The organism is Flavobacterium sp., from assembly GCF_024642105.1.
In the GTDB taxonomy this organism is placed as follows: domain Bacteria; phylum Bacteroidota; class Bacteroidia; order Flavobacteriales; family Flavobacteriaceae; genus Flavobacterium.
Map to the genome: position 1 here is coordinate 115,344 of NZ_JAHEBT010000056.1, position 57,671 is coordinate 173,014.

49 protein-coding genes and 1 tRNA gene (2 of these 50 cut by a window edge) are annotated in these 57,671 nt (G+C 37.1%); 27 read left to right on the top strand and 23 right to left on the bottom strand.

Annotated features, from left to right (window positions below; genetic code table 11):
• Positions 1-155, top strand: partial view of a DASH family cryptochrome gene (locus Q0L65_RS13060; RefSeq protein WP_296687107.1) — the 3' portion only. It extends 1,141 nt beyond the left edge of the window; the window shows 155 of its 1,296 coding nt (coding positions 1,142-1,296); the start codon falls outside the window, past its left edge; it ends in the stop codon at positions 153-155.
• A 3-nt stretch (positions 156-158) separates the two neighbouring features.
• Here the strand turns inward: Q0L65_RS13060 and Q0L65_RS13065 are convergent, their stop codons facing one another.
• Entirely contained in the window at positions 159-569 is a 411-nt protein-coding gene (locus Q0L65_RS13065) for a DUF2452 domain-containing protein (RefSeq protein ID WP_296687108.1), read from the bottom strand.
• A gap of 117 nt (positions 570-686) precedes the next feature.
• Positions 687-1,685: a substrate-binding domain-containing protein gene (locus Q0L65_RS13070; protein ID WP_296687110.1), complete on the bottom strand. Its 999-nt coding sequence runs from the start codon at positions 1,683-1,685 to the stop codon at positions 687-689.
• 142 nt (positions 1,686-1,827) lie between these two features.
• On the opposite strand from Q0L65_RS13070, the gene Q0L65_RS13075 reads away from it, so the two are divergent.
• From Q0L65_RS13075 to Q0L65_RS13085, 3 genes are all read left to right on the top strand, one after another.
• Positions 1,828-2,859, top strand: coding sequence for a glycosyl hydrolase 53 family protein (locus tag Q0L65_RS13075; RefSeq protein ID WP_296687115.1), 1,032 nt, complete (start codon positions 1,828-1,830; stop codon positions 2,857-2,859).
• A gap of 92 nt (positions 2,860-2,951) precedes the next feature.
• On the top strand, positions 2,952-4,121 hold the full coding sequence (gene galK, locus Q0L65_RS13080; protein ID WP_296687264.1) for a galactokinase: 1,170 nt from the start codon (positions 2,952-2,954) through the stop codon (positions 4,119-4,121).
• Positions 4,122-5,171: a UDP-glucose--hexose-1-phosphate uridylyltransferase gene (locus tag Q0L65_RS13085; RefSeq protein WP_296687117.1), complete on the top strand. Its 1,050-nt coding sequence runs from the start codon at positions 4,122-4,124 to the stop codon at positions 5,169-5,171.
• 469 nt (positions 5,172-5,640) lie between these two features.
• On the opposite strand, the gene Q0L65_RS13090 is transcribed toward Q0L65_RS13085, so the two are convergent.
• The 20 genes from Q0L65_RS13090 to Q0L65_RS13185 all read right to left on the bottom strand — a co-directional run bounded on the left by Q0L65_RS13090 (position 5,641) and on the right by Q0L65_RS13185 (position 27,876).
• Positions 5,641-7,011 (bottom strand): NADH-quinone oxidoreductase subunit N, encoded by a 1,371-nt coding sequence (locus Q0L65_RS13090; protein ID WP_296687119.1) that lies wholly within the window; start codon positions 7,009-7,011, stop codon positions 5,641-5,643.
• A gap of 12 nt (positions 7,012-7,023) precedes the next feature.
• A complete protein-coding gene (locus tag Q0L65_RS13095; RefSeq protein WP_296687120.1) occupies positions 7,024-8,466 on the bottom strand; it encodes an NADH-quinone oxidoreductase subunit M in 1,443 nt (480 codons plus the stop codon).
• Between the two features lie 8 nt (positions 8,467-8,474).
• On the bottom strand, positions 8,475-10,358 hold the full coding sequence (gene nuoL, locus Q0L65_RS13100) for an NADH-quinone oxidoreductase subunit L (protein ID WP_296687123.1): 1,884 nt from the start codon (positions 10,356-10,358) through the stop codon (positions 8,475-8,477).
• A 6-nt stretch (positions 10,359-10,364) separates the two neighbouring features.
• Entirely contained in the window at positions 10,365-10,685 is a 321-nt protein-coding gene (nuoK, locus tag Q0L65_RS13105) for an NADH-quinone oxidoreductase subunit NuoK (protein WP_229318145.1), read from the bottom strand.
• A gap of 1 nt (position 10,686) precedes the next feature.
• Positions 10,687-11,199, bottom strand: coding sequence for an NADH-quinone oxidoreductase subunit J (locus Q0L65_RS13110; protein ID WP_296687126.1), 513 nt, complete (start codon positions 11,197-11,199; stop codon positions 10,687-10,689).
• On the bottom strand, positions 11,199-11,744 hold the full coding sequence (locus tag Q0L65_RS13115; RefSeq protein ID WP_296687129.1) for an NADH-quinone oxidoreductase subunit I: 546 nt from the start codon (positions 11,742-11,744) through the stop codon (positions 11,199-11,201). The genes Q0L65_RS13110 and Q0L65_RS13115 overlap by 1 nt, the downstream gene beginning before the upstream one ends.
• Before the next feature lie 58 nt (positions 11,745-11,802).
• Positions 11,803-12,855 (bottom strand): NADH-quinone oxidoreductase subunit NuoH, encoded by a 1,053-nt coding sequence (gene nuoH / locus Q0L65_RS13120; protein ID WP_296687132.1) that lies wholly within the window; start codon positions 12,853-12,855, stop codon positions 11,803-11,805.
• Positions 12,856-12,858: 3 nt separating this feature from the next.
• Complete coding sequence (locus tag Q0L65_RS13125) at positions 12,859-13,884, bottom strand: 2Fe-2S iron-sulfur cluster-binding protein (protein ID WP_296687133.1); 1,026 nt, start codon at positions 13,882-13,884, stop codon at positions 12,859-12,861.
• Positions 13,885-13,948: 64 nt separating this feature from the next.
• Positions 13,949-15,316 carry an NADH-quinone oxidoreductase subunit NuoF gene (gene nuoF, locus Q0L65_RS13130; RefSeq protein ID WP_296687135.1) on the bottom strand — a complete coding sequence of 456 codons (1,368 nt, stop codon included), beginning with the start codon at positions 15,314-15,316 and terminating at the stop codon, positions 13,949-13,951.
• Position 15,317: 1 nt separating this feature from the next.
• Positions 15,318-15,848 carry an NAD(P)H-dependent oxidoreductase subunit E gene (locus tag Q0L65_RS13135; protein WP_296687136.1) on the bottom strand — a complete coding sequence of 177 codons (531 nt, stop codon included), beginning with the start codon at positions 15,846-15,848 and terminating at the stop codon, positions 15,318-15,320.
• 3 nt (positions 15,849-15,851) lie between these two features.
• A complete protein-coding gene (locus tag Q0L65_RS13140; RefSeq protein WP_296687139.1) occupies positions 15,852-17,087 on the bottom strand; it encodes an NADH-quinone oxidoreductase subunit D in 1,236 nt (411 codons plus the stop codon).
• 98 nt (positions 17,088-17,185) lie between these two features.
• Positions 17,186-17,707, bottom strand: coding sequence for an NADH-quinone oxidoreductase subunit C (locus Q0L65_RS13145; protein ID WP_296687141.1), 522 nt, complete (start codon positions 17,705-17,707; stop codon positions 17,186-17,188).
• A gap of 4 nt (positions 17,708-17,711) precedes the next feature.
• On the bottom strand, positions 17,712-18,260 hold the full coding sequence (locus Q0L65_RS13150) for an NADH-quinone oxidoreductase subunit B (protein ID WP_296687142.1): 549 nt from the start codon (positions 18,258-18,260) through the stop codon (positions 17,712-17,714).
• A 39-nt stretch (positions 18,261-18,299) separates the two neighbouring features.
• Positions 18,300-18,665 (bottom strand): NADH-quinone oxidoreductase subunit A, encoded by a 366-nt coding sequence (locus tag Q0L65_RS13155; RefSeq protein WP_296687147.1) that lies wholly within the window; start codon positions 18,663-18,665, stop codon positions 18,300-18,302.
• Between the two features lie 245 nt (positions 18,666-18,910).
• On the bottom strand, positions 18,911-19,105 hold the full coding sequence (locus Q0L65_RS13160; protein ID WP_229318156.1) for a cold shock domain-containing protein: 195 nt from the start codon (positions 19,103-19,105) through the stop codon (positions 18,911-18,913).
• A 130-nt stretch (positions 19,106-19,235) separates the two neighbouring features.
• Positions 19,236-21,014 carry an aspartate--tRNA ligase gene (gene aspS / locus Q0L65_RS13165; RefSeq protein ID WP_296687149.1) on the bottom strand — a complete coding sequence of 593 codons (1,779 nt, stop codon included), beginning with the start codon at positions 21,012-21,014 and terminating at the stop codon, positions 19,236-19,238.
• Positions 21,015-21,139: 125 nt separating this feature from the next.
• Positions 21,140-24,613 (bottom strand): efflux RND transporter permease subunit, encoded by a 3,474-nt coding sequence (locus Q0L65_RS13170; protein WP_296687151.1) that lies wholly within the window; start codon positions 24,611-24,613, stop codon positions 21,140-21,142.
• 137 nt (positions 24,614-24,750) lie between these two features.
• Complete coding sequence (locus Q0L65_RS13175; protein ID WP_296687152.1) at positions 24,751-25,914, bottom strand: efflux RND transporter periplasmic adaptor subunit; 1,164 nt, start codon at positions 25,912-25,914, stop codon at positions 24,751-24,753.
• 12 nt (positions 25,915-25,926) lie between these two features.
• Positions 25,927-27,273 carry a TolC family protein gene (locus Q0L65_RS13180; protein ID WP_296687154.1) on the bottom strand — a complete coding sequence of 449 codons (1,347 nt, stop codon included), beginning with the start codon at positions 27,271-27,273 and terminating at the stop codon, positions 25,927-25,929.
• A complete protein-coding gene (locus Q0L65_RS13185) occupies positions 27,274-27,876 on the bottom strand; it encodes a TetR/AcrR family transcriptional regulator (RefSeq protein ID WP_296687156.1) in 603 nt (200 codons plus the stop codon).
• Between the two features lie 178 nt (positions 27,877-28,054).
• Here Q0L65_RS13185 and Q0L65_RS13190 point away from each other — a divergent pair, with 178 nt between their 5' ends.
• The 4 genes from Q0L65_RS13190 to ygiD all read left to right on the top strand — a co-directional run bounded on the left by Q0L65_RS13190 (position 28,055) and on the right by ygiD (position 31,035).
• Complete coding sequence (locus tag Q0L65_RS13190) at positions 28,055-29,029, top strand: polyprenyl synthetase family protein (RefSeq protein ID WP_296687159.1); 975 nt, start codon at positions 28,055-28,057, stop codon at positions 29,027-29,029.
• Positions 29,022-29,387, top strand: coding sequence for a hypothetical protein (locus tag Q0L65_RS13195; protein WP_296687161.1), 366 nt, complete (start codon positions 29,022-29,024; stop codon positions 29,385-29,387). The genes Q0L65_RS13190 and Q0L65_RS13195 overlap by 8 nt, the downstream gene beginning before the upstream one ends.
• A gap of 78 nt (positions 29,388-29,465) precedes the next feature.
• Positions 29,466-30,044, top strand: a complete 579-nt coding sequence (locus Q0L65_RS13200; RefSeq protein ID WP_296687163.1) for a Crp/Fnr family transcriptional regulator — start codon at positions 29,466-29,468, stop codon at positions 30,042-30,044.
• A 160-nt stretch (positions 30,045-30,204) separates the two neighbouring features.
• On the top strand, positions 30,205-31,035 hold the full coding sequence (gene ygiD, locus Q0L65_RS13205; RefSeq protein ID WP_296687164.1) for a 4,5-DOPA dioxygenase extradiol: 831 nt from the start codon (positions 30,205-30,207) through the stop codon (positions 31,033-31,035).
• Between the two features lie 20 nt (positions 31,036-31,055).
• On the opposite strand, the gene Q0L65_RS13210 is transcribed toward ygiD, so the two are convergent.
• A complete protein-coding gene (locus Q0L65_RS13210; protein ID WP_296687167.1) occupies positions 31,056-31,604 on the bottom strand; it encodes a hypothetical protein in 549 nt (182 codons plus the stop codon).
• A 120-nt stretch (positions 31,605-31,724) separates the two neighbouring features.
• Here Q0L65_RS13210 and Q0L65_RS13215 point away from each other — a divergent pair, with 120 nt between their 5' ends.
• The 19 genes from Q0L65_RS13215 to Q0L65_RS13305 form a co-directional block, all read left to right on the top strand.
• Positions 31,725-34,496, top strand: a complete 2,772-nt coding sequence (locus Q0L65_RS13215; RefSeq protein ID WP_296687169.1) for a 2-oxoglutarate dehydrogenase E1 component — start codon at positions 31,725-31,727, stop codon at positions 34,494-34,496.
• A gap of 12 nt (positions 34,497-34,508) precedes the next feature.
• Positions 34,509-35,081, top strand: a complete 573-nt coding sequence (locus Q0L65_RS13220; RefSeq protein WP_296687171.1) for a hypothetical protein — start codon at positions 34,509-34,511, stop codon at positions 35,079-35,081.
• A 31-nt stretch (positions 35,082-35,112) separates the two neighbouring features.
• A complete protein-coding gene (odhB, locus tag Q0L65_RS13225; RefSeq protein ID WP_296687173.1) occupies positions 35,113-36,333 on the top strand; it encodes a 2-oxoglutarate dehydrogenase complex dihydrolipoyllysine-residue succinyltransferase in 1,221 nt (406 codons plus the stop codon).
• A gap of 120 nt (positions 36,334-36,453) precedes the next feature.
• Entirely contained in the window at positions 36,454-37,668 is a 1,215-nt protein-coding gene (locus Q0L65_RS13230) for a TCR/Tet family MFS transporter (RefSeq protein WP_296687175.1), read from the top strand.
• A 19-nt stretch (positions 37,669-37,687) separates the two neighbouring features.
• Positions 37,688-38,455, top strand: coding sequence for a TatD family hydrolase (locus tag Q0L65_RS13235; RefSeq protein ID WP_296687177.1), 768 nt, complete (start codon positions 37,688-37,690; stop codon positions 38,453-38,455).
• A 63-nt stretch (positions 38,456-38,518) separates the two neighbouring features.
• Entirely contained in the window at positions 38,519-39,655 is a 1,137-nt protein-coding gene (locus tag Q0L65_RS13240) for a 1-acyl-sn-glycerol-3-phosphate acyltransferase (protein ID WP_296687180.1), read from the top strand.
• The gene (locus tag Q0L65_RS13245; RefSeq protein ID WP_296687184.1) at positions 39,645-40,676 is read left to right on the top strand and encodes an asparaginase; all 1,032 of its coding nucleotides are present in this window, start codon (positions 39,645-39,647) and stop codon (positions 40,674-40,676) included. The genes Q0L65_RS13240 and Q0L65_RS13245 overlap by 11 nt, the downstream gene beginning before the upstream one ends.
• Before the next feature lie 53 nt (positions 40,677-40,729).
• Positions 40,730-40,816, top strand: a tRNA-Ser gene (locus tag Q0L65_RS13250).
• Between the two features lie 262 nt (positions 40,817-41,078).
• Positions 41,079-41,555, top strand: coding sequence for a T9SS type A sorting domain-containing protein (locus Q0L65_RS13255; protein WP_296687186.1), 477 nt, complete (start codon positions 41,079-41,081; stop codon positions 41,553-41,555).
• A gap of 6 nt (positions 41,556-41,561) precedes the next feature.
• Positions 41,562-42,188 carry a hypothetical protein gene (locus Q0L65_RS13260; RefSeq protein ID WP_296687190.1) on the top strand — a complete coding sequence of 209 codons (627 nt, stop codon included), beginning with the start codon at positions 41,562-41,564 and terminating at the stop codon, positions 42,186-42,188.
• A gap of 6 nt (positions 42,189-42,194) precedes the next feature.
• Complete coding sequence (locus tag Q0L65_RS13265) at positions 42,195-48,560, top strand: hypothetical protein (RefSeq protein ID WP_296687194.1); 6,366 nt, start codon at positions 42,195-42,197, stop codon at positions 48,558-48,560.
• A gap of 11 nt (positions 48,561-48,571) precedes the next feature.
• On the top strand, positions 48,572-49,525 hold the full coding sequence (locus tag Q0L65_RS13270; protein WP_296687199.1) for a tail fiber domain-containing protein: 954 nt from the start codon (positions 48,572-48,574) through the stop codon (positions 49,523-49,525).
• A gap of 2 nt (positions 49,526-49,527) precedes the next feature.
• Positions 49,528-50,877: a fibrinogen-like YCDxxxxGGGW domain-containing protein gene (locus Q0L65_RS13275; protein WP_296687201.1), complete on the top strand. Its 1,350-nt coding sequence runs from the start codon at positions 49,528-49,530 to the stop codon at positions 50,875-50,877.
• Between the two features lie 8 nt (positions 50,878-50,885).
• Positions 50,886-51,461, top strand: coding sequence for a hypothetical protein (locus tag Q0L65_RS13280; protein WP_296687203.1), 576 nt, complete (start codon positions 50,886-50,888; stop codon positions 51,459-51,461).
• On the top strand, positions 51,461-53,689 hold the full coding sequence (locus Q0L65_RS13285) for a fibrinogen-like YCDxxxxGGGW domain-containing protein (protein WP_296687205.1): 2,229 nt from the start codon (positions 51,461-51,463) through the stop codon (positions 53,687-53,689). Before Q0L65_RS13280 ends, Q0L65_RS13285 begins: the two co-directional genes overlap by 1 nt.
• Before the next feature lie 12 nt (positions 53,690-53,701).
• Complete coding sequence (locus tag Q0L65_RS13290) at positions 53,702-54,988, top strand: hypothetical protein (protein WP_296687207.1); 1,287 nt, start codon at positions 53,702-53,704, stop codon at positions 54,986-54,988.
• Positions 54,989-55,092: 104 nt separating this feature from the next.
• The gene (locus Q0L65_RS13295; RefSeq protein ID WP_296687209.1) at positions 55,093-56,406 is read left to right on the top strand and encodes a hypothetical protein; all 1,314 of its coding nucleotides are present in this window, start codon (positions 55,093-55,095) and stop codon (positions 56,404-56,406) included.
• 135 nt (positions 56,407-56,541) lie between these two features.
• Entirely contained in the window at positions 56,542-57,267 is a 726-nt protein-coding gene (locus Q0L65_RS13300; protein ID WP_296687211.1) for a porin family protein, read from the top strand.
• 242 nt (positions 57,268-57,509) lie between these two features.
• Positions 57,510-57,671 carry the beginning of a bifunctional UDP-N-acetylmuramoyl-tripeptide:D-alanyl-D-alanine ligase/alanine racemase gene (locus Q0L65_RS13305; protein WP_296687213.1) on the top strand. The gene runs 2,283 nt beyond the window's last position, so only the first 162 of its 2,445 coding nucleotides appear in the window; the start codon lies at positions 57,510-57,512; its stop codon lies beyond the right edge, outside the window.

The window sequence follows — 57,671 nt, forward strand, 5'->3', positions numbered from 1 at the left end:
TAATCGATTATGATGTGTGTAGTAATTGGGGCAATTGGGCCTATTTAGCAGGAGTAGGGAATGATCCTAGAGGGCATCGCTATTTCAATATTGAGAAACAGGCAGCCGATTATGACAAAAAGAAATTGTTTCGGAACTTGTGGTTGAATTCTTAAAAATTATTCGGTTTTAGTTGCTACAACTACCCATTTTTTATCGCTATTCAGTTTAAATGAAGCAATGAATTCTTTATTCCATTCGTTGGGTGCAATCAAAGACAAAAATTCAATGCCGTCATCCCCCAAATACATATGATAGGTTTCGCCAATGACTGGTTCAAATGAAAATTTAGCATTGTAGACTAATTCATTCCATTTGTAATCGTCCATTAGTTTTTGGTATGCCAATTGTAACTCCTGAAATTTATTTTCAAATTCTTTATTGACACTATGAATCCCACGAGATTTCCAAGCAACAACATCATCCGTTGTAATAACGGGCGCTCCCACATTCGTAGCATACGGAAGTAAACTGGCGTTGTATCCTTGCTCTTCAGAATATACAATATTGTCTGGTTTTTTATTGCCCATGGTTTGTTGTTCGAGTTTTTAATGTGGGAATCTGTAAAGACATCAAATTTACAATAAATTGTATTTTAAATAAGTTACTTTATTCGGAATTTTAAATGTTTTATTGAATTTCAATATTTACAATGAGTTTCGTAAAATCAATCGACTCGGGTTTTCAATTTTGTTTTTTTTGTTTTTCAGAATCATTTCGGCAAGTGTTTTTCCCATATCTTCAAAGTTGGTAGAAATAGTTGTGATGCCGTTTTCTACTAATTTTTTTAGCGGGGTTTCATTGTACGATATAATACCATAATCAATCCCTAGTTGCAGTTGCTGAAGTTTTGCTTGTTCAATTACTCGAACTAAATCTCGGTCATTTGGAATGATGTAAACAGTGTTTGATTCTACTTTTGCATTAGTAAATTCAGTATGTACCTCGTATTCAAAATGATACTCTTGGCAAAATTTTTCAAAACCAATTTTCATACCCAAAGGCTCCCTAAAGCCTGGGAAAAGCATAATGAGTTTGGTGTATTTTTGAAGTTGTTTCTTTCCGTTTAGTAGTCCGTCATACATGTCTTTCACAAAGTTTTGATATACGGCTGGGTAGTTGTTTAGTTCAGAATTGGTTTGGTCTAAAATAGTAACCTTTTCAACTGGTAGGGTTTTTATGATGTCGGCAGCTTCAGCTAAATTAGTAGGCATAATTACGTATTGGGTATAGTTTCCTTTGCTTTCGTGGATTAGTTTCCGAAATAATTGGCTATTAAAATGGTGAAAATACAAGTCGATTTCGGCTTCGGAAGCTATGGTTTTTACAAATGAATTGTACAGGTCTTCTTTAAAAATATTCAATTCATCAAATAGTAAAAATATACGTTGTTTGGGTTTTATTTCGGTGCTTTTGATGAAATATCCCTTACCCAAAACAGCATAAATAATACCTCTTTTTTTTAGCTCATCATAGGCTTGAAGTACGGTATCTCTTGAAAGAGAGTGAGTTAGGCACACTTTATTTATCGAAGGTAATTTTTCGTCTTTACCTATTAGTTTATCCTCGATTGCTTTTTCAATAGAAAGTACAATCTGTTTGTATTTTGGAATACCGATAGAAGTCTTAATTGTAATCAAGTTCATTTTTTTTGCAAATTAATAAAAAACTGGTAGGTACTGGTATGTTTTTTTAAAAATTGATTTTATTTTTGGGAATCATATAGTAGTTGATTAGAATTAATCTTTTGAGTATAATAATCAAGAACTAAATTTCAAATTTTTTAATATGAAACGTTTTCTAACTCTCTCTTTGTTGATAATGACTATGCTATTTAGCTGTATTTCGTGTACTACGCTATTAGGTAGTGCAACTACTTCTACTTTTGTAAAAGGAGCCGACGTGGGTTGGCTACCCCAAATGGAAGCCACTGGTTACCGCTTTTTAGATCAAGATGGAATACCCAAAGACGGTTTGCAATTATTAAAAGATAGAGGAATGAATGCAGTACGCTTGCGCGTATGGGTAAATCCTTCCAATCATAAAATTGATGGACATTGTAGTAAAGAAGAAACAGTTGCAATGGCTGTTAGGGCGCAAAAGATGGGAATGCGCATTATGATTAATTTTCATTACAGCGATTCGTGGGCTGATCCAGCTAAGCAAAACAAACCTTTGGCTTGGGCCAATCATACGGTTGCTCAATTAAAGCAAGATGTGTACAACCACACCTGGGAAGTGTTGACTGCTTTGAAACAAGCAGGTGTTACTCCTGAATGGGTACAAGTAGGGAATGAAATTCCGGGGGGGATGCTATGGCCAGAAGGTAGCACGAACAATTGGAATCAATTAGCACAGTTTTTGAATAGTGGTTACGATGCTGTTAAAGCGGTAGATCCTAAAATTAAAGTAGTGGTTCATGTGGACGAAGGAAATAACAATGCCAAGTTTAGAGTATTCTTTGATAATGCCACGGCACAAAATGTAAAATACGATATTATTGGATTGTCCTATTATCCGTATTGGATTAAAAAAGAGTATACAGAAACAATAGCTGATTTAACCGCTAATTTGAATGATATGGTAGTTCGTTACAATAAAGACGTGATGGTGGTAGAAGTAGGAGGAGAATATGATAAAGTTCAAAACACCTATGATATGTTACGCGCCACTATTCAAGCTGTGAAAAATATTCCAAACCATAGAGGACTAGGTGTGATGTATTGGGAACCACAGGGAGAAAAAAGCTGGAGTGGCTATTCGTTAAGTGCTTGGCAAGCCGATGGGAAACCATCTCCCGCTTTAGATGCGTTTAAATAAGGTACGATTTACGATATACGATTTACGATATACGATTTGTAAATTGAAAACTAGTTATAATAATAAATTAAAAACCCTTCAAGGGAACTATGATGAACACACCACTAATCAAAACCACCACCGCTTTCTTCGAAAAGACCTTTGGTAATACACCACAAAAAATAGTGTTATCGCCTGGTAGAATCAACATCATTGGCGAACACATCGATTACAATGATGGCTATGTGCTACCCGCAGCTATTGACAAAGTAATCTGTTTTGCTTTTGAAAAAACCAATTCGAAAAATTCTAAAATTATTGCTATTGATTTGGACGAAAGCTTTGAAATCAATGTAGAAGAACCATTAGCGCTGCATGATGCTATTTGGACGAATTATTTTAGAGGTGTGTTACAACAATTAAAAAATAACGGACTTGCAATAGAAGGTTTTAATTGTGTGTTCAGTAGTAACATTCCTGTTGGTTCTGGTTTGTCTTCTTCAGCAGCGTTAGAATGTGGCTTTTTATACGGTTTGAACGAATTATTCCATTTGAATATTAAACCGGTTGATATTGCTTTAATGGGGCAAAGTGCCGAGCATTGGGTAGGAATCAATTGCGGGATTATGGATCAGTTTGCCAGTGTGATGGGGAAAGAGAACCAAGTCATCAAAATAGATTGCCGTACCTTGGAATACGAATACCATAAAGCGGATTTTAGTGGGTATTCGTTGCTTTTATTTGATAGTAATGTCAAACATTCGCTTTTCTCTTCTGCGTACAATCAACGGCGTCAAGAATGCGAAGAAGGGTTAGCAATTTTGACTGCTCATTTCCCTGAAGTGACTAGTTTTAGAGATTGTACCGAAGCACAAATTCTAAGTAGTAAAGATAAAATGACTGAAGATGTTTTCAAACGAAGTTATTTTGCAATCAAAGAAATCAAACGCGTTACCTTAGCTTGTGAAGCTTTGGATCGAGGTGATATTTTAACTTTAGGGCAGTTGCTATTTGACACTCATGAAGGACTTTCCAAAGAGTACGAAGTCAGTTGTGCCGAATTAGACATGATTGTGGATACGCTTAAAAAAGAACCTGCTGTGGTGGGTTCTCGCGTAATGGGAGGTGGTTTTGGAGGCTGCACCATCAACTTAATTAAAAAAGGAGAAGAAGAAGCTATTAGAACGAAATTGGCACAATTGTACCAAGCTACTTTTGGCATCGAATTAAAAACATACGAGGTTACCATTTCAAACGGAACCTCGATTTATACGGCAGAATAAATGAAAAAATTTGATATCAACGAAGATCCACACAGACGTTATAATCCCTTGATTAACGAATGGGTTTTGGTTTCGCCGCACCGTTCTAAACGACCTTGGCAAGGGCAAAATGAAAAAATTAGTACTGATGCCTTACCGCAATACGACCCGAGTTGTTATTTGTGTCCGGGGAATGTGCGCGCTAATGGAATGCACAATCCCGATTACAAAGAAGCTTTTGTTTTTGAAAACGATTTTGCCGCTTTGAAGCAGGATGAAATCGAGTGGGAAGCAACTCAAAATACGACCTTTTTCAAGTCACAACCCGAAAGAGGAATTTCGAGAGTAGTTTGCTTTTCGCCCAATCATAACGAAACCTTACCAGAGATGTCGGTGGCGTCAATTGAAACTATTGTTCGAACTTGGCAACAAGAATACACCGACTTAGGAAAGATTGACTACATCAACTACGTTCAAATTTTTGAAAACAAAGGAAGTGTAATGGGGTGTAGTAACCCACATCCCCACGGACAAATTTGGGCGCAATCGTCTTTGCCAACACAGGTAGAGAAAACCCATAACAATTTAAAAGCGTATTTTGACCAACACCAACGCACTCTTTTACAAGACTATATTCAGGAAGAATTACTAAAAGAAGAACGCATTGTCATTGAGAACGATCATTTTGTAGCTTTGGTGCCGTTTTGGGCAATTTGGCCGTATGAAACCCTAATTGTAAGTAAACGTGCGGTACCCAAAATTACGGATTTCACTCCCGAAGAAGTGCACCATTTTGCTACTATCTTAAAACAACTGACTACCAAATACGATAACTTGTTTGAAACTTCGTTTCCGTATTCGTCAGGAATTCATCAAGCCCCAACCGATGGAGCAGAACATCCAGAATGGCATTTTCACATGCATTTTTATCCGCCTTTATTGCGCTCCGCTACGGTAAAGAAATTCATGGTAGGCTATGAAATGATGGGCGAATCGCAACGCGATATCACTCCTGAGAAAAGTGCGGCGATGCTGAGGGAACAATCAAATGTGCATTATAAGTTGAGATAATATACGATTTACGATATTGGATGTGCGAAGTAAAACTCCATTAATAGTAATTATTTGATGGTCATTGCGAACGAAGTGAAGCAATCTCAAACTTTTTTCTTGGTTGTTTCAAGTTCCAAGTTTCAAGTTCAACATTCCCTGTTCAGCATGACAGGCGTATGTTTTTACTTGTAACCCCATAAACTTTATAAACCTCATAATCTAGAACCATATAAGGAATATAAGGGCATATAAGTTTTGTTGTTCGATGTTCAATATTCTCAACACTCCTTGTTCAGGATTCCTTCTTTATTAGCTACTAAAACAAGCACAGTATGACAGACGAAGCAAACAAGTACAGCAATCTAGATTTGTAGATACCAACTTCGTAAATCGTAAATCGTATATCGTATATTGTATATCGTAAATCATAAACAAAAAACCCGTCAAAATTACTCTTGACGGGTTGTTAGAATATAATGAAATTGAATTATCCCAATAAGTCCAATACCAATGAAGGGAACAAACCGATAATGATATTCAAAGCAATAGCCGTAAAAGCCACAGCATAAATCAAGAAAGGTTGTCCCGTGCGTTCTTCGTTAGATTCTTTAGTGTACATGGCTAAGATCAATTTGAAATAGTAACCCACACTAATAATCGAGTTGATTACCGCCACGATCACTAAGGCAATAAAGCCATTTTGAATCGTTTGAGTAAACAAAACTAATTTAGCAAAGAATCCCGCGAAAATTGGAATACCTGCCATAGAAAGTAAAGAAGCCGTTAATACCGCTGCTAAAAACGGGTGGGTTTTTCCTAATCCGTGGAAGTTAGTAATGTCTTCGTTGTGTTTGTTTTTGCAAACGTATAAAATCACGCTAAAAGCAGCAATTCCAGCTAAAGCGTAAGCTGTTGTGTAGTACAATAAACTACTTGCTGAAGTATCTAAACTTAATAACGTCATCAACATAAAACCGGCGTGTGAAATTCCTGAGAACGCTAACATACGTTTTACATTAGTTTGTTTCAATGCCATAATATTTCCTACCGTCATAGAGGCCATAGAAACAGCTACGATGACCATTTTATAAGCTTCTGATATATCGGCATTCATTACAGACAATAATTTGTATAAGGTAGCCATAGCAACTACTTTAGCTAAGGTACTCATCAAAGCCGTTGTTAATGCAGGAGAACCTTCGTACACATCTGGCGCCCAGAAATGGAAAGGCACGGCTGCAATTTTGAAAAACATTCCCACGGTCAATAAAGCAATTCCAATTGGGAACCAAATTGGCAATTCTGCTGATTGTGATAATTCGCTGATTTCGGTTACGTCAAAACTTCCCATGGCTCCGTACACCAAGCAAATTCCGAACAATAAAATCCCTGAAGCGAAAGACCCCATCAAGAAATATTTCATTCCAGCTTCGTTACTTTTTAAATTCAATCGGTCGCTGGCTGCTAAAACGTATAAAGAAATGGAAAGCACTTCAATGCCTAAGAAAAACATCGCCAAGTTGCCAAAAGAAACCATGGCTACAGCACCTGACAATAAAAACACCTTGATGGCAATATAATCGGAAATTTTATTTTGATGATTTTCATAAAAATGATGCCCTAACGCCACTAAGAAAATAGTCAGCACAATGAACAAAGAAGAAAATGCAGTAGAGAATTTACTCACCACAATCATATTTCCATAGTAACTTTCTGTTGAACCAAATTCAGAGATGTTCAATCCCAATACGGCCAATAATCCAATAATGGTAATAGGCACAATGGCTTTTCTTAGATTTAGAATTTCAAATACAAGGCATAAAACACCTAATCCTATTATAGCTATTAATGTATTCATTTTGTAGTGGACTTATTTGATTCTATTAATTTGGTTTAAAATTCCTTCGATACTTGGCATAATCAATTCAATGATTGGTTTTGGGTACAACCCAAAGAAGAACAACACGGCAATAATTACCACCAAAACAATTCCTTCATTAGCTGTTACATCAGCAAATGGTTTGGTATTCGTTTCGCCTAACATTACTGATTGGTACATTTTTAACATATAGTAAGCACCTAAAATGATAGTAGTACCGCCTAAAACAGCAAATGCAATATTCACTTGAGACAAGCTGTACAAAACAGTAAACTCTCCAATGAAGTTAAAGGTAGTAGGCAAAGCTACTGATGCCAAAACGATAAGTAAAAATAGTGAGGCAAATTTTGGTGCTTGTGAGCGAATGCCACCCATATCAGCAATAACTCTTGTTTCGTATCTTCTGTAAATAATTTCAGCAATAAAGAACAAGCCTACTACTACAAATCCGTGAGCAATCATTTGCAATACGGCTCCACTAATACCATCAGCAGTTAAGGTGTAAGCCCCGGCAGCAATCAATCCAACGTGTGCCAATGACGAATAGGCTAACAATTTTTTCAAGTCTTTTTGTCTCAGCGCCACGATTGAACCATAAATCACTCCGCCAATTCCAAGTATAAGCATTATTAATACATGACCTTTTGCTGCTAACGGAACGATTGGCAATTGCCAACGAATGACACTGTACAATCCCATTTTTAGCATGATACCAGATAAAAGCATCGTTCCAACGGTAGGTGCTTTTTGGTATACATTCGCTTGCCAAGTATGGAAAGGAATGATTGGAATTTTGATAGCATACGCCAAGAAAAATCCAACAAACAACCAAACCTGCTCGGATCCGCTTAAGTTCAGTTTATATAAATCTTCAATCAATAAACTTCCTGCTTTTTGGTACAAATAGGCAAAGCCAACCAACATAAACAATGAACCCGCTAAAGTGTAAATGAAGAATTTCACTACGGCTTTTTTACGTTCTTCAGCATCTCCATTCCCCCAAACTAAGGCAATGAAATAGATTGGCAGTAAAGACAATTCCCAAAAGATATAGTACAGCAATCCGTCAGCTGCTAAGAAAGTTCCTGCCATGGCGAACGCCATAAATAGAATTAAAGCATAGAATGTTTTGGCATTTTTCACTTCGGTACCAAAAGATGAAAAGATAATTATTGGTGTCAAAGCTGTCGTTAGCAATAGCATGGCTAAAGCCAATCCGTCTGCTTGTAAAGCAAAAGATATATTTGGTTTTGCAATCCATTGAGTAATGAATCCGATATTTTCGCCCAAATTATACTGGTTCAATAATACGATAGAAGCGCCCAAGGAAATTAGTCCAAAAAGCAAGGCTACTTTGGATGCAAATTTGTCACCTACACTATAGGTTGCCAAAGCACCAATCAAAAGAATAATTAATATAAGAGATACGTTCATAGTAGATATTATTGAGCTAAAAATAAAAAGGAAATAATGGCACAAAGACCCAAAACAAAAGCAAAAAGGTACAATCCTACACTTCCATTTTGTACTTTTTTCCCTTGAAGACTAATTGCGGTGGTTACTTTTCCGAATCCAAATACGAAAGCAGATAAGTTGGTTTCTACTTGGTCTCTGAAGAATTTAGACAATTCGTTAATCGATTTTACAAACAAGAAGTTATAGATTTCGTCCAAATAGTATTTGTTATACAACACTTTTGCAAATCCTGTAATGGAAGCATCGTCTCCAGGAACTGTATTTTGTTTGTTGTATTTGGCATAAGCCAATCCAATTCCAACTAATCCTCCAACAACCGCTACCGCCATTAATAGGTATTCAGTATTTCCTAAATGGTGTACTTCTGAAGCTAATTTTGGTAAAATTGGAATCAAATATTCATTCAACCAAGAATTCCCTGGCAAGCTAATTAGTCCGCCAATGGTAGCCAAAATAGCTAAAACAATTAAAGGAAATGTAATCAAAGCAGGACTTTCGTGTAAGTGGTGTTTTTGTTCTTCCGTTCCTCTAAACTCGTTAAAGAAAGTCAAGAACATCAAACGGAACATATAGAAAGCGGTCATAATAGATGCCACCGAAGCGACAACCCATAACGGAATATTATGATGAAAAGCCGTTAACAAAATTTCGTCTTTAGAGAAGAATCCTGAAAATACAGGAACTCCTGAAATAGCCAAAGAAGAAACTAACATCGTGATGAAAGTAATTGGCATAGCTTTTTTCAATCCGCCCATCTTGCGCATGTCTTGTTCGCCATGTAAAGCGTGGATGACAGAACCTGAACCCAAGAACAAACAGGCTTTGAAAAAGGCGTGCGTGATTACGTGGAAAACAGCTACTTCATAAGCCCCTAGACCTAATGCTAAAAACATTAATCCTAATTGCGAAACAGTAGAGTAGGCCAAGACCTTTTTAATATCGTTTTGTACCAAACCAATTGTTGCTGCTACTAAAGCCGTAATGGCTCCAATTACCGCAATGATGCTTTGAACGTCTGGTGTTAAATCAAAAACAAAATTCAAACGCGTAATCATAAAAATACCCGCTGTTACCATTGTTGCTGCGTGAATCAAAGCTGAAACCGGTGTAGGTCCCGCCATCGCATCAGGTAACCAAGTGTATAATGGTATTTGTGCTGATTTTCCGGTTGCACCAATAAACAAACACAAGGCAGCTGCTGAAAGCCAATACAAATCAATGTTGGTTGGGCCAGCAATAGCCGTTTTTAATGTCGCATAGTCTAAGGTAGAGAACAAATGCCCTAAAATGAAGATTCCAATTAGTAATCCTAAATCTCCAATTCGGTTCATGATGAATGCTTTTTTAGCCGCATCATTATAGTCTTGGTTTTTGTACCAAAATCCAATTAATAGATACGAACACAATCCTACACCTTCCCAACCGATGAATAAAACCAATAAGTTACTTCCCACTACTAACGTAATCATGAAGAAAACGAACAAGTTGAGGTAGGCAAAGAATTTGTGCATATTCTCGTCGTCGTGCATGTAGCTGATCGAATACAAATGGATTAGCGAACCAATTCCAGTGACAAAAAGCAACCATAAAACAGACAATTGGTCTAACAAAAAGCCAAAGTCGATTTTGATAGTACTCACATGAATCCAATCAAAAAGGGTAATGTTGAATCCTTTTGGTTCAGCAGTTAATGCGCCAAAGAAATAAATTGAAGTAGCAAATGAAATCGCTACCGAAAGTGTTCCGATGATTCCTGAAACGGTTTTTCCTACACTTTTTCCAAAGAAAACGTTGATTAAAAATCCCGCAAAAGGAGCAAGAACTAATAGTAAAGCTATATTGGTATTCATTTCCATTTATCCTTTTAAGTTTTTTAGGGTATCGATACTAATCGAACCTGAATTTTTAAATATCGATACTAAAATGGCCAATCCAACGGCAACTTCTGCAGCAGCAACAGCCATGGAGAAAAACACGAAAACCTGTCCTTGAGCATCTTGGTGGTAGGTTGAAAAAGCAACAAACAATAAGTTTACGGCATTCAACATAATTTCGATGGACATAAAAACGATAATGGCATTTCGTCTGTACAATACTCCGAATATTCCAATACAAAAAAGGATAACACTCAGGAAGATATAGTTTTCTATACCAATTTGATTTAAAATATTATTCATTTTATTTCTCTAGTTTTTCTTTCTTAGACAATAGAACGGTACCAATCATGGCTACTAACAACAAGATCGAGGCAAATTCAAAAGGAACCATATATTCGTTCAATAGGATTTTACCTAATACTTTAATTGATTGGTAATCTTCGCCAGTAGCAATGTATTCTCCAGCAATTGGTTTTGAATTGATAAAAATTGTAATCAAAATCAAGCATACCAAACAGAAAGAAACAATCGCTCCTAAACGGGTAATTCTTGGTTTGTGTACTTCGTTTTCTTTATTCAAGTTCATTAACATAATGGTAAACAAGAACAATATCATAATGGCTCCCGAATAGACAATGATGTGAACAATAGCTAAAAACTGTGCATTCAATAATAAATAATGTCCCGCTACTGAGAAGAAACAAATCACAAGGTAGATGGCACTATGAATTGGGTTTCGACTAAAAACGGTCAAAAATGCGGTTGATAATGTAATTGCGGCTAATACGCAAAAAAGGATAAGTAATATAGACATTAGTTCGCGTTTTTAAGTTGAGCATTTTGAATCGCCATTTCTAAAGGCATGACCAATTTGTCTTTTCCAAAAATAAAATCTTCTCTATCATAATTAGAAGGCACTAACTCTTTAGAAATTGTCAAATAAATTGCATCCTTTGGACAAGCTTCTTCACACAATCCACAGAAAATACAACGCAACATGTTGATTTCGTAGATTTCAGCATATTTTTCTTCTCGGTACAAATGTTTTTCGTCTGCTCTACGTTCGGCAGCTTTCATCGTGATCGCTTCCGCTGGACAAGACAAAGCACACAATCCACAAGCCGTACAATTTTCACGACCTTGTTCGTCACGTTTTAGCATGTGGCGTCCACGGTATACCGGACTCATTTCGCGCACTTGCTCCGGATAGTGAATCGTTGCCTTTTTCTTAAAAAAGTGCTTGATCGTAATGAACAATCCTTTGATAATTGCGATAAGATACATTTTTTCCAAAAAAGTCATCTCTTTGTTAGAGACCACCTTTTTTCTTCCCGATAAGGATATTGTTTCTATTGACATTTTTTATTTTTTTATTTCTTAAGGTGATTTTAATTGGCACCCCTAAAATTGATATAGTTTAGAATCCTAAATAGGCAGCGATATCCGCTCTTAAAATTACAATCCCTGTAATTATGATATTAATAATGGATAGTGGGATTAATATTCTCCATCCCAAATGCATTAATTGATCGTATCTAAATCTTGGAATCGTCCAACGAACCCACATATAGAAAAAGATAAATCCACATATTTTGATGAATAATACTCCAATTCCAATGATGTTTCCAATATTTACCCCAACGTTTTCTACTACCCAACTCATTCCAGGATAATTGTATCCTCCGAAGAATAAAATCGCTAAAATGGTAGATGAGATGAACATATTGGCATACTCAGCAAACAAATAGAATCCCATTTTCATGGAAGAATATTCGGTGTGGTACCCTCCAATTAATTCACTTTCACATTCGGCTAGGTCAAAAGGAGTACGGTTGGTTTCTGCAAAAGCACAAATCAAGAAAATCAAAAACGAAACCGGTTGGTAAAATACATTCCAGTTCATTCCTTCTTGTTGTGCCGAGATTTCGCGTAAGCTCAAACTCCCCGTCATCATTAATAAAGCAATCATGGACAATCCCATAGCGACTTCATAGGAAACCATTTGCGAAGCAGCACGAACTGCTCCCATTAAAGAGAACTTATTGTTTGATGCCCATCCTCCAATCATGATGCCGTACACTCCAACAGAAACTACTCCGAAGAAGTACAACAAACCAATATTTAAGTCGGTAGCTTGTAATAAAATATCGCGTCCAAACAAGTGTAATTTATCGCCCCAAGGAATGACTGCACTAGTCATTAAAGCCGTACTCATAGCGATGGCTGGTCCTACGAAGAATAAAAAACGGTTAGGAGTATTCGGTTCAAATTCTTCTTTTGAGAATAATTTTAAACCATCCGCAAGCGGTTGTAGTAAACCTCCAAAACCCGCACGGTTAGGCCCTACACGGTCTTGCAAAAAGGCAGCTACTTTACGTTCTGCCCAAGTAGAGTACATCGCCATAATCATGGTTACAGCAAAAACCACTACAATAACAACACTTTTTTCTATAATAAAGGTACTATCCATTGCTTACGATTTTTTGTTGTTAGTGTCCAATGGAATTTCAGCCATACTGATTTTTTTACGGTCTTCTTCTCTACCCAAAAGAATTTTTTCTTCGGTATTGATTACCACTTTTTCTAATTTGTGGTTGTATTTGTTTTGATTGATAACCGAATCTTTTTCAAAAGCTCTAGGTCCCTCGATAGTCCAATCATTTACATCTTTATGGTCAAAACGACATCCGTTACAGATGAATTCTTCCACTTCGTGGTATTCGTCTTTTCTTCCAGTTACTCGTTGAATCTCGTCTCCAAACATCCAAACGGTTGTTTTTCCACAGCATTTGTCACAATCTCTGTGTGCGTTGTACGGCTTGCTGAACCAAACTCTCGATTTGAATCGGAACGTTTTGTCAGTCAAAGCGCCTACCGGACATACATCAATCATGTTTCCAGAGAATTCATTGTCAATTGCTTTAGAGATACAAGTCGAAATGTTGGCGTGATCACCACGATCCATTACACCATGTACTCTATTGTCAGTCAATTGGTCTGCTACTTGAACACAACGTTGGCATAAAATACAACGGTTCATGTGCAATTGAATATTAGGGCCAATATCTTCAGGTTCGAAAGTTCTTTTCTCTTCGATATAACGGCTTTCTGATTTTCCGTGTTCAAAACTTAAGTTTTGTAAATCACACTCTCCTGCTTGGTCGCAAACAGGGCAATCCAAAGGATGGTTGATTAGTAAGAATTCGGTAACGGATTTTCTAGCCTCAGTAACTCGTTCCGAAGATTTTGAGTTCACTTCCATTCCGTCCATACATCCTGTTACACAAGACGCCATTAATTTTGGCATCGGTCTTGGATCAGCTTCACTTCCTTTCGAAACTTCAACTAAACAACAACGGCATTTTCCACCGCTCCCTTTTAGTTTAGAATAATAGCACATTGCTGGCGGAACTACTTCTCCACCAATCATACGGGCTGCTTGCAGGATGGTTGTTCCTGGTTCTACTTCTATTGACTGACCGTCTATTGTTACTTTCATATTATTAGTTGTTGGTTGTTGGTTGTTAGTTTTAGGATGTCCGTCAACTATCAGCCTTCAACTTTTATACTGTTTGTTTGGCTACTAAATGTCTCACTTTTTCAAATGGTTCATTGACAAAATGGTCTCTATGTTTTATTTTTTCCGGGAAACGAATGTGGTATTCAAATTCCTCTCTAAAGTGACGAATCGCAGCAGCTACAGGCCAAGAAGCCGCATCACCCAAAGGACAAATCGTGTTTCCTTCAATTTTACTTTGAATACTCAAAAGCAATTCAATATCTTCTTCGCGACCGTGACCGTTTTCAATTCGGTGTAATACTTTTTCTAACCAACCTGTTCCTTCTCTACAAGGGGTACATTGACCACAGCTTTCGTGGTGGTAAAAACGAGAGAAATTCCAAGTGTTACGAACAATACAAGCCGTATCGTCATACACAATAAATCCTCCTGAACCCAACATCGATCCTGTAGCAAAACCTCCGTCTGACAAACTTTCGTAGGTCATCAATCGGTCGTCGCCATTGGCGGTTTTGTAAATTAAATTCGCTGGTAAAATTGGCACTGAACTTCCTCCTGGAACGAAGGCTTTTAAAGGTCGGTCAGAGCTCATTCCTCCTAAATATTCGTCAGAATTCATAAATTCATAGACACTTAAACCCAATTCTATCTCATATACTCCTGGATTTTTAATGTGTCCTGAAGCCGAAATTAATTTGGTTCCTGTCGAACGTCCTTCTCCAATTTTAGCGTAATCAGCACCCGAATTGTTCACAATCCAAGGCACAGCTGAAATGGTTTCTACGTTGTTCACCACTGTTGGGTTAGCCCAAAGTCCTGATACCGCAGGGAAGGGTGGTTTAATACGCGGATTCCCACGTTTTCCTTCTAATGACTCAATTAATGCGGTTTCTTCCCCGCAGATGTAAGCACCAGCGCCACAATGAACGTGTAGTTCTAAGTCGTAACCTGTACCTAATATATTTTTACCCAACCAACCGGCTGCTTTTGCTTCGGCGATGGCTCTTTCTAAAATTTTGAAAACCCACATGTACTCACCACGAATGTAGATGTACGAGCGGTTAGCACCCAAGGCATAACTTGAAGTAATCATACCTTCAATTAATAAGTGCGGAATGTACTCCATTAAGAAACGGTCTTTGAAAGTTCCCGGTTCTGATTCGTCAGCATTACACACTAAATGTCTTGGTTTTCCTGATTTTTTATCAATAAAACTCCATTTCATTCCAGCAGGGAAACCTGCACCACCACGACCTCGTAGCCCAGAAGTTTTTACTTCTTCTACAACTTCGTCAGGAGTTAATGTTTTTAAGGCTTTTTCTACAGAGGCATACCCACCATTTTGACGGTATACTTCGTAGGTTTTAATCCCTGGAATATTGATTTTGTCTAATAATATTTTTTGTGACATCTTATTTATCGTGTAAGATTATTTTACCCGCTTTGGCATCTTCAATAATTTGATCGATTTTTTGTTCGTTCAAATGCTCTTTGTAAAAATCGCCTAATTGCATCATTGGGGCATACCCACAAGCACCTAAGCATTCTACACCGCGAACTTCAAAAAGACCGTCTGGAGTGGTTTCGCCTACTTTTACGCCTAATTTTTCACAAGTGTAATCCATTAAGTTTTCCACTCCGTTCAAACAACAAGGAGAGGTTTGGCAAAACTCAAACATATATTTTCCAATAGGTTTCAAGTTGAACATGGTATAAAAAGTAGCTACTTCATATACTTCAACAGGTTTAATGTTCAGAATTTCGGCAACTTTATCCATTAATTCAATACTCAACCAGTTTTGGTGTGCATCTTGTACTTCGTGTAAAACAGGAATCAAAGCTGATTTTCTGTTTTCTTCGGGATAATGACCAATCAATTCATTGATGCGATTCATCAAGGCTTCGGTCATGTTTATTTCTTGTTTGTGAAAGGTACGTTCCATAATTTATGCGTCTAATTCTCCGGCAATAACATTTAAACTTGATAAAATTACAATGGCATCCGAAAGCATCGCACCTTTTATCATTTCTGGATAAGCTTGGTAGTATATAAAACAAGGTCTGCGGAAATGTAGTCTATAAGGAGTACGACTTCCATCAGTTACTAAATAGAATCCAATTTCTCCGTTTCCACCTTCAACAGGATGATAAATTTCAGCTACTGGAACCGGAACTTCTCCCATTACAATTTTAAAGTGATAAATTAAAGATTCCATATTATGGTATACATCCTCTTTTGGAGGCAAGTAGTATTCTGGAACATCAGCGTGGTAAGGACCTTCAGGCAATTTAGCCAAAGCTTGACGAATGATACTGATACTTTCCCATACTTCGGCATTACGAACGCAAAAACGGTCGTAGGTATCTCCTGATTTTCCAACAGGAACAATAAAGTCAAAATCTTCATAAGAACTGTACGGCTGTGCTACACGCACATCATAGTCAACTCCTGCTGCACGCAAATTAGGTCCTGTAAATCCATAAGCCATGGCTTGTTCGGCTGAAATAGCTCCTACATTTACGGTTCTGTCAATAAAGATTCTATTTCTTTCAAATAGGTTTTCAAATTCTTTCCAAGCAACTGGAAACTCCTCTAAAAACACTTCTAATTTACGGAAAGCTTCTGGTGACCAATCTCTTTCGAAACCACCGATTCTTCCCATATTAGTAGTCAAACGTGCACCACAAATTTCTTCGTAGATTTCGTAGATTTTTTCTCTGAATTGGAACACATACAAGAAACCAGTATACGCTCCAGTGTCCACTCCAAGGATAGAATTACAGATTAAGTGGTCTGCAATTCGAGCCAATTCCATTACGATAACACGCAAATATTGCGCTCTTTTTGGCACTTCAATATCCAATAGTTTTTCTAAAGTCATCCACCATCCCATATTGTTAATAGGAGAGGAGCAATAGTTCATTCTATCAGTAAGTGGTGTAATTTGGTAAAACGGACGGTTTTCTGCGATTTTTTCAAAAGCTCTGTGGATGTAACCAATAGTAGGTTCAGCTTCCAAGATCTTTTCTCCATCCATCAACAAGATATTTTGGAAAATACCGTGTGTCGCTGGGTGAGTTGGCCCCAAGTTCAGAATAGAAAGCTCGCTTCCGTCTTCATTATGGCGCTCTTTGATTATTTTAGCATAGCGATGCTCTGGTGGTAATAATAGTTCTGACATCTATAATTAAAAATTGATAATTAAAAATTGATAATTCATGAATTTAATTTAAATTGTATTCTTACTCTTTTCAGTAATTATCAATTATTCATTGTTAATTATGCATTGTTTGTTGTTCTTCCGAAGAAACGATCGTCTTTATCTGTTCTTCCGCTGTCTTCCATCGGGAATTCTTTTCGCATTGGAAAAGAAACCATCTCATCCATATTTAAAATACGTTTCAACTGTGGGTGACCAATGAAATTGATGCCGTAAAAATCGTAAGTTTCTCTTTCCATCCAGTTTGAACTTAAGAAAATATTGGATACGGTTTTGATTTCAGGATTGTTCCCGCTAATGAACGCTTTGATTTTAATTCTTTTGTTTTCGTACCAATTGTGCAAATGATATACCACTGCAAACTGTCTTGTTTCTTCGTTATCTGGGTAATGAACGCCGCATAAATCTGTCAAAAAGTGAAAACGTAAAACAGGATCGTTTTTTAAGAAAAGGATAACGGCTGTGATTTTGTCAGCGGCTACTTCAAATGAAAAAATATCTTTTTCTTGATTGAATTGAAAAACATCTGAACCAAAAGTGGCTACTAATTTTTCTTGTATTTCGTTTGTTTCTAAAGCCATCTTGTTATTTGATATTATAAGAAGCTAATAATTCTTGGTACTCAGGAGAACTTCTTCTTCTAACCGATTCGTTTTTAACGATTTCTTGTAATTTCATTACGCCATCTACAATTTGTTCCGGTCTTGGAGGACAACCTGGTACATACACATCTACTGGAATTACTTTGTCAATTCCTTGTAAAACAGAGTAGGTGTCAAAAACTCCTCCTGAAGAGGCACAAGCTCCTACAGCGATTACCCAACGAGGTTCTGACATTTGTTCGTATACCTGACGTAAAATTGGAGCCATTTTTTTAGAAATAGTTCCCATTACCATCAACATATCGGCTTGACGAGGAGAAAAACTCACACGCTCAGAACCAAAACGAGCTAAGTCATAGTGAGATGCCATTGTGGCCATAAATTCAATTCCGCAACAAGAAGTTGCAAAAGGCAAAGGCCAAAGTGAATTGGCACGAGCCAAACCTACTACATCATTTAGCGTTGTAGCGAAGAAACCTTCTCCTACAACTCCTTCCGGTGGCGCTACCATTTTTGTTTTTGAATCACTCATTTCGAATTCGTAATTTTTGAATTTATAATTTTGAATTAATTATTCCCAGTCTAGTGCTTTTTTCTTGATGATGTAGAAAAATCCAACCAACAACAAAAGCATGAAAACGACCATTTTGATCATTCCTTCAATTCCTAAATCTTTGAAGTTAATAGCCCAAGGGTATAAGAAAATAACCTCCACATCGAATAAAACGAAAAGAATAGCTACTAAGAAATATTTTACTGAGAACGGAATACGTGCATTTCCTACTGATTCAATACCGCACTCGAAGTTTTTGTCTTTGGATTGAGAGGTTCTTTTGGGACCTAATTTTCCTGAGATAAATATGGTACCTGCCACAAAACCAACCGCTAAAAGCAGCTGCATGAAAATTGGAATATAATTCAATTGTTCTGATTGCATAATGATTGGGTGTTTTTTATTGAATTTTAGCCACAAAGATAACTTTCAAGTAATTAAAACACAAGCAGAAATCGTAATTTAATGGTACTGTAAATCTAAAAAATAGCTTATTTTTATTGATTATAAATAAAGAATAGTTTTTATTTGTGTTTAAGAAGTTGTAAAAAACAATAAACAAAAAAAACGTCCCGATTAATATCGGGACGTTTAGACCATTCTCAGGCTAAAAAAATATTTTTTTCAGCTTAGATAACAGCTACTTGTGCAGCCACTTTTCCTTTTCTTCCTTCTTCTTCTACGTAGCTCACTCTGTCACCTTCGCGTAATTCTTCCGCTGTGATTCCTGATGCATGAACGAAGATGTCTTTTCCTGTTTCTTCGTCCGTAATGAATCCATAACCTTTAGATTCATTAAAAAATTTAACTGTACCTGTACGCATTGTAATAGTAATAATAATTTATAATAAGACAAATGTAATGTTTAATATAATACGAAATGCGTTCTTCGGTTTTTATTTTGTAGAAATATTGATTTTCAACGTTTTCTGACCAAAATACTCGTTCAACTACTTATATATCCAATTGGATATGCAATTCTTTTAATTGTGCTTCATCAATAGTTGAAGGCGCATCAATCATCACATCTCGTCCCGAATTGTTTTTTGGGAAGGCAATAAAATCACGAATGGTTTCTTGTCCACCTAAAATAGCGACTAATCGATCCAATCCAAAAGCCAAACCTCCGTGAGGGGGTGCGCCAAATTGGAAGGCATCCATCAAGAAGCCAAATTGAGCTTTTGCTTCTTCGGGAGTGAATCCTAAGTATTTGAACATCAATTCTTGTGTCGCTTTATCATGAATACGAATAGAACCCCCTCCAATTTCGTTCCCGTTCAAGACCATATCATAAGCATTGGCACGCACTTTTCCTGGATCAGTTGCTAATAAGCTAATGTCTTCTGGTTTAGGGGAGGTAAACGGGTGGTGCATGGCGTGATAACGACCACTTTGCTTCGCCTGTTCGCCTGTTAGGCTCGGGTCTTCTACAAATTCTAATAATGGGAAATCTACTACCCATAATGGGGCAAATTCGTCTGGTTTTCTCAATCCTAAACGAGTGGCTAATTCCATTCGTAAAGCCGAAAGTTGTGCTCTAGTTTTATTTGCAGGACCTGATAACACAAAAATCATATCGCCTGCTTGTGCTTGTGTTGCTTTCGCCCATTGTGCTAAATCATCTTGGTCGTAAAATTTATCTACGGATGATTTGTAAGTTCCATCTTCGTTGCATTTTACATACACCATTCCTGAAGCACCTACTTGTGGACGTTTTACCCAATCGATTAAAGCGTCAATCTCTTTTCGAGTGTAATTTCCAGCTCCTGGAACTGCAATTCCCACTACTAATTCAGCAGCGTTGAAAACAGGAAACTCTTTATGTTGTGCTACGGCATTTAACTCGCCAAATTCCATTCCGAAACGAATGTCTGGTTTGTCATTTCCGTACGTTTTCATAGCGTAATCGTAAGTAATTCTTGGAAATTTAGCCACTTCAACTCCTTTTATTTCTTTTAATAAATGACGTGTAAGTCCTTCAAAAACATTCAAAATATCTTCTTGTTCTACAAAAGCCATTTCGCAGTCAATTTGAGTAAACTCAGGTTGTCTGTCGGCGCGTAAATCTTCGTCACGGAAGCATTTTACAATTTGGAAATACTTGTCCATTCCGCCCACCATCAATAGCTGCTTGAAAGTTTGTGGTGATTGTGGTAAAGCATAAAATTGTCCTTCATTCATTCGCGAAGGCACCACAAAATCACGGGCTCCTTCAGGAGTCGATTTGATTAAATACGGTGTTTCTACTTCGCAAAAATCCAAATCCGAAAGGTATTTACGAACTTCCATTGCCACTTTATGACGGAAAAGTAAACTGTTTTTTACTGGATTTCTTCGAATATCTAGGTAACGGTATTTCATTCGGATGTCTTCCCCACCATCAGTTTCATCTTCAATCGTGAAAGGAGGAGTCAAGGCCGCATTTAAAATGGTCATTTCTGAAACCAAAATCTCAATTTCCCCTGTAGGAATCGCTGTGTTTTTCGATTCACGTTCAATAACAGTTCCTTTTACTTGAATTACAAATTCGCGTCCAAGGGTTTTGGCCAATTCAAAAACTGATTTTTCGGTGCGACTTTCGTCAAAAATCAATTGCGTAATGCCATAACGGTCACGCAAATCGACCCAATTCATAAATCCTTTATCGCGCGATTTTTGAACCCAACCCGCTAGTGTAACTTCTGTATTGATATGTGAGGCGTTCAATTCGCCACAGTGATGACTTCTGTACATGATTAAAAATATTTGTGTGCAAATTTAGGACTAATTATGAATAAATGGAGGATAAAATTATAAGAATAAAAAAACCTGCAAATTTTACTTTGCAGGTTTTCTATTCACTCTATTTAAAACAATTGTTATTCCGCTATTGCGTCTTGATTTCTTTTATTTCTGCGGTCACGTAACCAGTATTTAGTTCGTTTTACCAAATAGAACATTACCGGTACCATTACCAAAGTTAATACTGTGGCATAGGTCAATCCGAAGATGATGGTCCAAGCCAAAGGACCCCAGAACATTACATTATCTCCACCCATAAAGAAATGTGGGTTGAAATCGGTTACCAAAGTAAAAAAGTCAAAGTTCAATCCGATGGCTAAAGGAATTAATCCTAGGATAGCAGTTAAAGCAGTTAACAATACCGGACGTAATCTTGATTTACCCGATTCGATAATTACTTCTTTTATTTCTTCTAATGATAAATCGTCGTGACTTTCCAGTTTTTTATCGGCTACTTTTTTGTCCAATAATAAGACAAAGAAGTCCATTAGTACAATTCCGTTTTTCACCACAACTCCCGCAAGCGAGATGATTCCCATCATGGTCATCAGGATAACAAAATCCATATTGGCAATCACATAACCATAGAAAACCCCACTAAAACTCAACAATACGGTAAACATAATCACCATGGTTTTAGAAACCGAATTAAATTGTAATACAATGATGATGGTGATTCCAGCCAAAGCTAAAAATAACGCATACATCAAGAAACTTTGGTTTTTACCTTGTTCTTCTTGTACTCCAGAGAACGAGTAACTCACACTTTTAGGAAGGTCGTAACTTTTTAGTTCTTCCTTGATTTGTTTCGTGATTTCGTCTCCATTATATCCAGTTAACACATTCGAATAAATAGTCATAATTCGTTTGTGGTTTTTTCTCTTAATCTGGTTGTAAGTCGTCGTTTTTTCTGTTTTTGAAACCGCAGAAATTGGGACTTGCATAATTTGACCATTGTTTTGGTTACGGAACGTCAACGATTGGTTGAAAAGAATATTTTCATTTTTACGTTGGTCGTCTTGCATACGCATTACAATGTTGTAATCATCATCGCCTTCTTTGTAAGTCGAAATTTCTTGTCCGTACACTGAACGACGCAGGTTGAAACCTAATTGTCCTGTAGAAATTCCCATACTTCCTGCATTGGCACGATCTACTTTCACTTCCAATTCTGGACTTTCTTTGTTGATGTCGATGCCTAATTTTTCAATACCTGGAATGTTTTTAGAATCAAGGAAAGCAATCATTTTATCACCTTCTTTCAACATTTGGTCATAATCAGCACCTGTCAACTGAATACTAATTGGATACCCTGCAGGAGGTCCGTTAGCATCTTTTTCAACTGTAACGGTAGCGCCAGCAATTCCGGTTACTTTACTTCTAATTTCTTCTAAAATATCTGAAGTATTTATTCCTTTTCTAAATTTGAATTCAGAGAAGCTCACAGTTACCTTTCCTTTAAAAGGCGTTTCAGAAGCCGAACCTGCATCTATGTTTGGATTTCCAGCACCAACACCTACTTGCGAAATGATAGATTCCGCCATAAAGTTCTTGTTGGTCTTTGGATCCACATATTTCTCTAAAATCTGAATGATTTGTTTTTCTACAAATAAAGTGGCTTTATTAGTTTTCTCAATAGACGTTCCTTGCGGATATTCAATATAAGCAATGGCTTGATTCGGAATATTATCAGGGAAGAACAATACTTTTCTTGGAAAAATTCCCAGAAGGATAAATGAAAAGAACAGCAAAGCAATAATTCCACCTAATGCTTTCCAAGCAGTTCTTCCAGACAAAATTTTCGCTAAAAAGATTTTGTATTTTTCTTCCATTCTTGGGAAGAAACTGTGCTGAAAGTCTTGTGTCCATTGGAACACTTTCCAGTAATACAACCACATTAACCCAACCGAAATTAGCAATAGATGACCAACACCTCTTAATAATTTACTGTCGTAAATGTTACCAGGAACTGCAAATAAAATTCCTAATGTGATGAATACAATAGTATAAAAGCGTAGGCTTTTTTTCTTGATGTTTTTGTCTTCTAACGCCATAGAACCTCCTGTCATAGCAGCGTTGATTACCATTGCTACGAATAAAGAGCCTGTTAGAGTTACTGTTAATGTGATTGGGAAATATTTCATGAATTTACCCATGGTTCCTGGCCAAAGGGCAAATGGTAAAAACGCCATCAAAGTCGTCGCTGTCGACGAAATTACCGGCCAAGCAATTTCTCCAATTCCCACTTTCGAAGCCTGAATTCGAGTCATTCCTTTTTGCATATTGGCATACACATTATCCACTACCACAATACCGTCATCTACCAGCATTCCTAATCCCATTACCAATCCAAATAATACCATGGTATTTAGGGTTAATCCAAACATAGACAAGATAGCAAAAGCAATCATCATCGATAATGGAATGGCAGCACCAACAAATAAAGAGTTACGTAATCCCATAGTAAACATCAACACGATCATTACCAAAATGATTCCGAAAATGATGTGGTTGGACAATTCGTCAACCTGATGTTCTACTCGAGAGGATTGGTCACTAGTCAATTCTACTTTTAAGTTTTTTGGCAAATAGGTTTCTTGAGCCGTTTTGACTCTTTCTTTTACTTGCTCAATGGCCGAAATCATGTTTTGGTTGGAACGTTTTTTAACGTTCAACATCACCACTTCAGCTCCTTTTTCACGAGCGTAGGTTGTTTTTTCTTTCTCTTTGAAACTAATAGTGGCAATATCTTTTAGATAAACAGGACCGCCAAAAGATTTCACGATAATGTTTTCTAATTCTTTAGGCTCTTTGAACTCTCCCACAATTCGGATGTTGTTGCGAGAACCTTGCGAGATTAAATTTCCTCCAGAAAGCGTCATATTTTCATATTTCACGGCATTTTGGATTTCGTCAAAAGTCACTTGAGCCGCCGTCATTTTGAAAATGTCCACTGCAATTTCAACTTCTTTGTCATCGACACCAAGGATGTCTACTTTTTTGATTTCCGAAATTTCTTCAATATCATCTTGCAATAATTCCCCGTATTTTTTCAATTGTTGGGTAGTATAGTTTCCTTGCAAATTGATGTTCAAAATTGGCACTTCTTCCGAAATGTTCAATTCAAAAACATTTGGTTCTACCTTGCTTCCGTTGTCCATATTGGGCCAATCGGTATCGGCTTTGGCATTATCTACTTTGTCTTTGATTTTTTGTTTGGCTTGTTCTACCGTAACATCATCCGAAAATTCAGCGATAATCATTCCGTAATCTTGGAACGAACTTGAAGTCACTTTTTCTACTCCGCTGATGTTTTTGATTTGTTTTTCTAAAGGCTTGATAACCAATTTTTCTACATCTTCGGCTGAGTTTCCTGGGAATACAGAAGAGATGTAAATTTTGTTTTCGATGATTTCTGGGAAATCTTCACGAGGCATATTAATGTAAGCGGTCAAACCGGCTATAACAATAATAAACGTCAAGATATAAACGGTGACACGATTGTCTACTGCCCAACTTGAGATGCCGAATTCTTTATTTTGATGTGACATAGTAGCCCCCTAACCCCCAAAGGGGGAACTCCTATTAGGGGTCAATAGGAATTTATGTTAATAATAATAAAATAGTTTTACTGCCTTTTTACTTTGTTTACAAAGTTGCTAATTCCCCCTTCGGGGGTTAGGGGGCTTTAAAAGTTCAATTTCATTCCTTCAGAAATCGTGTTTACTCCTTCGGTTACAATGATATCATTAGCGGATAAACCGGTTAGGATTTCAGTCACATTGTCTGATGATTTTCCTAGGGATACAAGTACTTTTTTAGCAGTTGCTGTTTTCCCATTGCTATTAATGGCAACAAAAACAAATTTGTTTCCTTCTCCGTCTTCTTGAATAACATTGGTTGGAACTACAATAGCATTTTTAGCTGTGTAATCAATCACTTTTAATTTAGCTACTTGGTTAGGGCGCAATAAATTTTCTGGGTTTGGAATGCTTACTTCAATACCGAAACTTCTGTTGTTTGGGTTGATGAAATTACCAATTTGGCGTACTTTTCCTTTGTAGTTTTTATTTAACGATGTCAAGAAAACATCTACTTGAGTACCAACTTTTAGTTTGCCAATATAGCTCTCAGGAACTGAAGTTGAAACATACATATTGTTCAAATTCACAATACGCATCAAACCTTGAGCACCCGCTGAAACTACCTGTCCTCTTTCTACAAAAACTTCATCAATTGTTCCTGAGAAAGGCGCACGAATTACCGTTTTGGCTAACATGGCTTTGGCTTGTGCTACAGAACGTTGTAAGCTTAGCATTTGCGTTTGTGCTTGTAGGTACTGAATTTCAGAACCAATTTTTTGATTCCAAAGATTTTTTTGTCTTTCAAAAGTAGTTTTAGCCAATTGGTATTGCGTTTCTAGACTAGCAACTTGTTGGCTTGAACCACCATCATCTACACGCGCTAGAATTTGTCCTTTGCTTACGTGTTGTCCTGCTTTGGCGTTTAACACTACCAAAGTTCCAGGTATTTCAGGTTGAATTAAGATGTTTTCTTTAGTATTCACACTTCCTTGAATATCTAAATAGTGATTGAATAAAGTGTCTTTTAGCGTCATAACCGAAACTAAGGCTTCTTCTTTCTTTACATTTAATGTTGCTAGTGCCGCATCAATTTTGGCTAAGTCAGCTTGAATTACTGCTTTTCTTGCGTGCAATTCTTTATTGTTTTTAGCAGCAATCAATTCGTCAACCGTTTGATTGTTGTCTTTTTCTCCGCAAGAAACAATTAGTGTAGCTGCGATAAGTAATGGGAGTATTTTCTTTGTCATGGGTGTTCTATTTGATGTCATAATGTGTTGCTGTTAGTTCTGAGTTACGATTTTTTCTAAAGTGGCTTTTTTATTGATTACGTCAAGCATGGCTTGTAAATAATTTTGTTGTGCTGTGTACAATTGACGTTGTGCTTCGCTCAAATCAAAGCTAGAAGACAATCCTTCTTTTAATTTGGTTTGTTGTTTGTTTTCAATACGTTCAGCTAGTGTCAAACTACTTTTGGTAGTATTTAATTGTTCCAAGCTGTATTCGTAATCGCTTTTGGCTTTTTCAAATTGTAATTTAAGTGTTTGCTCTACTTGTAACATTTGTGTTTTGGCTTGTTCCAAAGCAATTTTAGCTTGTTGTGTTTTAGCGGTTCTACCTAAGCTACTAAAAATCGGGATGTTTAAATTCAACCCAACATTAGAATAATTCAACCAACGTTGATTAGAATTGAAGAATTGAAATTGGTTTCCAAAGGCATTGTAGCCTAAATTATAAGCTGCTGCTAAAGTCGGCAAGGCATTGCTTTTTTCTAAAAGCACTAATAATTTTTTGCTTTCTACCAAGTTGTCTTGAATTTTATAATCAATCGCATTTTCTACAAGGAAAGTGGCTTGTGCTAGTCCTAAGTCAATGTTATTTTGTGCCAATGTGTTTAGTTTGTCTGTCAAAGTCAAATCATTTTCCATTGCAATACCTAAAACTAATTTCAGCATATTGGAGGCAATAGTTTTTTGACGTTTGACATTTTCTTGCGCACTCTTTATAGTAGCCAATGTAATTTGAAGCTGCTCTACATTTTCTTCTTCGATTAAACCGTTTTTGAAAATTTGGTTGGTTTCGTTTAGGGTCTTTTCTAAGTTGGCTTTGTTTTTTTCTAAAATCGCAATACTTTCTTGTGCCAATAAAACATTTCCGTAGGCATTGATTACCATTTCTCGGATTTCTTGATTGGTTTTGATTTTGGCATTTTCAGAAATTTGCAAATAGACTTTAGCCGACTGTAATCCTACTAAATACGAACCGTTGAAGATAAGTTGACTTACTGTTGTACTAGCTGACATATTTTGTTTCGTTCCAAAAGCAACTTCAGCGAATTCTCCAGGTTGTCCGCCAAAAAATTCAGCAGGAATCAATGATTTTTGTAGTTCAATATTGTTTTGGTATCCAACAGCCGCATTGATTTGTGGTAAACCAATTGTTGTGGTTTCCCATTTTTTCTTTTTAGCGGCATCAATATCTCTTGCAGCATTGATGGCGTTGTAATTGTGTGTCAATGCATATTCGATAGCCTCGTTTAAGGAGTACGAATACGATTGTTTGGTGCTTTTTTGCTGTGCATTTAAGCCAATCGTGAAAGCGAGTAGGGCGATTACATGTGTTTTTTTCATTTATAATAAAGGTGAGGTGTTTAGTAAATGTTTTTCAAGTTCTATAATTCCTTTGGGTGTGGCCATTGCTCTAATGTGGTATTCCAATGCCTCTAATTCTAATTTTTTCGCTTCTTTTTCAGAGCTAATATTTTCATTGATATTAGAGATTAGTGCGTAATAAAAGGCAACATAATTAGTTACATTCAATTCTTGACGATACAATCCTTCTTGTATTCCTTTTTCAACATTTTGTCGGAATAATGTATTGCATTCGTTGGTGGATTTCGAGGTCAATTTCTGATAAATTTCAGGATAATGTTTCTTCAATTGATACGATGGTGAAGTCTCAATGGAATTGAACATTTCTTTGAACATCTTGATGATTTCGAAATTCTCTTCAATTGCATTGTAGTTTTTTGCTACAATTTTCGCAATCGTCTCGTTGATTTCTTTCAGCCCAGTTTCAGTAGTCTCTTCAATCAGGATTTCTTTGTTGCAGAAATATTTGTAAATCGTTTTTTTAGAAATACACATTTCGTTAGCAATGTCATCCATGGTGACACTTTTGAAGCCAATCTTCAAAAACAGGTTACTTGCTTTAGATATAATTTTATCTTTCATTCATAAAAAATTGTGGTGCAAATATAGAACGGAAACTTTAAATACCAAAAAAGTTTCCAATGTTTTTGTTCTTTATTTTTATTTTGGATTAAAAATCTTAAAATCAGCGGGTTTTTTGAATCGAATTATTCGGTATGGAGTTGTATATTTGGGCTTTGTAAACAGGAATTAAATAGTTATGCATTCTATTCAGCACTATCAAGAATTTGTTTTGGAGTATCTCAAGGCGCAACATTGCGTTAGAGAACCTAAGAATTTGTATGAGCCTATACATTATATATTAGAGTTAGGCGGAAAAAGAATGCGTCCGGTATTGACTTTGATGAGTGCCGAAATTTTTGATTCCGAATATACAAAAGCACTTCCGGCAGCCTTAGCAGTAGAAGTTTTTCATAATTTCTCGTTAGTTCACGATGATATTATGGACGACGCCCCTTTGCGAAGAGGTAATGTTACAGTACACGAAAAATGGAATATCAATACGGGAATCCTTTCAGGAGATGCCATGTTGATTTTGGCTTACCAATATTTTGAACACTACGAACCAGTTATTTTTAGGGATCTGGCGAAGTTGTTTAGCAAAACAGCATTAGAAGTTTGCGAAGGCCAACAATGGGATGTTGATTTCGAAACGCGGTCCGATGTAACTATTCCAGAATATTTGAAAATGATTGAATACAAAACGGCCGTTTTGGTTGCAGCAGCTATGAAAATGGGAGCTATTGTTGCTCAAACTTCTGCTGAAAATGGCGATTTGATTTATGATTTTGGCTTGAATTTAGGTTTGGCGTTCCAATTACAAGATGATTATTTGGATGCTTTTGGCGACCCAGCCACTTTTGGCAAACAAGTGGGAGGCGATATTATTGAGAATAAAAAAACCTATTTGTACCTTAAAGCCATTGAATTTGCGTCAAGCGAAGAAAAAGACCAATTGTTGCAGTTATTTTCTGTATCTTTAGAAGACAATACGAGTAAAATAGAAGCAGTTAAAACTATTTTTAACACAACAGGCGCCTCTAAAGCCACGCAACAAGCTATTCAAGACTATACTTTAAAAGCGTTTGCCACTTTGGATAAAATGAATATTAGCTCGGATAAAAAAGAACTATTAAAAGCTTTTGGAGAGAATCTAATGAATCGAAATGTCTAGTAGTACTCTATATATAGCGCCTATTAATACGGATGTGTTACTTTCTGAAGCAGAAAAAGAAAACTTGTATCTAAAATTAATCGAGCAAATTAATAAAGACTTCAATTTTGCTAATGAAGCGATTGATTTGTCATTAGATATTCAACCAGAAGAGTTGAAATCGGCTTTACACGAAAAAATTTATCGCTTGATACAGTATAAGTTTGCCGAATACTTGAACTTACTTTACATTGTCGATGTTCCTGAAGATCAGGTTAAAAAATTAGACGGATCTGATATTTTGGAATTGTCAAAACAAGTGGCGTTTTTAGTCTTGAAACGAGAATGGATGAAAGTTTGGTTTAGAAATAAATATTAACCGAACTTATTTTTTGCTAGTTACAGTCAACTATTTAAAGCGAATAAATACAAGGAAAATCAAATCTTTTGCCTGGATATGAACAAAAAAATTCTTTTGCAAAATTTACAGAGTAAAATCGCTATTTCAGAAGATGAATTTGATGAATTTGTGACTCTATTTCAGTACAAAGAGTTAAAGAAAAAAGATATTTTAGTAGAAGAAAATCGACTTAACGATACGCTGTATTTTATAGAAAAAGGACTTTTGTTTTTGTATAAAACACTAGAAAATGGTGAGATTCAAGTCATTCAATTTGCCAAAGAAAACTATTGGATGTCTGATTTATACAGTTTTTTTACCTCATCTAATGCATTGTTTGGGATACAGGCACTTGAAGATTGTCAGGTGTGGTCGATTTCAATGGCTAATTTTGAAACGATTTGCTTGCAATATCCTAAAATGGAAACCTTATTTAGGCTCAATTTTCAAACGGCTTATGTAAATACGTTAATAAGAGTGTCGGATATTTACTCCGAAGATGCTCAAAGTAAGTACAATCATTTTTTAAAACAATTTCCAGATTTGGTGCAACGCGTTCCACAATACTTAATCGCTTCCTATCTGGGTATTTTACCCTCTTCTTTGAGTAGAATTAGAAAAAAATCGAAAGCTTAATTTATTAGCATAGGCGAATTATTTTGGGTCGCTACTAATAGTAAATTTGCATTATAATCTAAACAAACGAGAATACTGTTGCCGACTCTTTATAAAAATAGTGAAAGTGAATAGAAAATCTTTTTTAAAAATTATAGGACTAACACCTTTTCTTTATAGTATGAAAAATATAAACGAACTGTATACCACATCGCAAGCCTTTCCTAATACTGAAAAAATGCCGGTTTTATTTTTGGGACACGGTAGTCCCATGAATGCAATCGAAGAAAATCAATTTGTAACGGGATTTCGAAATGTTGCTAAAACATTGCCCAAACCGAATGCTATACTTTGTGTGTCGGCACATTGGTTTACCAAAGGAACCAAAGTTACTGCAATGGAAATGCCGCAAACAATTCACGATTTTGGAGGGTTTCCACAGGAATTATTCAATGTACAATATCCTGCAAAGGGCAGCCCTGAATTAGCCCAAATTACTCACGAATTATTGTTGCCAACTCCCGTGGAATTAGATCATGAATGGGGGCTTGATCATGGCGCGTGGACTGTAATAAAACATCTTTATCCTAATGCCGATATTCCCGTAATTCAGTTGAGTATTGATTATACAAAATCGGCTCAATATCATTTTGAATTGGCTCAAAAGCTACAAGCACTCCGCAATAAAGGAATATTGATAATTGGAAGTGGAAATATTGTACACAACTTGCGTCTAGTAGATTTTGCTAATTTTGACAGAGACAATTATGGATATGATTGGGCTATTGAAGCAAGAGAAACGGTTAATAATTATTTAATAGATGGGAATTACAAACCCCTTATAGAATACGATAAGCAGTCAAAAGCTTTACAAATGGCGATACCATCGCCAGACCATTATTTGCCATTGATTTATACCTTAGGCTTACAACAAAAAGGAGAAAGCATTTCTTTATTTAATGACAAATTAGTCGCAGGAAGTTTGAGTATGACCAGTTTGAAAATAGCATAAAAATTCCTATAAATTTTTCGCTAAAAATAAAATCGCACAAAAGGCATCAGTGCATCGCTGTAAATACTTTTATCTTTATCAAATAATAAATTGTAGCGCGCTCCAAGGGTAACATTTCCATTCCGATAGCCGGCACCAACATACAATCCTGTATTCCAATAATTTTTGGTAACAGGGTTGGGAATCATTTGAAATTGAGTGTTGACTCTTGCCTGTTCAACCTCTAAAGAAAGTTGTACTTTCTCTATCGGATTGAATAAACTGATAGCACTCACGCCATAAACTCCAGTGGTGTAGTAATTTTTAGAATTGGTAAAACTTCCTAATAGCCCAGCGCCTAAACTTACATACTCATTTACGGGATAAATGGCACTTGGCGCTAAAGTGATTTCGGTATAACCTGTTCCAAAATTCAATCCAAATCCACCTCCGAATTGGACTTGCTTCCAAAACTCATTTGGAGTATTTTCCGAAATCGTTTGCGAATTCGAAAATGAAAAAAGAAAAAGAAAAACCATTGTGAAAATTACTTTTGGATTCAAAATGGGCTCGAAATCGATTTTTTTCATGGTTGTTTCAATAATTTTTAACAAATTTTAACGTAAAAGTAGGTAAATAATAGGATTAAATAGATTGGTTTATTGTACTTTTGTCAACAAATTAAACAAAAAGCATATTAATCAATAATTATGGATAGGTTTTCCTTTTTAAACGCAGCTCATACCGAATTTTTTGCTCAATTATACGATCAATATTTAGATAATCCAGACAGTGTTGAACCAAGTTGGAGAAGTTTTTTCCAAGGGTTTGATTTTGGAATGGCAACTTACAATGAAGAGAATGTTGTTGACCAAATGGCACATTATTCTTCTAATTCAGTTGCTTCAGGACAAGTTTCTGAAAAAGTATTGAAAGAGTTTAATGTTATTAAATTAATTGACGGATATAGAAGTCGTGGGCATTTGTTTACAAAGACAAATCCTGTTCGTGAAAGACGAATTCATGCGCCAAACTTGGCTATTGAAAACTTCGGATTGTCTTCGGCAGATTTAGATACGGTTTTTGATGCAGCTAAAATTTTAGGGCATCAACCTGCTACGTTAAAAGAAATTATTCGCCGACTTGAAAATATTTATTGCCAATCTATTGGGGTGGAGTACATGTACATTCGTAAACCAGAAGTGGTGCAATGGATTCAAGATCGATTGAATGTGAATGATAATTTACCAAGTTTTGATGTAGAACAAAAGAAAAATATCCTTGATAAATTAAATGAAGCGGTTTCGTTTGAAAACTTCTTACATACTAAATATGTAGGTCAAAAACGTTTCTCATTAGAAGGAGGAGAAAGTATTATTCCTGCTTTAGATGCCTTGATTGAAGCGGCGGCTGAAAAAGGAGTAGAGCAATTTGTAATGGGAATGGCACACCGTGGAAGGTTGAATATTTTAGCGAATATCTTCGGTAAAGCCACTCAAGACATTTTCTCTGAATTTGATGGAAAAGATTACGATCAAGAATATTTTGACGGAGACGTTAAATACCACTTGGGGTTAACTTCGGATAGAAAAACCAAATCAGGTAAATCAATCAATATCAATTTAGCACCTAACCCTTCTCACTTAGAGACTGTTGGGGCGGTTATTGAAGGAATTACTCGTGCCAAACAAGATAAGTATTTCCCAGATGATTTCTCAAAAGTATTGCCAATCGCTGTTCACGGGGATGCTGCAGTAGCTGGACAGGGAATTGTGTATGAGATTGTTCAAATGGCACAGTTGGACGGTTACAAAACAGCAGGTACCATTCACTTAGTGATTAATAACCAAGTTGGTTTTACCACTAATTACTTGGATGCTCGTTCTTCTACGTATTGTACCGATATCGCAAAAGTGACATTGTCACCGGTATTACACGTCAATGCAGATGATACAGAGGCAGTAGTACATGCGATGTTATTTGCTTTAGATTATAGAATGGCTTTTGGAGGCGATGTATTCATTGACCTTTTAGGATATAGAAAATATGGTCATAACGAGGGGGATGAACCTCGTTTTACACAACCTGTTTTATACAAAATCATTGCACGTCATAAAAATCCAAGAGATATTTATGCAGAGAAATTAATTGTTGACGGAATTATTGACCAAGCGTATGTAAACAAAATTGAAAGTGATTACAAAGCGAAATTGGACGAAAATTTACAAGAATCTCGTAAGAAAAATTTGACCATCATCAAACCATTTATGCAAGATGAGTGGCAAGGATTTGTTCAGGTGTCTGATGATGTGATGTTACAAAAAGTGGATACCACTTATGACAAGAAAAAATTAGATGGGATTTTAGAAACGATTTCTACTTTGCCATCGGATAAAAAATTCATCAACAAAATTTCTAAAATTGTAACTGATAGAAAAACGATGTACAACAACAATCAAATTGATTGGGGTACTGCAGAGGCTTTGGCATACGGTTCATTGTTACAAGAAGGATATGATATCCGTTTATCAGGACAAGACGTAGAAAGAGGAACTTTCTCTCACCGTCACGCTGTGGTAAAAGTAGAAGATAGCGAAGAAGAAGTAATTCTTTTGAACTCAGTACAAGATAAAAAAGGAAAATTCAATGTGTTTAACTCATTCCTTTCAGAATATGGAGTATTAGGGTTTGATTATGGTTATGCTTTGACCAATCCTAATGCATTAACCATTTGGGAAGCACAGTTTGGGGATTTCTCTAATGGATGTCAAATTATGATTGACCAATACATTTCATGTGGAGAAGACAAATGGAACAATCAAAACGGACTTGTGATGTTATTGCCTCATGGATACGAAGGACAAGGTGCAGAGCACTCTTCGGCTAGAATGGAGCGTTACTTACAATTGTGTTCTCGTCATAATATGTATGTGGCTGATTGTACTACACCAGCTAACTTCTTCCACTTGATGAGAAGACAAATGAAAACGAAATTCCGTAAACCGTTGGTAGTATTTTCTCCAAAAAGTTTATTACGTCATCCATCTTGTGTTTCTACCCAAGACGAATTGGCTAACGGAAGTTTCCAAGAAACCATTGATGATACATCAGTAGATAAATCAAAAGTAAAAACTGTAGTTTTTTGTACAGGTAAATTCTATTATGATATTCTAGCTGAAAGAGAAAAACTAGAACGAAATGATGTCGCTTTAGTGCGTATTGAACAATTATTTCCATTGCCAACAGAACAATTGAAAGCAATTATTGCGACCTATCCAAATGCAGATGATTATGTTTGGGCACAAGAAGAGCCTAAAAACATGGGAGCTTACAGCTATATGTTAGTGAATTTTGATTTGGTTCCATGGCGTTTAGCTTCGTTGAAAAATTACTCGGCTCCTGCAGCAGGAAGTCATACTAGAGATAGAAGACGTCATGCCGATGCCATTAGAATGGTTTTTGATAAAAATTTATTTCGATAAAAATTTTAAGATATGAAGAAATTTTTCTTTTTTGCCTTTTTAATTAGTTCAGTTTTAGCTTTTTCTCAAGAACTAAAGAAACCAGCGGAAGGTAAGGCGATAGTTTACTTTATTAGATCTAATTCAATGGGGTTTTTAATTAATTTTAAATATTTTGATGGCGAAAAATATTTAGGAAAATTTAATTACGGAAAATATTTAGCATACGAGTGTGAGCCAGGTAAGCATCTGTTTTGGTCTAAGTCGGAGAATGTAGATTTTGTCGAAGCTAATCTAGATGCAGGTAAAATTTATATTATTGATTCAGAGCCTCAAATGGGAGCGTTTAAGGCTGGAGTTAAATTAGTCCCTTTTGTTGATGACGTTCTTCAATTTAAAAATGAAAAAAAATATTTAAAAACGAAGGAAAGAATTTTGAAGTCTATTACTGAAAAAAAGGAATATACTATCAATGATGAAGATTTAGAAGAAGCTAAGCAAGATTTAGAAGGAGTTGTTAGGAGAAATATTGAAAAATATAACAATCGTAAGGCAAATGATTCAGGGTTTACTCAGTTAACTGTAGAAATGAATTATAAAAATTAATAAAACCAATAACAATATAAAGTTACAAACGATGATTTTAGAAATGAAAGTCCCTTCACCAGGGGAATCAATCAAAGAAGTAGAAATCGCAACTTGGTTAGTAAAAGATGGCGATTATGTAGAGAAAGACCAAGCTATTGCTGAAGTAGATTCAGACAAAGCGACTTTAGAATTGCCAGCAGAAGCGAGTGGTGTGATTACACTTAAAGCTGAAGAAGGTGACGCAGTTGCAGTAGGTGCAGTAGTTTGTTTGATTGATACCGCTGCGGCAAAACCATCAGGTTCAGCTCCAGCTCCAGTGGCCGAAGCTCCAAAAGCAGAAGAAAAGAAAGTTGAAGCTCCAAAAGTGGCGCCAGCTCCAGCAGCAACGTATGCTGCTCAAGCTCCTTCGCCAGCAGCTCGTAAAATATTAGACGAAAAAAACATCCAACCTTCTGACGTTGTTGGAACAGGGAAAGATGGACGTATCACTAAAGAAGATGCTGTGAATGCAGTACCTTCAATGGGAACTCCAACAGGAGGAAGCCGTGGTACAGAAAGAATTAAATTATCGATGTTGCGTCGTAAAGTGGCGGAACGTTTAGTAGCTGCTAAAAACGACACGGCTATGTTGACTACGTTCAATGAAGTGAACATGACGCCAATTAATAACTTGCGTAACGAATACAAAGATGCGTTCAAAGCAAAACATGCTGGTGTTGGTTTAGGATATATGTCATTCTTTACAAAAGCAGTTACAAGAGCGTTGCAATTGTATCCAGATGTAAATTCTATGATGGATGGAGATTACAAAGTAGCGTACGATTTCTGTGATATTTCTATTGCAGTTTCTGGACCAAAAGGATTAATGGTACCGGTGGTTCGTAATGCAGAAAACTTAACGTTCCGTGGAGTAGAAGCTGAAATCAAACGTTTGGCAATCAAAGCACGTGACGGACAAATTACTGTTGATGATATGACAGGAGGAACATTTACCATTACTAATGGAGGTGTTTTTGGGAGTATGTTGTCTACGCCAATTATCAACCCACCGCAATCAGGAATTTTGGGAATGCACAACATTATTGAGCGTCCAATTGCTGTAAATGGTAAAGTAGAAATTCACCCAATGATGTATGTGGCACTTTCGTATGACCACAGAATTATCGATGGTCGTGAGTCTGTTGGTTTCTTAGTAGCGGTAAAAGAAGCGCTTGAAAATCCAGTAGAATTGCTTTGTGATAACAATCCTAAAAAAGCATTTGAATTGTAAGACTTCGACAAGCTCAGTCTAAATAATTGTCATTCTGAACTTGATTCAGAATCTAAATCCTAAACTCTCTAGAGAGTTTAGGATTTTTTTGTTTATTTGCCTTTCCTAAAAATTACAATTATGTCATCCAATAAAAAGTCGGCCGCCATCGGATTCATTTTCATTACTATGTTAATTGATATTACGGGTTGGGGAATCATTATTCCAGTTATCCCTAAATTGATTAAAGAATTGATTCATGGTGATATTAGCGAAGCTGCAAAATACGGAGGATGGTTGACATTTGCGTATGCGATTACCCAATTTTTATTTGCACCAATGATAGGGAATTTAAGTGATAAATTTGGGAGAAGACCTATTATCTTAATCTCGCTTTTTACTTTTTCGATGGACTATTTGTTGTTGGCTTTTGCACCAACAATTCAATGGTTATTTTTAGGCAGAATTATTGCGGGACTTACTGGAGCGAGTATCACTACAGCATCAGCCTATATTGCCGATGTGAGTACGCCCGAAAACAGAGCAAAAAACTTTGGGATGATCGGCGCTGCTTTTGGATTAGGATTTATCATTGGACCCGTTATTGGCGGTTTGTTAGGACAATATGGTTCGAGAGTTCCTTTCTACGCTGCTGCAGTTCTTTGTTTGTTGAACTTTTTGTACGGATTTTTCATTCTACCAGAGTCACTTGCTAAAGAAAACAGAAGAGAATTTGATATAAAAAGAGCCAATCCTATTGGTGCTTTATTGCATTTGAAAAAATACCCTAAGTTAATCGGTTTAGTAATCGCTACTTTTTTATTGTATGTAGCGTCTCACGCAGTGCATAGCAACTGGAGTTTCTTCACGATGTACCAATTCAATTGGGACGAGAAAATGGTAGGAATATCGTTAGGTGTAATTGGACTTTTAGTTGGGTTAGTGCAAGGAGGTTTGATCCGTTGGATTAATCCAAGACTTGGAAATCAAAAAAGTATTTATGTAGGAATGGCTTTGTATACTATAGGGATGTTTTTGTTTGCTACTGCTACCGAGAGCTGGATGATGTTTGTGTTTTTGATTCCGTATTGTTTAGGAGGAATTGCAGGTCCGGCTATGCAAGCTGTAATTTCAGAACAAGTTCCTGCTAATGAGCAAGGCGAAATTCAAGGAACAATGTCGAGTTTGATGAGTGCTTCTGCGATTATTGGACCGCCAATGATGTCAACGGTGTTTTATTTCTTTACCCATAGCGATGCACCGTTCAAGTTTCCAGGTGCGCCTTTTGTTTTAGGAGGTGTTTTGATGTTGTTGAGTACTATTGTTGCTTATTTATCTTTTAAAAAGCGCGACTAAACTATATAAATTAACTTTCATGATTATTACCGATACCCATACGCATTTGTGTTCAGAGGAATTTGATCAAGACAGAACGGAAATGATTCAGCGCGCTATCGCTGCTGGAGTGTCTCGATTTTTTATCCCGTCAATTGACAGTTCTGGAACGCAGAAAATGTATGATTTGGAGGCGCAATTCCCAGACAATGTCCGACTGATGATTGGGTTGCATCCTTGTTATGTAAAAGAAAATTATTTGGAAGAATTGGCACATGTTGAAGCACAATTAAACCAACATAAGTTCTATGCTATCGGCGAAATTGGAATTGATTTGTACTGGGACAAAACGACTTTGGACATTCAAAAAATAGCTTTTCAACGCCAAATCCAACTGGCTAAAAAACACCATTTGGCTATCAATATTCATTGTCGAGATGCTTTTGACGAAGTTTTTGAAGTGTTGGAATTGGAAAAATCAGCTGAATTGTTTGGAATTTTTCACTGCTTTTCAGGAGATTTAGAGCAAGCCCAAAGAGCTATTTCGTTAGGATTAAAATTAGGAATTGGTGGTGTAGCAACCTTTAAAAACGGTAAAATCGATCAGTTTATCAGCCAAATCCCGTTGGAACATATCGTACTTGAAACGGATTCGCCGTATTTAGCTCCTGCTCCACATCGTGGCAAACGCAATGAAAGTAGTTATGCGGTTTTGGTTGCCCAAAAATTAGCCGAATTGTATCAGCTACCTTTAGTTGAAATAGCTCGGATTACTACTGAAAATTCAAAAGCTGTTTTCGGGATTTAATCGAGAATTGACTCTAGTTTGATATTTTTTTTGTTCTTTTGTTGCCTATAAAATTATTCCAAAATGCAAAAATTCGATGCGATTCGCCCTTTTTATGAAACCGAAGTAAATGAGGCGTTACAAAGTGTGATCCCACATCCTATGATGAAAGCTTTGATGAATTTTACATTCCCAGATGTAGAAGATGAAGTTTGGAAAGAACAATTGAAAAAAACCCATTCTATTCGTGATTTTCAGTGTAATTTCATTTATCACACCGTTCAAAAAATCTTAGAAAATAGTTCTGATGGATTGACTACCTCAGGGTTTGAGCATTTGGAAAAAAACAATTCCTATTTGTTTATTTCGAATCATAGAGACATTCTTTTGGATACTACTTTGTTGAATGCCGCCTTATTTCAGAATGGACATTTAATGACGGCTTCGGCGATTGGAGATAATTTGGTTCAAAAATCATTTATAAAAACCTTGGCGCGATTGAATCGTAACTTTTTGGTTTTACGAGGTTTGTCGCCAAGAGAAATGTTGCAAAGTTCTAAATTATTGTCGGAATATATGGGGCAATTGTTGTTGCACGAAAATCGTTCAGTTTGGATTGCGCAACGCGAAGGAAGAACCAAAGATGGAAATGACGAAACGAATCCAGGAGTACTAAAAATGATTGGTATGGCATCTGATGAAGCAGATGTAATGCAATACTTCAAAAAATTGAAAATCGTTCCGGTATCTATATCCTATGAGTACGACCCAACAGACGTATTGAAAATGCCTCAGTTATTGGCAGAAGCGAATAACGAAGTGTATGTAAAATCTAAGAATGAAGATTTGAATACGATTTTAAGTGGTGTGATGGGGCAAAAGAAACGCATTCATTTGCACATTGGAAAAGTGTTGGATACAGAAATTGACCGAATTGTATCTGAAAATGATTCGTCAAATAAACAAATTCAAGCGTTGGCACAAGAAATTGACGATGCGATATTGAGTAACTATAAGTTGTGGCCTACTAATTTTATAGCTTATGATATTCTGCACAAAACAACTACCTATGCCCATTTGTATACGGAATCAGAAAAATCACTTTTTGAGCGTCGTTTAGAGATGCGAATTGGTTTGGATAATCCAATTGCATGGGAAGGTTTCTTGGCAATGTATGCCAATCCAGTCGTCAATAAATTAAAATATACCAATGCTTTCTAAAGCAAAAATACTCTTGATTTATACCGGAGGAACTATCGGTATGAAGAAAGATTTTTCAACGGGTGCGTTGAAGGCTTTTAACTTTAGTAAGTTATTGCAACGCATTCCCGAGCTTAAATTATTGGATTGTGAAATCGAAACCATTTCGTTTGAACACCCAATAGATTCGTCTAATATGAATCCTGAAAAGTGGGTTCAATTAGCCACAATCATCGAGGAAAATTATGTTTCTTTTGATGGATTTGTCGTACTTCACGGCTCCGATACGATGTCGTACACGGCTTCGGCTTTGAGTTTTATGATGGAAAATTTGGCAAAGCCAATTATCTTCACGGGTTCTCAATTACCCATAGGAGATTTGCGCACCGATGCTAAAGAAAATTTAATTACTGCCATTCAAATTGCGTCTTTACGTGAAAACGGACAAGCTGTGGTTAAAGAGGTGTGTTTGTATTTTGAATACAAATTGTATCGTGGTAATAGAACTACTAAAATCAATGCCGAACACTTCAAAGCATTTACGTCTCCCAATTATCCGTTCTTGATAGAATCCGGAGTCCATTTAAAGATGAATCCGGAGCTATTTCTTCCTGTTAAGCAAAATGGTTCGTTACGGGTACATAAGATGTTAGATACGAATGTCATTATTCTGAAATTGTTTCCGGGAATTAGTGAGCAGTTGATAGCGGCGGTTGTAGCCATTCCGAATTTGAAAGGAATTGTTTTAGAAACGTATGGGGCAGGAAATGCACCAACTAACGATTGGTTTTTGAATGTTTTAAAGCAAGCGATTCAAAATGGAATTCATATTGTCAATGTGACTCAATGCTCAGGAGGAAGCGTTCGAATGGGGCAGTATGAAACTAGCTCAGCTTTACTTGAAATAGGAGTTATCTCAGGAAAAGACATTACTACAGAAGCTGCTATTACTAAGTTGATGTATCTTTTAGGTCAAAACATTGATGCTACTGATTTTAAAGAGGTGTTTGAAACTTCTTTACGTGGCGAAATTCAAGAATAGTGTAGTTTCATTTTTCTAAGTCAGTTTTTTTTAAGTTATTTGCAATCCCAATTAGAGAGGTGTCCGAGTGGTTGAAGGAGCAAGCCTGGAAAGTTTGTATATGGGTAACTGTATCGTGGGTTCGAATCCCATCCTCTCTGCGTTTTTAAATCCCCAAGAATTACAATTACTGTATTTCTTGGGGATTTTTTTGAATAGTTACACAATATAAAGTTGAATTTTTTTGATGTTATTTTAAATCATTAGTTTACAATAGACTAGTTGTCTAATTTTTGAATTTATTTGACAATTATATTACAATTTTTACAAGGACTTAATCAAATAATTTTATTTTTGTAGGTTAACATATATAGGTAATAATTGTTTATTGTATATCTTTTTTGTAAAATAAAATAATTAAAAATGAAAATAGTTGTCTTGTTTTTCTTTTGTGGCTTAATGTATGGGCAAAAATTGCATCATCAAATGCTATCTGCTCAGGGAGGTGTTGCTACTACATCTAAGGGTGTGAAAGTAAGTCAGACGGTAGCTCAGCAAGGTGCTATTGGAACCTCTTCTGCAAAAAAAGTGATTCTTAGTCAAGGTTTTCAGCAAAGTAAAATCTCCAATACAGCTATTTCTCAGGTTGATGCCATTGCTACTTTGGTGTATCCTAATCCAGTTGTAGAGTCAGTTAACTTTACATTTTCGACTCCTGTTAGCGGGAAAATTGCTGTTTCTGTTTTTGATATTCATGGTCGACTTTTATTATTTCAAGAAAAAGAAGCTGTAGATAATATACTAACAATAAATAATTTGCTTTTGGCAGCGGGAGAGTACTTCGTCAAACTCGATGGAAATAGGTATTCCTTTTCTACCACAATTCTAAAATCCAAATAAACAAAAATGAAAAAAATTGTACCCCACATCCTTTTTTTCCTTCTTACTTTCTCAACCTACTCACAAGGTGTTTTTTTTAATCTTGGAAAGAACTTTAGTACCCTTACTTACAAAAACAACTCGTCCTTTACTGAAAAACTAAAAGTCAACGGTGTTGGTGATGCGTATGAATTGGGTTATACGGATGTTTTGAAATATAAAAATTTCAAAGATTTGAAATACACAGGAAGTATAACTATTAATGATTACAATACTATTGCTGAGTCAGCTGTAAATAGGTTAGAATGGAAAACAACTTATTTAGGAGTACAAAGTACGGTCGATTATCAGTTTTATGATTCCTTTTGCTTTTTTCTAAGTGCGAGAGCAGGTTTGAGCTTGTCTACAATTCTAAGAGGAAAACAAGTAGTAGACAATTCAGTTTTTAATTTGGCTGGAAATGGCGAGTTTTCAGGATTGGTTATACAACCTGTTATTGGGGTGTATGCTAAATACTATCTTTCTAAAAATGGCTATTTAAGCGCAGGATTGAACTTGAGTAAAAGCGTTAAATTAGGCAATAACCCAGATAATGTTTCTATTAATAACACCCAAATTCTATTTGGGGGTTATTTTGATTTAATAAAAAGATAATACCCCATGAAAAAATTTTTTTACATTTTTTTATTATTGGTTTCTAGCTTTGTTTTTTCACAAAATAAAGGAATTACATACCAAGCTGTAATTTATATTCCAGGAGGACAAAATGTACCTGGAGTTAATGTGTCTAATGTACCAATGACAAATAAATCCATTTGTTTGCAGTTTAGTTTTTTAGACGCAAGTGCGGGTTTAGAATACCAAGAAGTAATCAAGACTGCTACAGATGAATTTGGAATGGTGAATATAACCATCGGTTTTGGAAATCAAACAGGCGGTTATGCTAGTTCTTTTGACGCTATAGTGTGGAGTGCGACTTCTAAGAAAACATTAAAAGTGGCGCTTGACGCAACAGGCTTATGCAATCAATTTGAAGCATTAACCGATGAGTCATTGGCATCAGTTCCTTTTGCGAACGCTGCCATTACAGCCGAAAATGTTTCGGGTGTGGTTGCCATTGCCAACGGTGGTACAGGTGCAACTACGGCTTCAGCGGCTCGAACTAATTTAGGTTTGAGCAATGTAGAAAACACCGCCGATTTGAATAAACCCATGTCTACAGCCACCAAAGTTTATGTAGACAGTCAAATAGTGAGTTTTACTATTTCAGATGCGACTACAACAAGTAAGGGTAAAATTCAGTTGGCCGGCGATTTGGCAGGGACAGCAGCGGCACCAACCGTTCCAGGATTAGCGTTAAAAGCCAATAGTTCAGATATGACTACCAGTTTAGCTACTAAAGAAAATACCTCAAATAAAAGTACAGATGCTACTTTGTCATCCAATTCAGATGTGAAGTTTCCAACCGAAAAAGCGGTAAAAACCTATGTAGATGTTCAGGTTGCAGGAGCCACCATTGCAGATGCTTCGGCTACTGTTAAAGGAAAAATTCAGTTGGCCGGCGATTTGGCAGGGACAGCAGCGGCACCAACCGTTCCAGGATTAGCGTTAAAAGCCAATAGTTCAGATATGACTACCAGTTTAGCTACTAAAGAAAATACCTCAAATAAAAGTACAGATGCTACTTTGTCATCCAATTCAGATGTGAAGTTTCCAACCGAAAAAGCGGTAAAAACCTATGTAGATACAGCTATTGCTGGAGCTACTATTGTGGATGCTGATGCTACCACAAAAGGGAAATTACAATTAGCAGGAGATTTGACCGGAACTGCAGCTGCTCCAGTAGTAGCTAATAATGCAATTACCGATGCTAAAATTGCCAACGGAATTAGTGCTTCAAAAGTAGGCTTAGGAAATGTTAACAATACTAGCGATGTTAACAAACCTGTTTCAAATGCTACACAAACTGCTTTGGATTTAAAGGCTAATTTGGCATCACCAACATTCACAGGAACCGTTTCTGGAATTGATAAAACAATGGTTGGTTTGTCCAATGTAGACAATACTACAGATGCTAATAAACCTGTTTCAACAGCGACACAAACAGCTTTGAATTTGAAAGCAAATATTACAGATGTTACTACGTCTTTGGCATTAAAAGAAGATACAGCTAATAAAACAATCGATGTGGCCACAGATGGAACTTCGGATGCGAAATTCCCATCGGCTAAAGCGGTGAAAACGTATGCTGATGCTAAAGTGGTGGATGGTATAAATGATACTGTTACCACATCGGCGCCAACACAAAATGCAGTGTATGATGCGTTGTCTTTAAAAGCCAATTTGGCTTCGCCAACATTCACAGGAACCGTTTCTGGAATTGATAAAACAATGGTTGGTTTAGCCAATGTAGACAATACTACAGATGCTAACAAACCTGTTTCGACCGCCACACAAACTGCTTTGGATTTAAAAGAAAATCTATCCAATAAAAGTGCCGATATTGCTGCTGATGCGGCTTCTACGACCAAATATCCATCAGTAAAAGCAATTAAAGATTATGTAGATTCCTTAAATGCAGCTGCTGGAGTAGCAGATGGTTCCATCACTTCGGCAAAAATTGCGGATGCAACTATTGTCAATGCAGATGTAAGCGCAACGGCTGCCATTGTAGATACCAAGTTAGCAACTATTGCTACTTCAGGAAAAGTAAGTAATTCAGCAACTACTGCAACAGCTACTAATACTGCTTCGGCAATTGTTGCCCGTGATGCTAATGGTGATTTTGCTGCAGGAACCATCACTGCTACTTTAAGTGGTAATGCTACTAGCGTAACGAATGGAGTTTATACTACTGATAAAATTAGTGCTTTGTCAGCTACCACTTCGGCAGAATTGAAAGGAGTAATTTCAGACGAAACAGGTTCGGGATCATTAGTATTTGCTACTTCACCAACATTGGTAACGCCAACCTTAGGAGTAGCCTCTGCAACAAGTGTTAACGGATTGACCCCAACAGCACTTGCTACAGGATTTACTATTGCAGGAGGAAGCACGATATCAAAAACATTAACAGTTAGTGATGATGCTACAGTAAGCGGTACTAATACAGGAGACCAAACCATTACGTTAACAGGAGATGTTACAGGAACAGGAACAGGAAGTTTTGCGGCAACAATAGGAACAGGTAAAGTTACCACAGCTACAATTGCTGATGGAGCGGTAACTACTGCAAAACTAGCGGCTGATGCCGTTACTTCTGCAAAAATTAAAGATGGCGAGATTGTCAATGCTGATGTAAGTACAACAGCTGCCATTGCCTATTCAAAATTAAATTTGGCTAACTCAATAGTAGCTGCAGACATTACTTCAGACGCAGTAGAAACAGCAAAAATCAAAGACGCTAATGTAACCACAGCTAAATTGGCTGATGCAGCAGTAACTACTGCTAAGATTACAGATGCCAATATTACCTACGCTAAAATTCAAAATGTAAGTGCGACAGATAAAGTATTAGGCCGTGTTTCTACGGGAGCAGGAGTAGTAGAAGAAATCGCAACAACGGGCTCAGGTAATGTGGTTAGAGCGACTTCGCCAACCTTGGTAACACCAACTCTAGGGGTGGCAACTGCAACAAGTGTCAATGGGTTAACTCCAACGGCACTAACAACAGGATTTACTATTGCAGGAGGAAGCACGACTTCAAAAACGTTAACAGTTAGCGATGATGCTACGGTAAGTGGTACCACAAGCGGTACTAATACAGGAGACCAAACCATTACGTTAACAGGAGATGTAACAGGAAGCGGAACAGGAAGTTTTGCGGCTACCATTAGTGCAGGAAAAGTAACGACTGCTACTATTGCCGCTGATGCAGTAACCTCAGCTAAGATTGCTGATGGAACTATCGTAGTGGGAGATATTGCGGACAACGCAATTGAAACAGCGAAGATAAAAGATGCCAATGTAACCACAGCCAAACTAGCTGCCGACGCAGTAACTTCAGCCAAGATTGCCGATGGAACTATTGTGGTGGGAGACATTGCAGACAATGCAGTAGAGACTGCCAAAGTAAAAGATGCAAACGTAACCTACGCTAAAATTCAAAATGTAAGTGCGACAGATAAAGTATTAGGCCGTGTTTCTACGGGAGCAGGAGTAGTAGAAGAAATCGCAACAACGGGCTCAGGTAATGTGGTTAGAGCGACTTCGCCAACCTTGGTAACACCAACTCTAGGGGTGGCAACTGCAACAAGTGTCAATGGGTTAACTCCAACGGCACTAACAACAGGATTTACTATTGCAGGAGGAAGCACGACTTCAAAAACGTTAACAGTTAGCGATGATGCTACGGTAAGTGGTACCACAAGCGGTACTAATACAGGAGACCAAACCATTACGTTAACAGGAGATGTAACAGGAAGCGGAACAGGAAGTTTTGCGGCTACCATTAGTGCAGGAAAAGTAACGACTGCTACTATTGCCGCTGATGCAGTAACCTCAGCTAAGATTGCTGATGGAACTATCGTAGTGGGAGATATTGCGGACAACGCAATTGAAACAGCGAAGATAAAAGATGCCAATGTAACCACAGCCAAACTAGCTGCCGACGCAGTAACTTCAGCCAAGATTGCCGATGGAACTATTGTGGTGGGAGACATTGCAGACAATGCAGTAGAGACTGCCAAAGTAAAAGATGCAAACGTAACCTACGCTAAAATTCAAAATGTAAGCGCGACAGATAAAGTATTAGGACGTGTTTCTACAGGAGCGGGAGTAGTAGAAGAAATTGCTACTACAGGTTCTGGTAATGTAGTCAGAGCAACATCTCCAACCTTGGTAACACCAACTTTAGGGGTGGCTTCTGCAACAAGTGTCAATGGGTTAACTCCAACGGCACTAACAACAGGCTTTACTATTGCAGGAGGAAGCACGACTTCAAAAACATTAACAGTTAGTGGTGATGCTACTGTAAGTGGTACCACAAGCGGTACTAATACAGGGGATCAAACCATTACGTTAACAGGTGATGTAACAGGAAGCGGAACAGGAAGTTTTGCGGCAACCATTGGTACCGGAAAAGTAACGACAGCTACTATTGCTGCCGATGCAGTAACCTCAGCTAAGATTGCTGATGGAACTATCGTAGTGGGAGATATGGCAGACAATGCAGTAGAGACAGCCAAAGTGAAAGACGCTACTATTACCTACGCTAAAATTCAAAATGTAAGCGCGACTGATAAAGTATTAGGACGTGTTTCTACGGGAGCAGGAGTAGTAGAAGAAATTGCTACTACAGGTTCTGGTAATGTAGTCAGAGCAACGTCTCCAACCTTGGTAACGCCAATTTTAGGAGTAGCTACTGCAACTTCAATAAACAAAATAACGATTACAGCACCAACAACCAGTGCTACTTTAACTATTGCTGATGGCAAAACACTAACAGCTAATAATTCCCTTATTTTAGCAGGTACAGATGGTAAAACAATGACTTTTCCAACTACTGATGCTACTATTGCTAGAACTGATGCTGCACAAACATTTACTGGAGTACAAACATTTAGTTCAACTATTGCAGGTTCTATTAGTGGAAATGCCGCTACAGTAACCAATGGGATATATACAACCAGTAAAATAAGTGATTTGGCTGCGACCACTTCAGCAGAGTTAGCAGGAAAAATATCAGATGAAACAGGTTCAGGGGCATTGGTATTTGCTACTTCGCCAACCTTGGTAACACCAACTTTAGGAGTGGCTACAGCAACAAGTGTAGGGTTCTCTGGTTCCACTTCAGGAACGGCAACTTTAGCTGCGCCAGCAGTTGCAGGAACTACAACTATTACCTTGCCTGCAGCCACAGGAACTTTGGCAACATTGGCAGGGACAGAAACCTTGACCAATAAGACATTAACAAGTCCAATTTTAACTACACCTGCTTTAGGGACTCCAGCATCTGGAGTATTAACTAATGCAACAGGATTGCCATTGACAGCAGGAGTTACCGGAATTTTACCAATTGCTAATGGAGGTACAGGATCAAGCACTCAAAATTTTGTGGACTTAACTACAGATCAAACGATAGCAGGAGTGAAAACCTTTTCGGGAAGTTCAACCGTGGTAAACCAAAATTTAACCGTTAATGCTGCGGGTACGACAGGTCAGGGAATAATTTTATCAGACGATGGCGATATTGTTGATAATAATGATGGTGCTGCTACTTTTCGCTTTACCGGAGGAATTAAAATTAATAATGGTAATAAAAGCGCAGGAACTACTACAAAAATAACATTAGCTAATAATGGAAATATTACAGCTGCGGGTTCATTAGCAGTTACAGGCGCAGCTACTTTATCGAGTACATTAGGTGTAACTGGAAATACTACCGTTGGAGGAACATTAGGGGTTACAGGCGCAGCTACTTTATCGAGTACATTAGGTGTAACTGGAAATACTACCGTTGGAGGAACATTAGGGGTTACAGGTGCTACTACTTTATCGAGTACATTAGCGGTTACAGGAGCTACTACTTTATCAAGCACCTTAGGTGTAACAGGAGATGTTGCTGTAAATACGGATAAATTTAAAATCACAGCATCGTCTGGAAATACTGAGATTGCAGGAACATTAAAAGTTGCTGGTGGCTCACCAGGGGCAGGAAAGGTATTAGTGTCTGATGCCAATGGATTGGCTAGCTGGTCGGCCAATAGTAATGGAGGTGCATCTTTAATTTCTGCAACCGCAACTATGGCTGCAACAGATACTTATAATTTAATAGTGTTTTCAGGGTCAACAGCTTCACAAACTATTACATTACCAAGTGCGATAACAGTTGGTGCTGGAAGAGAAATTACCATCAAAAACATTGCAAGTGTATCAGTTTCTGTTAATGCTACTGCAGGAAATTTAATTTCAGATAGTACTACTACTGGAGCAACATCATTATCTATTGGAGTTGAACCATCCAATAACTGGATTAAAGCCATTTCAACAGGTGCCAATTGGATTATTTTAAGAGCCTTATTCTAATCTATAGCACAATGAAACAAGCAGTATTGGTAATAGCTTTGTGTTTTGTTTTCCTGAATGGGAAGGCACAAACGGGTATTGGGACTACTACACCAGTAAATAAACTCGAGATAGTTACTACTAAGGCCGATCCGGCTAGTACTGGAGCTACTGCTAATGGCAATTTTAGATTAGGGGCTACCGTGGGGACACACGTATTGGATTTTGGATTAAGTAGTTCAAGTACCTATTCTTGGTTACAAGCAAGAGACAAAGGAACATATGCAACCAATTATTTTTTATCCTTAAATCCCAATGGAGGTTATGTGGGTTTAGGAACAAGTAGTCCATATTCAACTTTAACAGTGGGTAATGCTGCTGGAACTATTGCGGGTGAAATTTCATTAAATCCAAGCTCTGCTCAATATGAAGGAGGTCAAATAAATATTAAAAAGTCTTTAGTAGGGAGTACAGCCGATTGGATAATTGATCAATACGGTACGAGTTCGTCTGATGCTAGAATTCGTATTTTTAATTCTTTAAGTGAAACCAATGGTCTTTCTATTTTAGAAAATGGAAATGTGGGAATGGGTAGTTTAACGCCTAGTGTACGATTACAAGTAAATGGAGATATTATAGCCAATTCGATTGCAGGTTCATCAGACCTCCGATATAAAACGAATATTCGTCCTGTTGAAAATGCTTTAAATACAGTAAAATCGTTGCGTGGTGTTTATTTCAATTGGAATCAAAAAGAATTTCCCACCAAAGATTTTTCTGATAAAACAGAACTCGGATTCATAGCGCAAGAAGTGGAGAAAGTGCTGCCTGAGGTAGTGACTAAAGACAATACACCAGAGCAATATCGCTCTGTGAAATACGATAAAGTAGTAGCGCTACTCGTAGAAGCCATCAAAGAGCAACAAAAGCAAATTGATAGTTTAACAAAAAAAGTAAGAAGGTTAAGCAAAAAAAGAAATAAATAGCGATGAAAAAAACATTTTTATTTATTTTTTTGACACAGATGTCATTTTTAATTGCCCAAACATCAACTAATAGTTCAGGGAATGGAACGTATACGAATACGTCCAGTTGGACGAGCCCTAAAGATCTTACAGGCACTGCTAATATAGTAAATGGACATACGATTACTATTCCAAATAATATTAATCAAGTCTATTCCAACAAAATAAATTTTACGGGTACAGGCAAGTTAGTATTAGAAGGCAGTTTGAGTAAATGGGTGCCTGCGACTAACCTTAACTCATCTCCACCGATAGAATCGTTCAACAACGCGGCGAACTGGTCAGCCTCAAGTGTGTGGGTGAATAGTTCGTATGGCACAGGATTTTATACCCCTTGGATAGATTCTAATCAAGGCTGGTCTGCTGGTAGCGCACTAAATTATACAGATTACTTACAGTATGATCTTAAAAGTCCCCGCTGGATTCAAGGTATTGTATGTCAAGGACGTGTTGACTCACCACAATGGGTAACTTCGGCAAAAGTAGAAGTTAGTACCGATAATGTAAATTGGACAACTGCTGCCGCTAATTTAACCATGAATTCGGATCAAAGCACTAAGGTGTATAAGAATTTTGATAATGTGATGTTTGGACGCTATGTGCGAGTTACACCTACCGCTGTTTATGGACATCCATCTATGCGTTTGGGTATCTTATTACGCGATAATGTCTTTAAATCTTGTAAAGAGATAATCACGAATTTTCCCAACGCAACCTCAGGAATTTATGTAATTGATCCCGATGGAACAGGCGCTTCACCAAGTACCAACTGTTATTGTGATATGACTACCGATGGAGGTGGCTGGACGTTGGTTTTAAATTACCTGCATTTGGCAAATACGAATCCAGCCTTAGTCGTGAAGACAAACGCCTTACCCTTACAAGGATCAACAACTTTAGGAACGGATGAATCTGCATCTGCCTCAACTTGGGGACATGCATCAAACAGCTATTTAAACAGTTTTACTTTTAGTGAATTACGTTTTTATGGAAAAACTTCCCTTCATGTCCGAGTGATCCATTTCAAAACCTCGCATTCCAATACAATCAACTATTTTAAAACAGGAACGGGTAGTATGACCGGTATTGCTACGACTGGGAATTATACAACTTTAACTGGACATACAGCAAATTTGCCGGGATCATCGGGCAGCTATTTTACGAATCAAGGCAATATATCCATGACAGAATTCCCTATGTATCTTGGAGCAACTTACCATTGGGGGATTCATGGACTAGGGTCCCGCTGGGAAGTAGATGATTATCCCAATAATTACGCTTACAGTACCTTTCATCAAATATGGATTAGATAATTAGCAATATGAAACAGTTATTCTTTTTTTTATTTTTCATTCAAATTGCCATCGCTCAAACCGGCATTGGTACGACCACGCCTAATGCATCCGCTAAATTAGAAGTGTATGCTACTAATAAAGGGTTTTTACCACCAAGAATTGCCTTAACTGCAACAACTGATGCGAGTACAATTGCCTCTCCAGCAGCAGGATTGTTAATTTACAATACGGCTACTGCGGGTGCGGCTCCTAATAATATAGTGCCGGGTTATTATTATTGGAACGGAACTGCTTGGATACAAATTGCAGGAGGATTAGTAATTGACGCAACTAAAACGGCGAGTTTCAGTTTAGCGGCTGCTGATAATAATAAATTGTTTTTTATTAGTTCGGCATCAACGGTTACCGTTACGGTTCCTACTTTACCTATTGGTTTTAGTTGCCAATTGATACAAACAGGTGTTGGGACTATTACTTTTGCTGGATCAGGAACGACTTTAAATTCGGCTAGCGGACTTAGCACACGAGCTACGAATAGTGTCATTGGTTTGGTAATGAATAGTACCACTATAGGCTATGTTTTTGGGGATACTATTTATTAATGAAAAAAAAGCGTTACATACTGCTACTTGTTTTTTGTTCAATTGCGTTGAACGCGCAATCGGCATTTCAAAATTTAGCGGTAAAAAAACCGCAATTACCTACTACTTATTCATTTAAATATACAGGCGCGCTGCAACAATTTGTAGTGCCAAACCGAGTTACCTCAATACAGGTAAATGCCATTGGAGCCAAAGGCGGAACGGGTGCAAATGGTCAAGTTGGTGGAGCTGGTGCTAATATTACGACTACTTTAAATGTGACACCTGGTCAGATTTTATATGTCGTTGTAGGAGGCTTTTCTGGGCAATCGGCAACAGCAAAATATGGTTTTGGAGGAAATGGAGGAGTTACCAATATTGCTACCAATTATGGAGGCGCTGGTGGAGGCTTGTCAGGAGTTTTTAATTCGAGTATACCTTCAACTTTAACTGCATTGGTTGTAGCTGGCGGTGGTGGCGGTGGTGCTGGTCATTCAACAGATTTAGATTATACAGGTGGTAATGCTGGAAATAATTCGGTTGGTACCTCAAGTGACGGAAATGAGGCGCCAGTTCCAAAAGCATCCTATGTAACAAACGGTAGAACTCAAGTAGGTTATGCAGCAACTATCACAACAGCCGGAAATGGCGGATATGCTTTTGATGATTATGCCAATAATAGTGGAACTAATGGAAATGGAATAAATGGTGGTGCAGGAGGGGGTAGTGGAAATTGGTTGGGCGGTGGCGGTGGCGGCGCTGGATTTTATGGTGGCGGTGGCGGCGCTGGTGGTGGTGATGCCAATGGCGGTGGTGGCGGAGGCGCTACCAAAACAACTTCTGGGTTTAATTCATTTGGGACTCTTAATACTACTGGTGACGGGAGTGTCACCATTACTTGTTTGTCTAACTCAGGTTTGGTTTTGCATTTAGATGCTGGGAATACAGCCAGTTATAGTGGTTCAGGGATTACTTGGAATGATTTGTCAGGGAATGGGTCGAATGTAACGTTGACATCGACTACCTATAGCGCTGCCAATGGCGGAGCTATTGTATTTAACGGAACCTCAAGTTATGCCAATTTTACAGCCAACATTGGTAGCACCAATGCAGTAACGGTGGAAATGTGGGTGAAAACCAATTCGCTAAATGCACCAGGAGGTTCAATGTATTTTGGATTTGACAGATACGATGTCTGGACGTCAAATGGAAATATTGGTTATAATACTTCTAATAGTGATCAGTATGGAATAGCTAGTTCCACTGTCGATTATTTGGGCATTGAAAAGAATTGGCGTCATTTGGTTTTTGTTATGAATGCCAACTCCAAGACCAATAATAAAATATATGTGAATGGCGAAAGTCAAGGATTAAGTCAAGTCGCTGGTGTATTTGGATCCGTAAATTCGGTATTCAATTCTGGTGCAGGGAGAATATCAGGATGGCTAGCTGATACAAGTTGGAAGATGAATATACAAGTCGCAAGTTTTAAGGTCTATAACAGAGAATTAACACCACAAGAAATCACCAACAACTTCAACACAACTAAAACGCGTTTTTATGCAGAAAGAGATGGATTAAGCCCATCTACAGCTTCTACAAGTGCCTACCAAATTAAACAAGATTATCCCAGTTCAGCGGATGGTTTTTATTGGATTAAAAATGCCAACATCAATGGAGGAGTCCCTGTTAAAATTTATGCCGATATGACTACGGATAATGGAGGATGGACCTTGCTAATGAAAAATTCGTCCTATGGTGGTTGGAATTATGCGAATTCAATGGCCTTAAATATAGAAATACCTTTTACTACTAATGCGGAGGTAATTAGTACATCTTCTGTGAATTATTCTATCATTGGTTGGGCGGATTACATTAAAAAGTCTAACACTGGTTTTCAATACATGATTGATGCAGGAAGTAGAAATAGTAATGGAGGAATATGGACTGCGAATGGGAATTATAGTTTTGTAAACACTAATAATACACAAACTAATGTAACTTTGAATACAAAATTCGGTACTTGGAATTATGTTGGCAGTAATAATGGTATGGCACAAAGAATGCCTTGGCGAAGTACAACAGTAGGTGCAGGAACAGGATATTTAACTCTTTCCGACGGAACTGGCAATTGGTGGGGAACATTAATTTCAAATAATAGTTATTATTCTCCTTCACCTTGGATATCAGACGGTGGCGGTGGATCTTCAAGCCCTAATCCAGGTATAATTTGGTATTGGGTACGCTAATTAATTTATTATATGAAAAACTATTTTTTTATTTTAGTAATTATTGTTATTGGAAAAATAAATGCTCAATCTGGCATAGGCACAACTACTCCACATGCTTCGGCAAAGCTCGATGTGTATGCTACCAATAAAGGGTTTTTACCGCCACGAGTGACTTTGACAAGTGCTACGGATGCTGCTACCATTGCCTCGCCAGCCGAAGGTTTATTGGTCTATAACCTAGGTTCTGTAGGATTACAAGCAGGTTATTATTACTGGAACGGGAGCAATTGGGCTACTATTGCTACTGGTACTACCGCAGGAAATGCTGTAATTGCATCGGATTTGGTTAAGTTATATGGAGAAGTGTATTCTACTGCTTCTGGTAAAATTGCAAATGCGAGTGGGTATTCTTTTACGGTTCCAATATCTGGAAGATATTTGTTTGATTTTTCAAGTAGCGGTTATGCAACCGGCGATTTCACTATGACATTTAAAGTAAGACAAGGAATCTCTGACTTAGGAACAGATTTCCAAACAAGTGCAAATAATACAGTTCATGTGGAGTACAATGGAAAAGTAGAAGTCAATTTACAAGCCGGAACTATTTATAATGTAATTGTATTATCTAATGGAACAAGAAATAGTGGTGATTATGATCGTGTGTATTACAAAATGGTAGCAGGTAATTTACCTATTAACCAATATAATGTAGGAGATATAAAAACAGGATTACAAACTGTAGATCACAACGGTTGGATTAAATTAGATGGCCGACTCAAATCTACCCTTACTGCTTCACAACAAACTCAAGCTAATTTGCTGGGTATTGGGACAAATCTTCCAGATGCAAATAATGCTGTTTTAATGCAAACCGGAAGTACTTTAGGAAGTGTAGCTGGAGAGAACTCTAAAATTATTGCGCAAAATAATTTACCTAATGTTAGTTTTACAGGAACTGCAGCAACTGCTGGTGATCATTTTCATAGTATAGATCCTCCAAATACGGAAACTGCTATTAATGGATATCATAGTCATTCTATTGGAAGAAGAAGCAATTCAGATAGTGGCGCATATGACACAAATGATGGAAGGAGATGGGAGAATTCAGCCTCTACTACTGATAGAGCATATTATGGCACATTTGAAACCGCAGGAGCAGGAAACCACAGTCACTCAGTTGATATTGCGGCATTTAATAGTGCAAGTTCAGGTTCTCATTCACATACTGTTACTGTTTCATCGGGTGGTTCAGGAGTAGCTTTGGATATTACTCCAAGAAGATTATCAGTTAATACCTTTGTTTATTTAGGAAACTAATTGGTAATTACGAAATTGATAGCAACAACAAGTTTGTGTAACAAAATACCTGTAAATGAAATAGCGATACCGTATGTGAGCGCATAAAATTAATTTTTACATATATGAAAAAGTACTTTCTTTTATTTTTCAGTTTTTTTATTTTTATAGTTCAAGCTCAAACAGGTATTGGAACTACAAATCCTGATGCGTCAGCAAAATTAGAAGTAAATGCAACAAACAAAGGATTTTTACCACCTAGAGTAGTATTAACAGCTACAAATTCAGCGAGTCCTATAACAAATCCTGCCAATGGTTTAATGGTTTTTAATACGGTTACTGCTGGGACTAATCCTTATCAAGTAGTGCCTGGTTATTACTATTGGGACGGTACAGGACAACAATGGATAAGTTTATCTACTACTGTGGGAAATGTTCAAAATCAAGCTATTTTTCGTTCGACGACTAATATTGGTGCAGGTTCGGCAATTAATTCTTGGAATTCAAAATTTAACAATATAGCATCTGGTGATTTAACAGTTACTTCAAATACAACATTTACCTTATCTAATGGTATATATAAGATTCAATGGGGGCTTCCGCACCAACAAACAAATACTTATAATGCTATGCAATTGCAAGAATATACGAGTGGTGTTTGGAATGCTTGGATGAATGATGGGAATTTTGGAAATATTGCAAATGGAGGAGGGACAGATTGGGGAGGAACGACTTTTATGACCGATATAATAGATTGCAGTTCTAGCCCGCGTACTCTAAGGATAATAAATAGCGATGGTTCTCGGAATCTTTATTATGGAGCATCTTTAATTATTACTAAATTAAATCCATCGATTACTACTTCGACTACAGCCGATAATTTAGGAAATCATACGGCTACTAAGAACATCCAGCTTTCAGGAAACTATATTTCAAATGATGGGGGTAATGAAGGGATACGAGTAGATGATTCTGGGAATGTAGGTATTGGAACTACTACTCCAGCTACTAAATTGGATGTGAATGGAAATGTAAATGTATCCGGTAAAATTAACCTAACAGACCCTAGTGGAAATGTAGCGGTAAAAGCGGCTGGATATGTTAATGCAGGATCATTTGTAACACTAGATAATATAAAAGCAACTGTTTCAACTAGCGGGAGTAGAGGTTTATGTATTGCGACAGTGTCAGGAAGTATTGTGGCGTATATGGCAGGCGTATATGGTATGACAGGAGGTAGTAGTGGTGGTGCATCAAATACAGCTATAACGTTTAATACCTCTTTATCCTCATCTATTTTTGGTTGGAGTTTTGGAAGTGTTGGAGATACTCCAGTGTATTATATGAATGATACAACAAATAATAGATTTTATCGTATTACATTAATGATTGGTTACGGATATAATAATAACTTTATTTGTATTGAACGACTACTTTAAAAAAGGATGGTTGATTGCAGATTAGCGATTAACGATTTTTTGATTTTCTATAATTCAGCCATCAACTATCAACCAACAACCGACAACTGACTACCAAAAGTAGTATCTTTGTATAGAATCCAATATCGACTTACAATGACAATAGTGCAGTCCTTCAGTAAAAGAGTAGTATTAATCGTTGTGTTTTTATTTTCTTTCTTTCCTATTTTGGCGCAAGAAAATCCGAATGCTGCCCTTTCCTCTACTGCTAAAATCGATTCCTTGTATCGAGAAGATCAGTTCTATATTGGCGTTACCTATAATGTTTTAAAAAATGCGCCAACTGGTTTTTCCAATGATAAATTTTCTACGGGATTTTCAGCAGGTTTCTTGAGGGATATGCCCATTAATAAAAACAGAAATCTAGCCATAGCTCCAGGAATAGGACTTACCTTTAATAATTACAGTCAAAATATAGGAATAACTACTACCAATGGAACTCCTGTGTATACAGTTTTAACGGATGCAACAGCGTATTCTAACAATAAGTTTTCCCAACTATTTGTTGATGTTCCTTTAGAGTTCAGATGGCGAGGGTCTACTTTTGAAAACCATAATTTTTTCCGTATTCATGCGGGAGTTAAGCTGAGTTATTTGCTTTACGATCGGTCGGTACTTAGAAGTGGTTTGGGCGACTCAATTATCAGCAGTAATCCCGATTTTAATAAATTACTTTTCGGGCTCTCTGCAGCGGCAGGTTACGGCGGAGCCAATTTGTATATTTATTATGGATTAAATCCAATTTTCAAAACGGCTCAAATAGCCGGCACAAAAGTTGACGCCAAGTCTTTAAATATTGGACTTATCTTTTATATTTTATAGTTCCAAAGCCTGAATTCGAAAAGAAGTACTATTTTTGATAATTATTTACGTCAATTCGAGTGATTTTCGAAGAAAATTGTATCGAGAATGGAGGAAATAATTACTAAAAACGGTTCTCGATACAATTTTCATTTTTCCCGATATTTATCGATAAAAATAAAAAATACTTGAATGGACGTTTTTAATAATTACCTCTAGCGGAAAACAAAATTATAAAATGAGCTTGCTCGCTTTTTGAATTTATGAACTTATCCATCCAAAATTGTATTACAGCACTCCAAGCTGAATTTGTTGGTTATGCAACACCAGCCACAATTGATGCAATCGCCATTGATAGTCGCTCTTTACAAAATACCGCGACTACTTTGTTTTTCGCTTTGGTGGGACCTAATAATGATGCTCAT

Bases quoted from the DNA above. Each gene is read 5' to 3' on its own strand.
- Q0L65_RS13230 (WP_296687175.1), top strand. From the start codon at position 36,454: ATGTCATCCAATAAAAAGTCGGCCGCCATCGGATTCATTTTCATTACT.
- Q0L65_RS13215 (WP_296687169.1), top strand. From the start codon at position 31,725: ATGGATAGGTTTTCCTTTTTAAACGCAGCTCATACCGAATTTTTTGCT.
- Q0L65_RS13115 (WP_296687129.1), bottom strand. From the start codon at position 11,744: ATGTCAATAGAAACAATATCCTTATCGGGAAGAAAAAAGGTGGTCTCT.
- Q0L65_RS13155 (WP_296687147.1), bottom strand. From the start codon at position 18,665: ATGCAATCAGAACAATTGAATTATATTCCAATTTTCATGCAGCTGCTT.
- nuoK (WP_229318145.1), bottom strand. From the start codon at position 10,685: ATGAATAATATTTTAAATCAAATTGGTATAGAAAACTATATCTTCCTG.
- Q0L65_RS13245 (WP_296687184.1), top strand. From the start codon at position 39,645: ATGCTTTCTAAAGCAAAAATACTCTTGATTTATACCGGAGGAACTATC.
- Q0L65_RS13065 (WP_296687108.1), bottom strand. From the start codon at position 569: ATGGGCAATAAAAAACCAGACAATATTGTATATTCTGAAGAGCAAGGA.
- Q0L65_RS13085 (WP_296687117.1), top strand. From the start codon at position 4,122: ATGAAAAAATTTGATATCAACGAAGATCCACACAGACGTTATAATCCC.
- Q0L65_RS13300 (WP_296687211.1), top strand. From the start codon at position 56,542: ATGACAATAGTGCAGTCCTTCAGTAAAAGAGTAGTATTAATCGTTGTG.
- galK (WP_296687264.1), top strand. From the start codon at position 2,952: ATGAACACACCACTAATCAAAACCACCACCGCTTTCTTCGAAAAGACC.
- aspS (WP_296687149.1), bottom strand. From the start codon at position 21,014: ATGTACAGAAGTCATCACTGTGGCGAATTGAACGCCTCACATATCAAT.
- Q0L65_RS13135 (WP_296687136.1), bottom strand. From the start codon at position 15,848: ATGGAACGTACCTTTCACAAACAAGAAATAAACATGACCGAAGCCTTG.
- nuoH (WP_296687132.1), bottom strand. From the start codon at position 12,855: ATGGATAGTACCTTTATTATAGAAAAAAGTGTTGTTATTGTAGTGGTT.
- Q0L65_RS13270 (WP_296687199.1), top strand. From the start codon at position 48,572: ATGAAACAAGCAGTATTGGTAATAGCTTTGTGTTTTGTTTTCCTGAAT.
- Q0L65_RS13090 (WP_296687119.1), bottom strand. From the start codon at position 7,011: ATGAATACATTAATAGCTATAATAGGATTAGGTGTTTTATGCCTTGTA.
- Q0L65_RS13255 (WP_296687186.1), top strand. From the start codon at position 41,079: ATGAAAATAGTTGTCTTGTTTTTCTTTTGTGGCTTAATGTATGGGCAA.
- Q0L65_RS13260 (WP_296687190.1), top strand. From the start codon at position 41,562: ATGAAAAAAATTGTACCCCACATCCTTTTTTTCCTTCTTACTTTCTCA.
- Q0L65_RS13175 (WP_296687152.1), bottom strand. From the start codon at position 25,914: ATGACATCAAATAGAACACCCATGACAAAGAAAATACTCCCATTACTT.
- Q0L65_RS13185 (WP_296687156.1), bottom strand. From the start codon at position 27,876: ATGAAAGATAAAATTATATCTAAAGCAAGTAACCTGTTTTTGAAGATT.
- ygiD (WP_296687164.1), top strand. From the start codon at position 30,205: ATGAAAAATATAAACGAACTGTATACCACATCGCAAGCCTTTCCTAAT.
- nuoF (WP_296687135.1), bottom strand. From the start codon at position 15,316: ATGTCACAAAAAATATTATTAGACAAAATCAATATTCCAGGGATTAAA.
- Q0L65_RS13095 (WP_296687120.1), bottom strand. From the start codon at position 8,466: ATGAACGTATCTCTTATATTAATTATTCTTTTGATTGGTGCTTTGGCA.
- Q0L65_RS13235 (WP_296687177.1), top strand. From the start codon at position 37,688: ATGATTATTACCGATACCCATACGCATTTGTGTTCAGAGGAATTTGAT.
- Q0L65_RS13210 (WP_296687167.1), bottom strand. From the start codon at position 31,604: ATGAAAAAAATCGATTTCGAGCCCATTTTGAATCCAAAAGTAATTTTC.
- Q0L65_RS13280 (WP_296687203.1), top strand. From the start codon at position 50,886: ATGAAACAGTTATTCTTTTTTTTATTTTTCATTCAAATTGCCATCGCT.
- Q0L65_RS13295 (WP_296687209.1), top strand. From the start codon at position 55,093: ATGAAAAAGTACTTTCTTTTATTTTTCAGTTTTTTTATTTTTATAGTT.
- Q0L65_RS13265 (WP_296687194.1), top strand. From the start codon at position 42,195: ATGAAAAAATTTTTTTACATTTTTTTATTATTGGTTTCTAGCTTTGTT.
- Q0L65_RS13075 (WP_296687115.1), top strand. From the start codon at position 1,828: ATGAAACGTTTTCTAACTCTCTCTTTGTTGATAATGACTATGCTATTT.
- Q0L65_RS13070 (WP_296687110.1), bottom strand. From the start codon at position 1,685: ATGAACTTGATTACAATTAAGACTTCTATCGGTATTCCAAAATACAAA.
- Q0L65_RS13140 (WP_296687139.1), bottom strand. From the start codon at position 17,087: ATGTCAGAACTATTATTACCACCAGAGCATCGCTATGCTAAAATAATC.
- Q0L65_RS13290 (WP_296687207.1), top strand. From the start codon at position 53,702: ATGAAAAACTATTTTTTTATTTTAGTAATTATTGTTATTGGAAAAATA.
- Q0L65_RS13170 (WP_296687151.1), bottom strand. From the start codon at position 24,613: ATGTCACATCAAAATAAAGAATTCGGCATCTCAAGTTGGGCAGTAGAC.
- Q0L65_RS13220 (WP_296687171.1), top strand. From the start codon at position 34,509: ATGAAGAAATTTTTCTTTTTTGCCTTTTTAATTAGTTCAGTTTTAGCT.
- Q0L65_RS13110 (WP_296687126.1), bottom strand. From the start codon at position 11,199: ATGTCTATATTACTTATCCTTTTTTGCGTATTAGCCGCAATTACATTA.
- Q0L65_RS13150 (WP_296687142.1), bottom strand. From the start codon at position 18,260: ATGAGTGATTCAAAAACAAAAATGGTAGCGCCACCGGAAGGAGTTGTA.
- Q0L65_RS13240 (WP_296687180.1), top strand. From the start codon at position 38,519: ATGCAAAAATTCGATGCGATTCGCCCTTTTTATGAAACCGAAGTAAAT.
- Q0L65_RS13160 (WP_229318156.1), bottom strand. From the start codon at position 19,105: ATGCGTACAGGTACAGTTAAATTTTTTAATGAATCTAAAGGTTATGGA.
- Q0L65_RS13285 (WP_296687205.1), top strand. From the start codon at position 51,461: ATGAAAAAAAAGCGTTACATACTGCTACTTGTTTTTTGTTCAATTGCG.
- Q0L65_RS13195 (WP_296687161.1), top strand. From the start codon at position 29,022: ATGTCTAGTAGTACTCTATATATAGCGCCTATTAATACGGATGTGTTA.
- Q0L65_RS13190 (WP_296687159.1), top strand. From the start codon at position 28,055: ATGCATTCTATTCAGCACTATCAAGAATTTGTTTTGGAGTATCTCAAG.
- Q0L65_RS13275 (WP_296687201.1), top strand. From the start codon at position 49,528: ATGAAAAAAACATTTTTATTTATTTTTTTGACACAGATGTCATTTTTA.
- Q0L65_RS13125 (WP_296687133.1), bottom strand. From the start codon at position 13,884: ATGAAAGTAACAATAGACGGTCAGTCAATAGAAGTAGAACCAGGAACA.
- Q0L65_RS13145 (WP_296687141.1), bottom strand. From the start codon at position 17,707: ATGGCTTTAGAAACAAACGAAATACAAGAAAAATTAGTAGCCACTTTT.
- nuoL (WP_296687123.1), bottom strand. From the start codon at position 10,358: ATGAATACCAATATAGCTTTACTATTAGTTCTTGCTCCTTTTGCGGGA.
- Q0L65_RS13180 (WP_296687154.1), bottom strand. From the start codon at position 27,273: ATGAAAAAAACACATGTAATCGCCCTACTCGCTTTCACGATTGGCTTA.
- Q0L65_RS13200 (WP_296687163.1), top strand. From the start codon at position 29,466: ATGAACAAAAAAATTCTTTTGCAAAATTTACAGAGTAAAATCGCTATT.
- odhB (WP_296687173.1), top strand. From the start codon at position 35,113: ATGATTTTAGAAATGAAAGTCCCTTCACCAGGGGAATCAATCAAAGAA.